The organism is Streptomyces agglomeratus, assembly GCF_001746415.1.
Classification (GTDB): Bacteria; Actinomycetota; Actinomycetes; order Streptomycetales; family Streptomycetaceae; genus Streptomyces; species Streptomyces agglomeratus.
The window spans coordinates 629,234-686,904 of sequence record NZ_MEHJ01000002.1 but is presented as its reverse complement, the minus strand read 5'-3'; the positions used below and the strand labels follow the sequence as shown (position 1 = coordinate 686,904).

Sequence of the window (57,671 nt, the reverse complement as noted above, 5' to 3'; positions counted from 1 at the left end):
AGCCGTTCGAGCGCATCCCCGTATTCGTCGCGCAGCTCCCGCATTTCGATTCCGGTGAGTTCGGTCAGAAGCAGCTCGGCAAGCTGAAGTTCCCGGTCGGTGACGGGGGTCGACGGGGCCAGGTCACCGGGGTCGCGCACCTCGTCCTGCCACAACAGCGTCTGGCAGACGAGCACACCGTGCCGTGGACGCAGCACCGCCAGCCGCTCGCGCCGCCGGATGGCGATTTTGCAGATGCCCACGTAGCCGGTGCGTGCGAGGGCCTCGGTCAGCAATACGTACGGACGGTCCGCAGCTGGCCCGTCCGGCGCCACGTAGTAGGCCCGGCCGTAGCTGATCGGGTCAATATCGCCACCTGGGACGAAGCCGAGCACTTCCGCCACGTGCCGCGTCGGCAAAGGCAGACGCTCAAGGTCTTCGTCCGTGATCGGTACAAGCTGCCCGTCCGCAGCTCGACAGCCCGACCGACAGCCTCGTAGGGGATCTCCTCTTCGGGGCCCTCCACCTCGCATACGCGCTTGTGGTGGATCTTGCCGTTGTCAGCGGAGTGGATCTCCTTGAACCGGCTGCGGTGCTCCTCGGTCGCCGAGAACAAACGCGCCGGCAGCACCACCATGCCGAAGACAATCGACCCCTTCCACACAGTCCGCATCGACGACCTGATCTCCATGCCGCCCACCCTCCGGCGAAGACCCTCCAGCCGCACGACGGACTACGCCACCCGGCCGGGCAGGCCCTGTTCTCGCATAGCTACGGGCAGATAGCCAGCAGCCTTCCAACGCTTCAGCCTCCTTTCAGTACACCTGCGCGGCCATCAGGCGGCCGCACGGTCAGCCGCTGGAGGGCTGTACGCCTTCCCCAAAAGACGGGACGTGGGCCACGGTGACGTCCAAGCGCAGCCGGACGAAGCGCAGCGGGTGTCTCCACGCGCCTCGGTCGATGGCGGTGTCCGCGCTGACTTCCGCGACCAGCTCGGGGACCACAAGGCTGGCTTCGAGTGGCTCGCGGCTGCCCCAGGTGGCGGTGAACCGGACGCCGGTCCACGGGTGCTCTGGTCCGGCGGCGGTCAGATGGTCGGCCAGCTGGCGGGCGGCGTCCGGGTGCAGCGGTGCGGTGCGGCCGACCGCGCGCAGCCGGCGGTCTTCGTCGTAGCGTCCGAGGACGAGCAGTTGCGGGCGGCTCAGCGTTCCGGTGACGCCGCCGACGATCGCTTCGGTTGTGTCACGGCGGCGGACCTTGAACCAGCCTCTGGCACCCGGCAGGTACCGCTGCCCGAGTCCCTTAATGACAAGGCCCTCCACGCCCGGAACTGAAGTCCAGGAGGTCAGCCACTCCTGGGCGACGGCCACGTCGGTCGTCATCGGGCACAGCGTCCACGGCGGCGTCAGACCATGCTCGGTGAACAGGCCCTCAAGAGCGGCGCGGCGGCGCTCGTACGGTTCGGTGAGCAACTGTTGGCCGTCGATCTGAAGGATGTCGAAGGCGATGAAGTGCGCGGGCATCGCGTCGGCCAGCTGCTGACGGTGCGGCCGCCGGAGGAGGCGCGGCGCTGGAGCGCCTCGAAGGAAAGCCGGTCTGCCGACCACACGACCACTTCGCCGTCGAGGACCAGGCCGTACGGGAGCTGGCGCGGCCGTCACGAGGTCGGGGAAGTGCCGCTGGATCAGCGAGCCGCGGCGCGACTGGAGCAGCGTCGGGCCGCCCGGCCGGGACGGGGTGAACAGCAGGGCCCGGTAGCCGTCGTTCTCCAGACTTCGGCATGTCTCATGAGACATGGACGGGGGCTGGGCGCAGACGGTGTGACCAGATGCGGTTCAGGTGAACTGGGATGGCCCCGTTTACCGGGCGCGGGCAGGTTCGACTCCTCGGAGGTTTAGACGTTCTGGCACTCGGATTGTATTGATTTGTGCACCGGTCGCGGTATCGGCGCGTACAGGCGTGGGTCGGCGGCGGTACGGCTGATAATGCCGATGTGCCAGAGCTGATTCGCAGGAGCAGCAGGTGGCTGTGGGCCCTCGCCGCTGTCGTGGCCTACCTTGTGATGACCGAGATCTCCCGGTTGCTGGCCGCGCTGACCGTGGCTGACAGATCCGCCTACCCGGCAGGTGCGCTCAGCGGTTGGCCCGGTTTCGCTCCGTGGAGAGACGAGAAGCGCGCCGGTGCCGTCGACGTATGGCGGCTGGCCGCGCCCCATCTGACATTGACCGGAGGGGCTGACGGGAGGGAGCTGGTCCTCGGCTGGATCAGGACCTACCTGTTGCTGGACATCATCGTCTTCGCTCCCGCGTACGTCCTGGCCGTCTATCTGCTGCTGCGCAAGATCTGGGACATGCTCGGGGAGGATTCGCCCCTTTCCGAAGCTTGGATCCGGGGGCTTGCGCTCGGTGTGCTGGTGTTCGACTGGTGTGAGACGGGCTGCACCTGGTTCCTGGTCGGAGACCTTTCCTCGCAGCCGTCGGTCCGCTGGGCCCACACCGTGGCGGTCTTCTCCTGCCTCAAGTGGTTCACCCTCGCGGTCATCGCGCTGTTCGGCCTTCTGGGCCTCGCGCGGATCCTGCAGAAGTCCCTGGCCGTATGGCTAGGCGGGTGGGCAGGCGGGACCATGTCAACACGAGGGGTGTGGACGCGCCATCGCAACCAGCTGGGGGTTCTGCTCGTACTCGGGCTGCTGGTCGTCATGCCGGGCGGTGGTCCACTGGAGCAACTCCCCGACATCGAGAGGGCCTGGGCGCACAACCGGATGGGGCGGGAGCTGATGGGCGACGTCCTTGGGCCCGTCGTCACGCTCTTCGGCCTCTGCCTGGCGCTCTGGGTCGCCGGGCGGTGGGCTTTGCTCCACGGCGTGCCCACGGAACGGAAGCCGCAAGGCAAGGGGAGCCTGATTTGCCTGCTTGTCCTAGGGGTGATCCTGGGCGGGGCGGCTTTTGTCCTCTTTCGGTGGGGGTACGGCACCCTGGGTGCTCTGGCCATTCCGATCATCATGGTGGTGCTCGCGGTCTGGAGTCTCTGCCTGCCGCAGGCTTGGAGGGAGCCGGCCGCGGAGGAGACCCAGTTTCCTCCGGCTGACGAGCGGAAGCGGGTCAGGAGCATCGGACGTGCGCTGGCCGTGGTGCCGCTCGCCATCGCAGGCTTGGGACTCACGCGCGCGTATGCCAGGCCCTACTTCCTGGGCTCGAGCATCGCAGCGAATACCGAGAAGGCGAGCTTCTTCGGTGGATATGCGCAGGTGGTGGCGTGGTTCTGGTTCGGTGTCGCCACCGCGGTGCTGGCCGGACCCGTGGTCTATGAACTGATCCGCTTCGCAGAGGAACGCTGGCTCGACCGCCCGAAATTGCCGCTCCAGGCCGGGTGGCATGACCGCCGCAGGTGGGTGCCTGCACTCCTGGGCGGGGTGCTGCTCTTGGCGGCGGTCTCCATGGGAGTGCCGCTGGCCCTGGATCCGATCGGGTGGGGGCCGCGGCTGCGGAGCCTCGGAGTCCTCGTGCTGGTCCTGGCGACCGTGACGCTCATCGCGGGATGGCTGGCGCGGCATGCCGAGTACCACCTCCCCCTTCCCGCCCTGCGCTATCTGCATTTCCGGCTCACGCCGATCTGGCTGCTCGTCGTTGGCGCACTGGTGCTGGAGGCCCAACTCGACACCGTCGGCGGATACCACGAGGTGAGACTCAGGCCGAGGGCGGCGTCAGCCGGTCCGCCGGCGAAGTCCTTCGATGCCGCGGCACACTTCGATGCCTGGTTCACCGGCGTGAAGAGCTGCATGGACAGCGACGCAAAACTGAAGGAAGCGACGGCCGTGCCCATGGTCTTCGTCGCCGCGCCCGGCGGCGGCATCCGCGCGGCGTACTGGACCGGATCGGCCATGGACGAGCTGACCAAATCCCCGTGCGCCCAGGACATGGTCTTCGGCGCCAGTGGAGTATCCGGCGGCAGCCTGGGCCTTGTCGGCTACACGCTCGGCCCTAAAGCCGGACAGCCCATCGAGCACCAGGGCCGGGAATTCGCGGAGAGTCTGACGGGTGAGGACACCCTCGCGGCAAACCTGGCCGCCATGTTCTATCGGGACCTGCCGCGTGCCCTGCACGGCATCAACAACCTCGGAAGCATCCGTCCCGGTGACCGTGCGGCCGTGTTCGAACGTTCATGGGAGCGGATCGACCCTCGGCTGAAGAAAGAGTTCCTTTCGGACACCCGCCTGCCCGACGGACGTTCTCCCCGGCGCCCGCTCCTGCTGCTGAACGGCACTGACGTGAGCTCCGGCTGCCGCGTGGTGGTGTCCTCGGTGTTGGCTGCAGGCGGCCCGGTGAAGGACGCCGACCCCGCGTTGAACTGCCAACGCGCGGAAGTGGCCGCGCTCCCAGGGGGCGGCCACAAGGTGGTCGACCCGTCCCGCTTCGCGGCAGCAGCCATCGATGCAGCCGCCTACACGGACAAACTCGGATGTAAGGAAAAGGAGCAGAACCAGGGACTTCGGCTGTCCACCGCGGTCCACTTGGCGGCCCGCTTCCCCTACGTCTCGCCTTCCGGCCGGATGCATCACTGCATCACTCCGCCCCAAGCGCCCCACACCCGGAAAATGCCGCCGCAGACCCTGGCAGACCTCGACGGAGGACTGCTCGAATCGAGCGGTCTCGCGCTCCTGCTCGAACTCTGGGAGAAGCTCGAACCGCAGGTCGCCGCGCACAACAAGGCTGTTGCGAACGGCGGCGGCGGGCGGCTTGTCCTCCCGCTCATCGCGGTTCTCGACAATCACTACCAGTCCTTGGGGGCGGCTCCCCGCGCACAACGGCAGATGGAGCTCCTCGCGCCGCTCATCGCCAGCAAAGCCCCGAAAGCCGCGTTGAGCGCGACGGCGCTGGGGCAGGTGGCGCTGTACCGCTTCTCGGGCGCACTGCCGGGGACCACGGTCCCGCCGAAGATCCATGTCGGCGCCCTCGAGTGCCCCCAGGTACGGAGCTTCTTCGTGGCACCCTCCGACCGGCCGGGCATCGCCGCGCCCCTCGGGTGGGTGCTCTCCGCCATGAGCAAGAACGACCTTGACAAACAGCTGAAGGAACTGGTCGAGGCAGAAGGCGGCGCATGCCAAGCCGCGGACTCTGCGGCGCAGGATTCCCCCCGCGGTGAAACTCCCGCCACCTTCAGTACTCTTCTCAAGCTCCTGGAGGGGCCCGTCACCGCGGTAGCACGATAGCCGCGCCGGCGTGCGGTAGCGACCTGCCCCTGCCAGTCACGGGGGTACGCCGCGGAAGCGCAGGTGGCCAGGCCTGTTTGCGGCATCATGGCCCTGAACGGCCGAGGCGGGCGCTACCGGAACCACCCCGAGACCGGCTCCGCCGGGCGCATCGCGGTGTCCAGAAGCACCGGCGTCCCGTCTGGCAGACCCCGGCGGTTGAGTGGTTCCTTGAGATCAACGTGACCGAGCCCTGCGACTTCGCCCACCTTCCAGACCTTTCTTGTCGGCGAAGAAGAGATGCTCCAGCCCTCCGATTGCTACCCATGGCCAGCTGCCTGCGGCTGACCAGCAGTTTTTCGGGGCGGGCAGGGGTGAGCAAGCACCCCGATGAGACGCATCTACGTGTCTGGAGAACCGTCGAACTTGGCCTCGTACGCCAGCCCGCCGGGCAGCGCGCCCGGTGCGGGCAGTGTCGCGCGGGCCTGCGCGAGCATCGGCTCCACCGGTGGACGCACCACCCGTCAGCCGACCAGAAGAGCAGTCGTGCGCTGCGGGTCTGAGGCCACCATCGGCTCCTCCCGGCGGGCTTCACCGGGGTCCGCGCCCTCGGGGTGGCGCGGGCCCCGGCATGGGGGCAGCAGCCGGCAGGCTGCTCTCCCTGTCTACGGGTCCCTCCGCGTCGGCGCGACCGGCGGCAGGCAGCGCGCTTACCGCGATCACTCGTCGTCAGCGTGCCGAGCCGAGCCGCGACAACGACACCCGCCCCCGCCTGGGCATGCACCCGCGACGCGGGATCGGCCAGGGGGCTGATCGGCGTGTGTCTGGGCGCGTCTACTGGAATTAAGGGAATCGAACAGGAGTAGCATTCTGGGGGGCTACGTACGACTTCCCGAAGACCTTCGCGCAGCTCAGCTGCGTCTGCACCAGACGTGGGCGGAGTACGAAGCCCTCGGCCGCACTCTCCCCCTGGTCGGTAGAGCCCTTCGAGGGGTGGACGGCCCCGAAGGTTCTCTACAGCGACGCAGAACCCCGCGGCCTGCCGCCCAGCCCCGGGTACACCAAGGAGCAGAAGGCGTCAGTCGCCCGCCTGCGCCGTGAGCTCCTCGAGCTGTCGGCCGTGGTGTCGACGCATCCGTACTGGGAGACAGTTGAGGTCGGCCAGAGGGTGGAGCAGCGGATGGCGCTGAAGCATGTGCACGAGCGGGAAGCCGGCGCCGGCGGGGCGGAAGCGGCGTAGTCATGCCTGCTCCGCCAGCCTGGTCTGCCTCAGACACTTCGCCTGGATCGTCACTCCATCCCAAAGCCGAGTAGCCCGGGCGTCCACAGGACGCGTCTTCTGCAGTCCGAGACTTAACGACGCTTTCGAGACAGCGCACTGGGGGCAGACAGTGACCCCTGGCGCCTGGTGGTCGTTGTTCCGCCGACGCGTAAGTGATATCCGTCCCCCACGGACCCGCGTTGTGGGGGCCCTGCCACCCCTCAGGGCCCCCACCCCCATACCGGCCCCGGGCAGCGCGCGTGCTTCTCACGCCCCTCGTCACCTGGACTGCTGCCGTGTTGTCTGCGCGCGAGTTCCCGGACGGCGCGTTCCTTGTCCTGGAAGGCAGTGAGCTCCTGTTGGGCGTGGACGAGTGTCGTGCCGGCGGTCTGCTGGCGCGCTGCTGCGGCGGTGCACAAGGCGGTGGCCCAGGTCCGGGCGTGGTCGGTGAGCGTGGTGGGTTCGCTGGCGGTGGGGGCTCCTGATTCCGGTTCGAGATCGTCTGTGGCGGCCTGCTGGATGCGTTCCGCCAGGCGCAGCACATCGGCGCGTGCTTCGTCTCGCGTCTTGGCCAGCGTGCTTTTGCGGTCTGCAAGCCATGCCTCGATGGATGCGAAACGCTGGGTGTGAAAGAGCTTGCCGAGGAGGTCTTTGCGTTCGCTCGCGTCCGCGCGAAGGAATTTGGTGAACTCGTTCTGTGGGAGCAGGACGACCTGGCAGAACTGCTTGCGGCTCATCCCCAGCAGGGCCTTGATCTCATCCGCAGCTTCCCGGTGGGACTTGCTCAGGGGTTCCCAGTGCCCCTCCCCCGCCGCGTTCGAGGTCCATTCGCTGAGGTAGGTCTCGGCTTTCTGCGGGGTATCGCCTGGCCCGCGTACTTTGGGCTTGAGCTGGGCGGGGATGCGGCGGATCCGCAGGCGCTTGCCGGCCAGTGTGACTTCCAGGGTCACCTCGGTCAGCAGGTCCGCTGGAGCATGGTGGCTGCGCAGATGGACGCTGCGGTCGGTGGGCGGCTCACCGTAGAGGGCGACGCAGATCGCGGCGAACAGGGTGCTTTTACCCGCGCCGGTGTCGCCGTGCAGGAGGAAGAGGCCGTCGGCGGACAGGGCGTCGAAGTTGACCGTGTGCCGGTCGGCGAAGGGACCGAAGGCCTGCAGGTGCAGGGCGTGCAGGCGCATGTCAGGCGGTTTCCTTCTCCTGGGATCGAATGCGGGAGTGCTCGACCGCTTGGTTCAGGAGGTCGGCTTCCTCCTTGGTCGGGGCTTGACCGCTGACCACGGTGATGAAATCGCGTGCGACGTCGAGGTCGTCCCGATCGCGGAGCCGCTCGCGGTAGGTGCGGCTGGTCGCCTGCGCCGGGATGGTGGTGGGCTTGTGCTCCAGGTGCAGCGTCTTGCGGAAGCGCTGCTTGAGGCGGGCCATCGCTTCGTAAGGGCGTGCGGAGTCGGTCAGGGTCACGTGGAGCCAGGCCTGGGTGAGGTGCTCGTGTGCCGGGTCGGCCAGCAGGTCGTCCAGGCGGCCGGTCAAGCGGGCGAGCGGCAGACGCAAGCGGGCGGGGAGCGAGATGCGGGTGAGCGTGGGTACGGCAGTGGGCGGCAGGTCGACCAGGGTGAACGATTTGGTGTGGCTGGTTTCGGAGAAGGAGTAGGCCAGAGGTGAGCCGCTGTAATGGATGCGGTCAGTGACCCGTTGCGGGCTGTGGAGGTGCCCCAGGGCTACGTAGTCGATGCCGTCGAAGACGTCGGCGCTGGCATGGGCTACACCGCCGACGCTGATGTCGCGTTCACTCTTCGAGACGGTCGCCCCGTCGGTGCCTGTCGCGCTGGTGATGAACGCGTGTGCCAGCACGACGGACCGGGTGCCGGCGGGCCGGGTGGCGAGGTCGGCCCGGATCCGGTCCAGGGCCGAGGTGAGCACCGCTTGGTGGGAGGCGGCCTCCGCTTCGAGTTCGGTGCGAGCCATGGCCGGCTCGAGATAGGGAACGCCGTAGACGGCCACAGGGCCTTGCTCGTCTTCCAGCAGGACCGGGGCGTCTACTTCCGCGGGGTCAGTCCGCACGTGTACGCCGGCTTTCGACAGCAGGCGGGCTCCGACACCTAGACGGTGTGCGGAGTCGTGGTTCCCGCTGATCATGATGGTGGGGATGCCGAGGTCGGCCAGCTGGGGAAGTGCCCGGCTGAACAGCCGGATCGCGTCCAGGCTCGGAACGGCCCGGTCGTAGATGTCACCGGCTACGAGCAGGGCGTCGATCCGTTCGGTGCGGGCGGTAGCGCAGAGGTGGTCGAGGATCTTGCTTTGGGCGTCGATCAGGTCTTCCCGGTGGAACCGGCGGCCCAGGTGCCAGTCCGAGGTGTGCAGGAACCTCATGGGCACAGACCGTAACCACCCAGGTGGGCGCTACGGGCGGTTTTCCAGATAAACAGAGTCGCTTATGGGGGTATCGAGGCAGATGGGGAAAGGATTCTGCTCAAGCCTGTCGGGCCCCGGTGGCCGTTCGGCACGCCGGGTGATTGTCAGTGGCAGGAGGGAAGATGAGCAGTGACAGAAGGGAGGCTTTCATGTCCTTACCGCGTTCTGCCGGGGCTCAGTGCGTGCCCGTGCCCGGCGGGTGCAGATGGTGCGGGATCGAGGCACGTGGGCATGCCCGGCAGTGGGTGCCCGAGGTCGGCTGGCATGCCTGGACGGCGCCGACCCTCGAGCAACGCAAGCAACGCATGCGAAGCCGCCGTCAGGCCGACGACACCACCACGGGTCAGTGAGCCATCTTCTGGACGTGGGAGAAGAAGTCGCGCAGCTGGCGCGGAATCTCCTCCTTGACGGTGAGCGTGGTGGTCAGTCCGTAGACCATGTCGGGTTTGCCGTTGGGGCTGTTCTTGTCAGCCTGTTGTTTGATCATGTGCAGGATCCGTTCGCTGAACTTCTTGGCTCCTCGGTGGGCGGTGAAGTCGGCGGCGCTCCAGGTCTCCGGGTACGGCCGGGGCCATCGGGTGTTGGCGGCGGTGGCCCACTGCTCGTCGGTGAAAAGTTCCTCGAGCTCGTTGAAGCCCAGCGTTTCTCCGACGTAGGACACCTGCTTTTCCAGGTTGAGGCCTGCTTTGCGGAGCCTCTCGTCCCGGAAGAGCTTGTTCGTGCGACTGTCGGCATCGATCATCAGCATGACCGTGCGCTTGTGCTTGACGAGATAGCGGGCTAAGTGCAGGGCGCCCTCGTTGTTCTCGCACCCCCACAAAGCGATACCGGCTGCCTGGAGGGACATGCCCTGGGAGAGACGGAACAGCAACGGCACGCTCCGCTGCTCGGTTTCTCCCTCGACGGCCAGAAAGCACCGTTCGTGCAGAAGAACGGAGTTGCGCAGGCCCAGTGACGCCGCGATCTGGGCGAGGTGGAAGTCGATGCCGTCGTGGGTGTCGTCTGTGAGGCGCTCGACGACGGTACGGCCGGTGTCACCAAGTTTGAGGTGGACGATGTCGGCGATGTCGACGCCGTCGATGAGGTTCATCGAATGGGTGGCGACCATGACCCTGACATGGGGCTGGGCGCACTGTTTACGAATGATGTCCATGACAGTGCGCTGGTGCCGGTAGTCGAGGTGGGTGTCGGGCTCGTCGTAGACGACGATGGTCTGGGTCGGCTCCTCCACCTCGTCCTCCCCCGCCGCGGCGAGTTCAGCGTTCTCCAGCAAGTTGCTGGTCCACTCCCAGACAGCGAGGGCAATGCGGCGCGTGCTGCCCTGACCGGAGCGGGTCAGGTCGACGGGTTCGCCGTCCGCGCGGGAGATGTGCAGAGGCGCCCGCTTGAAGCCGCCCTTGAAGGAAACTTCGGGTTTGACGTCCACACCGACGAACTCGTCGCAGTGCTCACGGATGTGACTGCACAGCGAGTCGGCTTCCTTCTCGAGGCGCTGGGTGATCTCCGTTTCGATCTCCCGAATCTGCCCCTGCAGGGCCTCGTCCTCGAGGTGGGTCTCGTAGCAGCTGCTCAGCGCGGTACGCACGGCGTCGTCCGGGCTCTCGTCCTTGCCGCTGAACGACAGGAGCTTGGGCAGACGCGCTTCGAGGCTCTTCGGCAGCGGCTGCCATTCCTCGACCTGCTCCGTCGTGGCCGCATGCGCGGTGACGGCAGCAAGGAGATCGTCTTTCAAAGCTCCTGCGGGAGCCAGGCGGAACTCGGCGACCAGGTCTGCCAGTGCAGGCTTGAGGAGCCGATCCAGTCCCCGCAGGCGGCTGTCCCTGGGCGCCTTGCCCAAGTACTCCCAGCAGGCAGCTTCCCCCAGGCGTGCCCGTCGCCGGATACGGAGCTGTGCGGGCAGTGCCATGGCGGCACGCTCTTGGGAGTCCAGCGTGAAGGCGCCCTCCACCCAGGTGTCGGTGCAGCGCTGGCCTTTGGCGCCTTCGTTCTGTTCGTAGGTGCGGTCTTCGTCGGTGAGCCGGTGCTTACCGAGGAGGAAGGCCAGCGCGGTCAGTACAGCGCTCTTACCGCCGTCGTTGCGGCCGGCCAGGATGGTCGGACTGCTCACCGGGATGTCAGCGACCGATGACAGGGAGCGAAAGCCACAGGCGGTGAAACTGTTCAGGTGCACAGTGGAGTTGCTCCGTATCTCCTCTTGCGCGGGCAGTCGGGCGAGAGGTTGGGCGTGCGTCGTGCGGTCATGCCTGCAGGGGACGCTGCGTCAGGTGAGGCTCAAGGGCTCATGGTAGAGACGTTCCTGCGGGGCTGGTGCCAGATTCTGTTTCTGCCCTGCAGGCGTTCGCTTCTCCGAGGCCGCCAGGACAGGGACGATCCACCCACCTCGCAAGCCGCGCCCATGAACTACACAATCCACGGGGAGTATCGATGCCACCCGGGAGAGTGAACCTCCCAGTCAGCATGGCTCTTTGGAGAAGTCAATCTCCGAGCTGCGTCCGCGCGGAAAGCTGGCCGCGCTCCTTGAGGTTGACACGCAAGAGGCGGGTGTCGTTTAGGTTGTATCCGTCAGGAACGCTGCGCCCACGGCCATGGGTGACGCGACAGTCTCCGCATCGCAACCACTGGTGGGGGGGCAGGCCGGGCAGCCACGGCTGTGGGAATGCCGTCGGCCCTGCCCTGAATGCCGATCCCGACAGATGCCATGCCGGTGGTGAGACTTCCTTCCCCGACACCGAGGGTGAACGGACGTGCCTGACCGCCCAACGCGCCCCGAGCCGATCGACCGACCCGGCACCACGGCGGGCTCGCCGGAAGCTTCACACCGTCTGCCGCTGGCCTCAAGCTTTTCCCTCACGCGAAAACTTCGTCTCACGGCGATAAGAAAAGATCGAGGCCAGCACTACAGAAACGGCGAGAGGGTAGCTGCAAGGACGAGACGGAGCTCGCTATGAAGAGAACCCTAGCCGCTCTCGCGCGACCGACCTGACCTCTCCCCAATCGTCCGACAGCAGCCTCTCTAGCGTCCCTTTTGATGCTTTCTTGTTGCGGGCCACAGCCAACCTAACCGACTCGTCGGGATCTGAAGCGAGCTGATCCAAAATATCGGGAGTCAGCTTTCGCTTCATGGCCACCATGACCCTCACGCTCGGGTCCGGATCGGCCGCGAGGATCTGAAGAATCTCTAGGGGTACCGACTTGTTCTGCGCCACCCACATTCGAGCTTGCTGATGGTGCGCAATGACTTCTATCCACACATCGTAGGATGCTTCGTCCGTACTGGCCCTCTGGTAGTCCTGCGGATTTTCACTGTAACGGAGCCGAATGAACTCCTGTGCAGATTCAATCATCGCCTGACTCCCTTGAGCTGATCTTTCGGGATGAATCGCCCCGTTTTACCCTTCCATTTGTTTGTCATGTAGGTACCGTAGCGGTCGGCGTCGGCGATCCATTCGAGTCCCTTCTTAGTCTCACGGTAGACCTTGAAAGCAGAGCCTCCGTGCCCAGTGACATCCTGCGTCCACCATGTGCCATCAGATCGGCTTTTGTAGAACGTCGACTTGAAGGGGCCGCCCTCCATCACCTTTTCGGACTTCGCGGCAGTAAGTTCCCAACTTTTCCGCTCAGTCGCCCCCGCACGGGCACCGAGCCGGCCTGCTGCGGGCCCCGGATAAACAATGCCTATCTTCGGCTCGGCAGCTACGAACTTGATCGGCGGAGGCGGCCCGAATCCGAATAGTTCATCCCAGAAACCGCGCTCTTGTTGATTGGCAGCATGCTGCGCTTCAGCGGCTTTGCGCAGCCTGACGAGCCTTCTCTGGCGTTCGATCTCAGCTGATCGTGCTCGCTGAGCAGCTGTCGGGCCTGTGACGCCGCTGCCCTTGGTGTAGACGTGCCTGTAGCCGGTGTTCTGCTGGATTGTGTGGTTGGGGGAGATGGTGCCACCGACGGACTTGGTGACCTTTTCGTAGTTCTTGCCGAACTCGATCTCTTTGATATCGCCAGTGCCGCCGGGCCCGTAGGTGCAGTTGTACTGGCCGCTGACGCATTCCTCGTACGCCTCGCCAGTGGGGTCGGCGAAGGTGGCGGCGTTGTTGTTGCCGTAGACGTACGGGTTGTGCTGGCTCGGGTCGTCGGTCAGCAGAAGCGGGTCCACGGACATGAAGCGGCCCAGTTGTGGGTCGTACTCGCGGGCCCCAAGATGGGTCAGGCCCGTCGGGTCGGTCATACCGCCGACGAAACCACGGTCACCCGGCCAATTGGAGCCTGTGCTGGAGCGGCTCTTGCCGAAGGGAAGTTGCTTGCGGCGGGTGATGAGCTGGCCGGCAGCGAATCCGACGGCGGTCAGGCCTGTGCCCTGGTGATCGCTAAAGAGGAAGCTGATGCCCGAGGTGGTGCGTACCGCGACTGTCTCGCCAGCGTGGTCGTAGTAGCGGGTGGCGCTCTTCGCGCCTGCTGCCGTGACCTTCAGTTCGTTGCCGCCCGGTAGGTACGCCGTGGTTGTGCTGTCCGCATTGCGGGCCAGGAGCCGGTTGCCATCCGGATCGTAGACGTACTCGGTGGACTTCCCGCCTTCTGTGATCTTGGCGAGTTGGCCCTCTGCGTCCCAGATTAGTTCCTGGTCACGGGCCCCGCCGTTGCGACTGGTGGTGTTACCGGCCTCGTCATAGGTGAACTTTTCCGTCTTCCCGTTGTCAGGGCCGCCGGTCGTGGAAACCGAGTGCAGAGCGTGCGGGTTGGCCTCTCCGCTCTTTCCCGCGGTGTACGTGCGGGTGATGTCGGAGAAGCCGGTAGCGACCGCGTGCTGGGTCTCCTTGGCGCGGTTGCCTGCCACGTCGTACTCGTACGAGTGCCAGTAGGCGTCCGGCCCGCCTGCCGTCGCGGTCGACGGTCCTGTGGTGCAGTCGTCAGCAGCGCTCTTGGTGGTCCATGCCTCCGTCATGCGGCGCAGGGCGTCGATGGCGAAGCATTGTGTGTCAGTTGAGGCGGCGGCGTCCTGGCCAGAGGTGGCAGAGATCCGGGTGGTGTTGCCCGCTGCGTCGTACGAGTAGCGGGTATCTTCGATCCGCAGGGCCTCATCGCCGTCGAGGGTGCGCCGGTTTAGGCTTCCCGTGTGCTCGTCCCAGGCCCGAGTGTCGTACACCTTGTGGCCGAAGGCGCCGAGCTCGACGCGGACCGGCCGGGCGAATACGTCGTAGTTGACGTTGCCGACCAGGGGTACGCCACCGGCCGTGGTCGAGACAGGGAGGTCGGAGTTGTTGAAATTGGTGGTGACCCGCTCGGAGGGGAGAGCCCCTATTGCTGGTTGCTTCAGCCATTCCTCCGCGCCGGTGTACTGGTTGTAGCCGTACGACCAGGTGTAGGTGCCCGCCAGTCCCTCCTCGGAGGCCGGGATCGTAATGGTCGACGAGGTCGGCTGGTAGCGGTCGTTATAGCCGTCGATCTTCGTCGTGTAGGGCTGATCGCCGATGTAGCGGGTGTCTGCGGCCGGCTGGCCCTTGGCGACGGTGTCATAGGTCCAGGAAGCGCGACGCACCGTGCCTTCCTTGAGCTCTTCCACGCGGCCGAGTACGTCGTAGGACGTGATGAGTTCGGTGCCCCGGACGTCGGTGGTCTTCACCGGGCGGTCTGCGTCGTCGTACGTCGTGGTGCCGGGACCCTTGTCCGGGTCGTCCGCCTTGATTTGACGGCCACGGGCGTCGTAGGTCCAGGTCCAGGCGGTGCCCGCCGGGTCGGTCAGCTTCGCCAGCTTGCCGTGCTTGTTGTAGGCGTAGGTCGTCGCCTGGAACTCGGTGCGCGCGCTGTTGGTGTAGGCGCGCGTCTCGGTCTTGCGACCCAGCGCGTCGGTGATCGTCGTCGCTGCGGTACCGCCCTTGGGGGGGATGAGGGTCGTGCGGTCGCCGCCGTGGACGGTGGTGGTGCGCTTGGTCTCGTCGCCGTACTTCAGCGAAATTTGGGTGACGGGGCGCATGGCACCGTCGTACTGCGTCTCGGTGCCGGCCGGGACCTTGGTGTCGTCACCGGCGACCAGGGTGGTGGTGGGTGCCCCGGTCGCGTAGTAGGCGCCGTATGTTTTCCAGGCTAGTCCGCGGGTGTCATATCGCGTCTCGGTAACTACGCGTCCCTCGGCACCGACAGCCGCGCTTTGGGTCTGCCGCGGACGGAGCAGGCCGTCGAAGAAGGTATACGAGGTCAGGTACTCGCCGTTGTGGTTGAGCGCCTTGGTGGTCACCACGTTCGGCGTGGTCTGGGAGAGGCTGTAGGAGTACTGGGTCGTGGGGAGGCTGGGGTAGGTGGCTTTTGCCCAGCCGGGAGACCAGACCTTGATGACGCGGCCGAGGGCGTCGTATTCGGCGTCGGTCCGCTTTCCATTGGCGTCGACGGCGGATGTGGTCAGTCCACGCGCCGGGTCTGTGGTCGTCGTCGTGGCGTGGCCGAGTGCGTTGGTGTTGATCGTCTGTGTCGGTATCTGGCCGGTGGCCGGGGTGTAGGCGACGGTGGACGGGGCGCCGGCCGCGTCGGTTGCCCCGGTCTGGCGCCCGTAGGCGTCGTAGGTGGCCTTGTTCACGGTCAGGAAGCCAGTTCCAGCGCCGTCCTGCTCGTCACGCCTGGTCTCGTCGCCCTTGGTGGGAGCAGCGCCGAGTGTGGTGGATCCGTCGTAGTAGTAGCGTTCTGTTGCCACCAGGTCGACGGGCAGGCTTGCCGTGGTGTCACAGGCCGTGGCGACCGTCTTGTTCTCAGCCACCAGGGTCATGTTCGTTGCTGTGTTGCGGGCGTACGAAGTGGTGGTGCACTGCTCGTCGCCGCTCTTGGCGGTATCTCCGGAATGGGAGACGGAGACGGTGTGGCCGTAGGAGTCGAACTCGCGCACCGATTCGGTGCGGCGGAGCGTTCCACCCGTGACGGCGGTGCGGGTCTGTTCCTTCTTCACGCCGGTGAGGTAGGCGTGCACGGTCGGCAGATTGTCGGCGCTGCGGGCGTGGGAGGCGGTCGCGGTCGAGCGCCAGGGAGTGGAGCTGGTGGCGGAGATGAGAGCTCCGCCCGAGCCGTTGTAGGTGGCCGTCTCCCGCGTCAGGCCGGCGTATGCCTCGTGGTCTGCGACCTCGTTGCCCTCGCTGTCGGCGACTTGTGCGCCGGTGATTCCGCGGAAGTAGCGGGTCTCGCTCAGTGCCTGTGTGCCTTCGGCTGGGTCGCCGGTGCGTGTCTGGACACGCCCGTAACCCCGTGTATCACCGTAGGTCCGGTGCTTGGCCTTGGTGAACTCGTCGTCATTCTTGGCCCAGGCCAGTCCGCCCAGGTAGGTGTAGTCGGTCCGCTTGACCGGTGCGCCGGCGGTGTTGTCGGACTCGAGGATCTGAGTGGCCACATAGGTGTGGAACCAGTCCTGGTACGGCTCGAAGTTGGCCGCCGGGGCGTCCGGTGGTGACCAGATCACTGGGTAGCAGCGTTTGGTGTTCGTCGCCGGGGCGGGCAGGCTGCTCGCCGTGCAGTCAGGTGTGGAATAGGTGACGCCCAGGGTGCTGCCGGTCTCGTTCTTGACTGCGTAGACGCGGTAGCGGTTGTAGGCCGGGATCGTGTCGACGGCGCCCTCGACGCGGTTGGGCAGCTGCTGGCCGTACAGGACGACCTCGGGCAGCGTCACGGAGGTGCCGGCAGTGTGCCCGGTACGGCCGATGGCGGCCAGCCACAGCGGCGGGTCGGTGCCGTCTCCGGTGGAGGGGAAGGAGTGCTTCAGCGCCCAGGTGTCGGCCTTCTTGTACACGTCGCTGTCCAGCACGGAGGTCGTGATAGCGGTCAGCCGCTTGCGGGTGAAGAACGACGGCGAGGAGTTGCCCTCGCAGGCGGAGCCCGCGGCGCAGACCTGGTCGAAGGGGACGTCTGGCCACTTGTTGGCGTTGGCTGAGGTGAATTTGTCGGCCGCGCAGTCGAAGGTGCTGGTGGGCAGGCACCGCTCGGCGGTGGTGAAGTCGACCTTGGCCGCGGCCTTGGCCGCGTACATGGTGTTCGAGCGCAACCCGTACTCGATGCGCTTGAGGTAGCCGCCGCGTGTGTAGTTGGTGAGTGTGCCCTTGTACGAGGAGTCGATGTTGCGCTGGTAGTGGTTGGACTCCTTGTCCCAGTAGTAGGCCATGGCGTTGCTGTGCGGGTCCACGACGTAGTCGAGGTTCCATCGCCAGCCCTGCTGGCACCAGGAATCAGTGAAGGTGGTGGCGTTGCACGGCTCGCCGGAGTGGTTGCCGTAGACCGGTACTGTCCAGGCGGAGTTGGTTTCGGGCTTGCCCTCGGCCCAGCCGGGCAGTCGGTTGTAGCCGAAGTAGTAGCGGGTTCCGTCCGGGGCGGTGACACGCCAGTATTCGCCGTCGGCGTCGCCGTTGGCGCGGGTGGAACTCTTCAACTGTGCGATCTTCGTGCCGTCGTCGGCCTTCTTGCGCCACTCGCCTGTGGTGTCGTCCTTGACGAGTTCGCTGGAGGAACCGCCCAGCGACAAGGTGGCGTTGTCCTTCTTCCAGCACTGGTCGCCGACCTTGTGCGACGGGTTGTTGCCGTCTGCTTTGTCGGTTTCGCAGGAGGTGTAGCGCCGCTCGATGGAGCCGGGCGACATGGACCAGCCGTCACCGATCCAGTTGGCCTGGTTGTTGGTGGCTGCTGTGCGTCCGTCCACCGCTTGGGAGGAGTAGGACAGGCCCACGCTGGGCTCCACGCCGCCGGGGACGCCGGGCGTGTCGATGTCGTAGGACCAGGAGAAGCCGCCGGAGGAGCCGCCCGCCTCCCACTTGCTCGACGGAGACAGGGAGGTGACGCCGAAGTCGCCGGTCGCGCCGGAGTTGGCGGCACTGACGGCAAACAGGGTGGCATCAGGGGATGCGACGGCGCCAGTGGCGGAGCGGGCCATGGGCGGTGCTGGCTGCACTGGCTTTCCGGTCTCTGCCGGGCCGGACTTCGTGACCGTGACCGGCACGTCGGCCGTCAGCGTGCCGTCTTCGGTGTTGTTGACCGCCTTTATCGTCTTGCCCGGGCCGCAGCTCTTCTTGCCTGGGGTGGTCAGCGCGCAGGCCGGTAGCTCACGGAGCGTCAGCCGCGAGGCCCAGTCGCCGCCGTACAGGCCGGCGAACCCCGAGTAGTCCAGCTTCATCGGGACGCGTACTGCAGTGTTCTTGCCGCCGTGGCCCTCAACTGCGATGAGCACACCGTCGACACCGGCCGCTGTGGCCGCGGACCGGTTCAGCACCTGCACCTGCACCTGTCCGGCCACAGGGGCACTGCGCCCGGCCCCCTTCGGGGCCTTGAGGGTCACAGGTAGCGAACCGGCCTTCAGCGTTTTCGCCCTTTTGCCCGCGCCCGAGACGTCGGCTGTCACTGCGCCGGGAGAGGGCCATCGCGCCTTCTCGTCAGGCCTGAAGCGGTTCCGGGCCGTCTCATCCGGTTTATTGAGGCCCTTGCCCTTGACCTTGGAGACCGGCACCGGGTCCGGTTTCGCGAGCTTGCGCAGCTCCAGTTCCGCTGCGACAGCCACCGGGCCGCCCAGCAGGCTGGCTACTAGATAGGCCACGAGCATCAAGGCGATAGCGCGCGCACGTCTGCCGACCGAATGTCGACGACGGCGGGGCGTCGCAGTATGCAAACTGAACACTATTCCCCCCACAGGAAATGCAGATTAACAAAAGTAACGGTAAAGGTAACACCGAAATGGATCACTTCGATCGGGCTACTGACGTTTTTATTGAGTTGTTATGACGGTGCATCAGCGTGGCCGTTTAGTAGGCAAGTTGCCCGTTTTGACACCCCAGGAAATCCGCACCCGACGACTGGAGAGGCCCCAAGACGCCCAAGCTGTATGCGTACAAACATGATGCAGTTTGGGCAAACAGTTCAGCCACTCCAGAAATGCAGGTTACGGACTTTTCGGGAGATTAGTTTTCTTGTACAACCATCAATCTCATCCCGCGCGCCTTACCCTCAGTCGCAGAAGTGATTTGATGGAGGAAACGAAAAGGGATGGCAATGAAAGAAATGCACCGAAATTCTTCGGGCGCTGCCCGCCGACATCGCAGATGGGTAGGCGTGACACTGTCGCTCGCCCTGGCGGCCCCCCTGACCGTCGCGCTGCCCGCTTCCGCGGAAGAAGCCCCCGCAGCACCACTCGTGCGGCAGGAGAACACTTCAGACGAGGCGACAGCTCTCGCGGAAGCAGCAGACACGGGCCAGCCGGTCGAAGTACTTTCCCAGCGCACCGAGGCCTCGCAGACGTTCGCCAACCCCGACGGCGGCTTCACCGAAGACACCTACGCTGCACCTCAGTGGGTCCGCAAGGACAACAAGCTGGTCGACATCGACACCGCCCTGGTGACGAACGACGACGGCACTCTCTCGCCCAAAGCCACAGAGATCGGGGTGCGGTTCTCCGGCGGTGGCACCGGGGCGCTCGCCACCGTCACGCGCGACGGCCGCTCGATGTCCGTCGGCTGGCCCGGCACCCTGCCGAAACCCACCGTGGACAACGACACCGTCACCTACGCAGAGGTACTGGACGGAGTCGATCTCAAGCTCAAGGTGCACAGCGGCGGCTACAACCAGGTGCTGGTTGTCAAGACCGCCGAGGCCGCGAAGAACCCGGAGCTCGCCGAGCTCAACTTCGACCTCGACACCAAGGGGCTGGAGGTCACAGCCGACGAGCACGGCAACGTCCGGGCCCGCAACCCCGCCGGACAGGAAGTCTTCACCGCCCCCACTCCACGGATGTGGGACAGCAGTAAACCGGCTGCCCAGCCGCTGGCCCGTTCCTTTGCCACCACGACTCCGGCGGGTCCTCCGGCCACCGACGAGTTCGAGCCCGGCTTCGGAGCCCGTGACGCCGCCATGGATGTAGAGCTCGGCGAGAAGAGTCTCGCGCTCACTCCCGACGCAGAGCTGTTGACCGGCAAGAACACCCGGTACCCCGTCTACATCGACCCGTCCGTCGATGGCTCACGTCACTCCTGGAGCATCGCCTACAAGAAGCATCCAGACTCGACCTTCTTCAACGGGGCCGGCTTCAGCGGCGGCACCAGCACCGCGCGAGCCGGGTACGAGAACTACACCGACGGGCTGGCTCGCTCGTACTTCCGTATGAACACCAAGAACCTGCAGGACAAGAACCGGGTCATCAGCTCCTCCCGGTTCCGGATCAAGAACACCTGGTCCTGGTCCTGCGACTCCCGCAGCATCGAGCTGTGGCACACCGAATACCTCAAGTCCAGTCACACGTGGAACGACCAGCCGGCTAAGAAGGAAACGCTGGACACTGTCAACGACTCGAAGGGCTGGAGCAGCAGCTGCCCCGCCGGCAACCTCGCCTTCGACACCACCCGCGCCGCCAAGGAGTCCCAGGCCGGGACATGGGCCACTCTGACGCTGGCGTTGAAGGCCACCAACGAGACGGACGTCTACGCCTGGAAGAAGTTTGACGCGCATTCGGCGGTGCTGTCCACCACCTACAACACCCGGCCGGCAGCACCCAGTGGGCTGGACACCAGCCCGAGTACCAGGAATGCCAAGGGATGCGGCGATGTCGCCCCCTACGGCCTGATCGGCAACACCGACATCTCGCTGACCGCCAAGGGCAGCGACAAGGACGGCGGAACCGTAAAGGTCAAGTTCCACCTGTGGCCCACCGGCCACCACGCCAGCGGAGTCGTCATCGACAAGACCGTCTCGGTCACCTCCGGGACAGTGGCCCGGCTCAAGGTCACGAAGGCGGAACTGAGCCCGCACATCAAGACAGCCAGCGGCAACTTCTCCTGGAAGGCGCAAACCAACGACGGGTCGCTCTACTCCGACTGGACGCCCACCGAAGGCTCGCCCGGATGCCGGTTCGTCTACGACCCGAACCGCCCCAGCAACCCGCCCGGTGTGACATCCAGCCAGTTCCCGGACGGCGATGAAGGCTGGCCCGTCATCACCGGCAGCGTGCGCACCGAAGGCACCTTCGTCCTGTCCAGCGGCGGAGTGTCCGATGTCGTGCGGTACGAGTACTGGACCGACTGGGACGGCACACGCCGCACCGCGACACCTCCCACGGCGGGCTGGTCCACTTCGGTCAAGCTCACCCCGACCGCCACGGGCTCCAACCAGGTGTACGTCAAGAGCTACGACAAGGCCAACAACGCCTCCGACACGGCCGTCTACGTCTTCTACGCCAACGGCCCCAAGACCCGGGACAAGGCCGGAGACCTCAACGGAGACGGCAACGCCGACCTGTGGGCCATCGACAAGGACGGCACCCTGCGCCGCTTCTACGGAGCGGGTGACGGAACCGTGGCCCAGGCGGCCGACACCGCAAGCGGCGCGATCTGGAGCGGTGACAAGATCACCCACCGCGGTGACTGGAACAACGACGCCTACGAAGACCTCGTCGCCCTGCGCAAGGACCCTGCTCTCGGTACCAGCCGGCTGTGGATGCATCCCAACAGCGGATGGGGATTCGCGTGCACCGACTGCACGGAGTTCGACCGGCAAGAGCTCACCGTCTACGACTCGGCGAACAACCACTGGAAGGACGGAGTGAAGCAGATCCTCGCCATCGGTGACGTCGACGGCGGCATGGACGTCGATGGCGACGGGACCCAGGACGTCGAGGGCCATCCTGACCTTTTGGTCAACGACGGCAAGTTCATCTGGCTCTATTACGGCAACCTCGACCACCGGCTCGACAGCGACCGCGACCCGGTCCTGCTGGCAGGACCGGACGATCCGATCGCCGGCGGCATCTCCACCGTCAACGAGGCCACTCTCGCCGCCCCCGGTGACTACAACGGCGACGGTCGCGTCGACCTCGTCGTCCGCTACGACCGCCCCGACGTCGCCAGCCTCTACGTGTTCCATGGCGGAGAGACAGAGGGCGGCTACGACATCAACCTCAACGACCGGACCCCGCTGAGCGGCAGCTACAACTGGAGCGCAGCCAGCGTGCCCATGTTCACCGCGGCCCCCGACGCGAACAGCAACGGCAAGTTCGACCTGTGGGCCACAACCCCCAGCTCGGGCCGGATCCGCTTCTTCGGCGACTACACAGCCGCCGGACACACCACGCTCACTACCGCCTCCGAAGCATTCCTCGGATATCAATCCATAGGCTGACCCACCAGTGATCCCGGCCCGCGCCCCTCAACACCGGGGCGCGGGCCGGGCGCTGTGCGGGCCATTCGGCCGCACCGTCATCTCTGCCGCACCCGGCCTCGCCTCGATCCTTGAGTACGGGTTCTCCAGCGGTGAGTTCGCCTCCTCAGCCGGAGGAGCCGTGTTGGGGCTGGTCACGTTCGGCCCCGTCCAAGTGATCGGAGCGATCACCAACGTCGGTGACGACGTGATGGCCCCGGGGGCCACGAAGATCGGGCAGTTCGGCCACGATCTCGTGTCCCCGATCACCGGGACGCTGGGCTCAGTGTTCGGATAGGACCGTCACATAAGCTGACCAGCAGGGGCTGGTGTCGTCACCAGCCCCTGCACCGTTCTCAGGGAAAAGGACCTCACCCCCATGCTCGCGTCCGTTGCCACCGGCTTGCTGTGGCTGATGGCCGCAGCAGCCACCGTGATCCACTGCACCGCCATGGCGAAGTGGATCCCCCGCCCGAAGTTCCGGATCGTGTATCCGTTCATCATCACCGGATGCGGCATCGGCATGATCGCGATCGGCCAGCTCAGGGGATTCACACTGGCTGCCATGATCGCCGCGTACGCATTCTCCCTCATCGGCCTGACGGTCGGGTTGTTCCCAAGCCGCAATCTGTTCACCACGTGGGCCCACGAACTCAACCAGGGAGTGACACGGGAAAACTACAACCTCCCGCGCTGGCACGTCCCATTCAGCGTCTTCTGCGTGCTCGTCACGCTGTTCGCCGCTGCCGTACTGACGCAGACCTAGCCGCTGTCCTCCCACAGCGGCCACGCCGATCCTCCTCACCGTCCGCACCAGGACCGGCCGCCAGTTGGTGCTGGGGTCGCGTGCCTCAGCCGTCAAGCCGTCATGGGCCTCACCTGAGCAGTGGTGAGGCAGACGAGTGCACAGATGCGCGTAATCGTCCTGATCGCCCTGTCACCTCCGCCGGACACCGCGATGGGTAACCGACGAGGCGCGAGGGGGGGGCGAAACTCCTGGATCACCCCGGTCGGGCCCTCCTGGACAGGTGAAGAAAGCAACCCCTCACGCACCTCGCGCCGCCCCCGCTCCGCTGCTATGCCGAACCGGCCCACGGCGAGGCGCGGGCGCGTACGGCGGCCAAGGGCAACAAGTGACGAAAGCACGGCGGTCAACGGACTGCCCTTCCACTCACAGGGTTCGCCAGGCACCCAGCGGCACGCCTCGGCCGGTCAGCGCGCGGGCACGGCATCGGGGCCCCTGATCGCCTTCTCATCGCCCCAAAGGATCCCGCCCGTTGCACGTCTTCCTGCGGATCGTGCATGCTGTGCTCGCCGCCATGTTCGCGATGGCCGACGCGATGAAGTCCACCTAGCCCAGGGGGCAAGCTCGCCGAGAAACTGCCCTGGATGGCCGACTTCTTCGCCGGCACAGTCCGCTTCGTCACCGTCGTCACCGTCGTCGAAATCGCCGCCGCTCTCCGGCTGATCCATGGCCGGCATCACCGGCATAGCCCCGGCAGGCAGCGCGCTAAGCCTGGCGCCACTCCTCTGCTCGGAGCCAGCGCCTGGTCTAATCGAACTGCTGGAACCGGACGGCCCAGGAAGCGGAGCAGCTGAACCGGCAGACTCACCCGACCAGCCTTCCGCCTCATCCCAAACAGCGAGCCTGTCCCGACTGGCGGTTCAGGAACGGGATCCGTCGGGGAGTCCCGCTGTCGCCTATGGGCCGGGTTCAGGGGCCCGGTGCGACGGAGAGGGCCCCTTGGTCGGCCGCGCCGCCGCCCCTGGGGCCCAAAGCCACCCAGGGGCGGTCCACGTTCCTCCTACGGAGCCAGCTCGAAGTGGACCTCCGTGGCGGGGCACTGCTCGGCCAGGTCGAGCAGCTCGGCTTGTTCCTGCGGGTCGACGGACAGGTTCCAGCGGAGCTTGGTCGCGGTCCATTCCGCGGCGTACTGGCAGTGGACTTCACCGGCCAGCGGCATCCACGTGCCGGGGTCCTGGTCGGACTTGCTGCGGTTCGAGCGGGCGGTGACGCCGACCAGCGAGGTCGGAGCGCCCAGGTCGTTGGCGTACACCTCACGGCGCTGCGCGGTCCAGGCTGATGCGCCGGAGTCCCATGCTTCGGCGAGGGGCACCATGTGATCGATGTCCAGGCCGGAGGGGCCGGAGACGGTGGTCGCGTCGTAGTACGACCACCAGGTTCCGCCGGTCAGCCTGCAGCCAGGGCCGACGGTCGGCGGCTCGACTGCCTCCGCGATCAGGACCTCATTGCGGGTGTTGCAGCCGTCCGTGGGGTTCTGTCCGGTGTTCCAGTGGCGGAACTTGTCGCGCGTGTACCCCTCACGGGATTCGTCGGCGGTCTCGAGGTGGTGGACCGCGGCGCCGAGAGGAAGAGTCTCGGCGGCGTGGACCGGCGGGGAGACGGTCACGGGAATGAAGGCGAGTGCTGCGGCCGTGAGGACGCGCTTCAGGTTTTTGATCACGAACGCATGGATAGCGGGGCGCGCGCAACGGGCGGGCGAGGATGCCCGGCTGCTCACTCGCCCGGGTGGTGCGATTCACCGCAGAAACGATGCCGCTGCCCCGCCACCCCCTTGGCAACGAGACACGTACGGGTTGGATATAGGCCGGCCGGGGTGTGGCTGGAGGTTGAGCGGCCCGAACTCGTCCATGCAGAGGACGACTTCGGGCTCACCCTCCTCGGGTACGACCTCGCCGTCGGCGATCGCATAGAGATGCTCGACCCGGGCCTTCTTGGCCGCGTAGTCCGGGTCGCGGGAGGTCTTCCAGGTCTTCACACGTTGAAACGAGACGCCCTCCTCGCGGAGCATGCCCCGAAGGCCCTCGTGGCTGATGTCGTCGACCACCCCCTCGGCGACCAGGAAGTCGGCCAGCTTGGCCAGGCTCCAGGTCGAAAACGGCAGGCCGTGCTCGACCGGCTTGGACATGGCGATCTTCTTGATCTCCCGGCGTTCGGGGAGGGTGAAGGTTCTCGGTCGGCCGCCCTTGTACTTCGGGTAGAGCGCGTCGAACCCGTCGGTGTTGAAGTTGTGGATCACGTCCCGGACCCGGTCCGCACTGGTGAACGTCACTTCGGCGATCTTCGCCACAGGCATGGCTTGCGCGGATAACAGCACCATCTGGGCCCGCCGCCAGGTCACCACCGATCCGGTGCCTCTGCGGACGATCCGCAGCAACCGCCGGCCCTCGTCATCATCAATCTCCCGGACCTGCACACGTTCAGCCACCTGACCATTCTGACCGTCGGGTACCGCCCACCGCAGCGAATCGAGCGACACACCATGAGAGGGCGAACGTTGCCTGATGCGGCACTAGTGTCCTGCGCCAGAGATCCGTTGGCAGAAGCGGGCGAGTGAGTCGAGGATTTCTTCGGCTGTCTTGGTCCAGGTGAACGGGGTCGGGTTCTCGTTCCACTGCTTGACCCAGGCCCGGATGTCGGCTTCCAGGGAGCGCACACTCTTGTGGGCGCCGCGGCGGATCTTCTGGTCGGCGAGGAAGCCGAACCACCGCTCCACCTGGTTGATCCAGGAGGAGCCGGTAGGTGTGAAGTGCAGGTGGAAACGTGGGTGTTTGGCCAGCCATGCTTTGATGGCTGGGGTCTTGTGGGTGCCATAGTTGTCACAGATCAAGTGGACCTGCAGGTGCCCAGGAACCTCTTTATCGATCTTGGCGAGGAACTTCTTGAACTCCGCTGCCCGGTGCCTGCGGTGCAGGGAGGTGATGACTTCTCCGGTCGCGACGTCGAAGGCTGCGAACAAGGTGGTCAGACCGTTGCGGACGTAGTCATGGGTGCGGCGCTCGGGCATGCCCGGCATCATCGGTAGTACCGGCTGGGAGCGGTCCAGCGCCTGGATCTGCGACTTCTCGTCCACCGACAGCACCACCGCGCCTTCGGGCGGGTTGAAATACAGCCCCACCACGTCGTAGACCTTCTCCACGAACAGCGGATCCGTCGACAGTTTGAAGGTGTCGGTCAGATGCGGCTTGAGCTGGAACTTCCGCCAGATCCGGCCCACGGTCGACTTCGACAGACCGCTGCGGTCGGCCATCGATGACCGCGACCAGTGAGTGGCGTTCTTCGGGATCTCCTCCAACGTGCTGACCACGACCGCCTCCACCTGGTCGACGCTGATGGTGGGCGGCCGGCCCGGCCGGGGCTCGTCCACCAACCCGTCCAGCCGGGCGGTCAGAAACCGGCGGCGCCACTTGCGGACCGTGTCCGCCGCGATACGTAACTCCCGCGCCACCACGACAATCGGTGGAACATCAGCGCCGGCACACGCCAGCACAATGCGGGCCCGCAACGCCACTGCCTGCGCGGACGACGCCCGCCGGGCCCAACGCTCCAACACCACACGCTCATCGGGCGACAATAACAACGGTTCCAACTTCGGGCCACGACGTGGCACCGGCACATCTGCAGAAGCAGTCATAGACAAACTAACGATCAACTACTGGCGCAGGACACTAGTAGTACTTCGTTAGGTCGGGCTGGAGAGGGTCTGTTGTCTTCGCCTTCGGGGTGGTAGCTGGCGATGGCAGGTGGGGCATGCGCCGGTCCAGCAGAGCAACAGGTCCTGCATGGTGTGGAGGACCTGGTAGAAGGTCAGGCCGGCGCTGTTGCTTTTGGGTCCAGGCGGCGGAGGGTGCAGAAGGCGTGGGCGGCGGTGACGAGGGTGGCGTGGTGGTGCCAGCCGCGCCAGGTGCGGCCTTCGAAGTGGTCCAGTCCCAGGCCGTGCTTCATCTCGCGGTAGTCGTGCTCGATCCTCCAGCGCATCTTCGCGAGTCGGGCCAGTTGCCGCAGCGGGGTGTCGGCGGGCAGGCTGGTCAGCCAGTACTCGGTGGGCGCTTTCTCGCCGGTGGGCCACTCGCTCAGCAGTGTCGCCGTGGGCAGAACACCGTCCCAGGCGGTGGAGCCGCCAGCCCGGGCGATGGCGTGCCTGCGGGCCGCGACGCCGGCCGGACGCACCGTCTCGACTTTGAATCTTGAGCGATCGCACCGCGCGAACCGGTGCGCCAAGTGGCCTGCCGGTATGCCTTGCGTCCGGTCCCGGTGGCCAGGTCCTTCAGGGAGGAAGCCTTGGTGCGGTAGCGGACAGCGGGTTTGCGTCCGGTTCCGCTCCAGGCGGGGGCGGTGGGGACAGCGTCGGCCGGGTGAGCGGATTCATCCGCCCGGACGGCGACGACGAAGTCCAGACCACGGTCGGCCAGAGCCTGCCGGAAGGCGTTGTTCTGGCCGTACCCGGCATCCGCGACGATCACCTTGGGTTCCAGGCCCCAGCCGATCGCCTCGTCGATCAGGTCCAGGGCCAGACGCCACTTCTCCCGGTGCCCCACCTCCTCGGGCACCCCCGCCTTGGCCCGGCGCGCGGTGTCGTCCTGCCACTCGGCCGGCAGGAACAGCCGCCACGAGATCGGCACGGAAGCGGTGTCGGACGCGGCGTGCAGGCTGACCGCGACCTGGCAGTTCGACTGCTTGCCCAACGCCCCGCACCACTGCCGGGCCACCCCCACCGACATCTTCCCGTCCTTGGGGAACGACACATCGTCGATCACCCACACCATCGGATCGACGACGGGAACCGTCTTGACGGCTACCGCCCGCAACACCGCCACGTGGTCCCACGGAGACTGGTTCACGAACTGCTGCAAGGCCTGCATGTCGCCGTCCGGCAGCCGCTCGGCCATCGGCTGGATCGACTTCCTGCGACCGTCCAGCATCAACCCCCGCAGGTAGCAGTCACCCTTCGCCCGCTGATCCCTCCGCGGCACCGACGCGAACACCTCAGCCACGAACTCGCCCAGCTCGCCCCGGAGTTGCTCGATCTCCCCCAGCTCCATCAGAGCAGCATGCCCAACCCGGCAGCCCGAGATCAAATCAACCTAACGAAGTACTACTAGTCGACTGCAAGGCGACCATCCACCCCGATCGCATCGGCGAGAAGAGGGAGATCCACCAGCTCGCGGGCTATCTGCTTCTCGACTACGAGGACGCGTACGCACTGAGCCGGGTCGGGCTGTACCTCGCCCGGCAGGGACGACTCGTCGTATGGACCGTCGAGGAGTTCCTCCGCCTGCTAGGCGCCCGCCTGCCATTGCCCGAACTGCGCGCCGCTTGCTGTGAGGCGCTGGCGGCGCTGGCGCCCCCGCAACCTACCCCGGTGCAGCGAAGTGCCACGCGTGGAACACAGCAAAGCCTCTTCGGCTAACGCCGCACCGGCACGCCAGGGCCGCACGGAAGGTGTGAGCAACGGAGTCCGCCTCTCGTGGCTCGTCCATTGGTGCCTGGCAGATGCCCGCCCCGGTGCCTCCGCCCCGTTAGCCGTCATGGCCGGTCTTCATGCCGGCCCAGACGTACCGCGGTGCCATCCCCCGGCTCACGCTGGTCTGTGAGGCTGGGGGTGGGGCGCGGATGTTCCTTAGCGCACTGCTGGGCTTCGCTGGGGGTGACGGACCCGCAGCGAATGCATGTCCACTGCCGTGCGGGACGTGCCAGTGCCTTCTCAAGTATTGCCCGCTCCTCAGGGTTGGCATCGCGCAGGCGTTTGGCTACCTCTGCGCGCACAAGGAGGTCCGGATCGGTGAGTATGTGTTGGGCGTCGTTGTGCCGCTGGGCTTGGCTGAGACGGGAAGCTCGGACACTTGCGGCACCGGCTCTGACTATGGCGTCATCCTCGGGCAGGGCGAGATCGGGCCAGCGCAGGGCGAGAAGGCTTGCGGTGTTCATGCGGGCGGGGGGTCCGATATCGGGGAGGATTTCCAGGACGCGTTCGGCGAAGTCCTGGGGCAGGGAGCGTGTCTCGATGGCCAGCCTCAGAATGAGCCGGATGAGCCAGGGGTTTCCGCTGGTGAGGGCTTCGGTGGTCAGGTCGGTGTCGATGCTCTCGGGGCGCAGCCTGAGGTTTGGGGTACGGGTGCTCGCCTGGTGCAGGAGTCCCCAGTCCGGATGCCGGGAGGCTTCACCTCGCAGACTGCGGAATTGAGCGCTGATGAGGGCACGATCCAGGCCGCTGGCTTGGACGAGGAGTCGGAGAATTTCTCGTGTCAGCTCAGGGTGCTGCTTGACGGCTGTGGCGATGTGGCTGACCGGCTGATTCCGTGTGGTGATGGCTGTGGCGAGTGTGGCGGCTTCGTCGAGGTGCCATGCCTGAGTCGAGGTGAGCTGGATGGGGGTGCTGTCGAGCTCGGCGAGGATCTCATGGGGGGCACTCATCGCTTTGTACATGTCGATAAATGCGGTCAGGCTGTCGGTCTTGATGGCGGAGGTAATGGTGGCGAGGGCCCCGCGGTGGCCGCGCTTAGGCAATGCGGTCGCGAGCCACTCGAAAGTGTCGATGGTGACGTGGTGGGCAGCCCCTACGAGGTGGGGCAACATGTCCGGCCTCTTAAGGAGACCATGCTCGACCGCGAAGCGGACGAGTGGGTCAACACCTGCGATCTCTGCCCGGTCCTTCGAGCCCGTGCTCGCGGCTGCGGCGAGGCCAGCTTCGAGGACGTCGAGCTCGCGGGGAGTGAGCGGGGTGGCTCGCTTGCTGGCTTGTCTCTGGGTACACAGAGCGGTGATCACTGCTTGCTGCTCGTGCCCCATACTGCCGACGGCCTGGATGAGCTGCTGGGTTTGCGCCGCATCGAGGTCTTCTTCCGCGAGCTTGGCAGCCAGTTGCGCCCGTGGGGAGCGGCCTTCGTCAAGGTCGATGGCAACGCCAGGAGTTTTCGGGTTGCGGTCAGGAAGGGCGGGTAGGCGGGTCAGCTGGGCTTGGCGGTAGGTGTGCAGCGCAGTGCTGTCGAACGCGGTTCCGTCGGCGAGGGCATCGTGGACCAGATCGAGCAGCGTTCCGCCATCGTTGAGTGCCTGCTCTATGAGAGTATCGGCGGCTTGTGGGGACAAGCTCGCGGCAAGCCGCGCGGTTTCTGCGCGCTCCGGGTCAGTGAGCGTGCTGTGCATCCACGCGGGAATGGACTGCGGGTCTCGCATGGCCCAGCGCGCTTCGCCGATCTCGGCAAGAAGGCGCGTGCGCGCGGTGAGCGTTCCTTGTGGTGTGTCGGTAATGAACACGCCGGCTGTGGCGTCCCAGTATTCGAGCGTATGGCGTGCGATGGCCGCGGCTGTGCCTGGAGGTTTGCCCCAGTGCCGTTGAAGGCGGGCGCCGACGGCTTGGTGGGCGTCGTGCCAGGAGGCGGTGGCGGCGGTGGCTGTGAGGTGTGCGATGTCGTCGAAGCAGTCAATGAGAATGTCGGCGGTCAGCTGGGGGTCCGTGTCCGGCATGGTCAGCCTCGAGCGGCGCATCTCCCATTGTCGGACGCTGCTGTCGATCACTTCGGTGAGTAGGCGGGCCCGGTTGCCGGGCAGAGTGGCCACGGGGCGCTCGGCGATGAGCAGCACCATCAGTGTGGCCAAGAGCGGGACACGCCACAGGTCGCGTTCGACCCGTCGGGAATGTTCGACGCGCCGACGGCGGTCCGCGATCCAGTCATTGTGGCCGGCGACGTCGACGAATCGCTCGGCGAGGGTCTCCAAAAGCTGGTCGAGTGAGCTGGTCAGGCTGTGTGGAGTGTGCAGTTCGTAGACGGGAAGCTGGAGGCGGGCAGCCGCTTGGAGACAGGAGTGACGGGAGGTGACCACGACGTCGAGTTCGAAGGGCAGTCGGTCAAGCAGGCCGGCGACGGCTTCCACCACGGCGTCCTGCCGCTCGTGGACTTCGTCGAGGGCATCGAGAACGATGAGTGCCTCACCGCGGTTGATGCGCGTCAGCAGTGCCTCTGCGAGGAGGGGCTGCGTGGTGCCGATGGCTGCCTGCACGAGGTCGGCTGGTTCTAGCCTGTAGGGGCCCACAGGGGCCAGGAGGGGCACCAGCTGCCGCAGAGGCAGCCACACCGGGACCGGCGCGATGTCGCGTCCTGCCCAATGGGCTGCGAGGAGGCGCGAGGCCACCGTCTTGCCCGACCCTGGAGGCCCGACCAGGAAGAGACGGCCTTGACGGCGTGCCGCGTCGACCAGCTTGTCGCGGCCAGGCCCTTGGAGCGGTGGTGTTGCTCTGAGGTCACCGGTGGCGCCGGGCACGGTCATCGATGTCAGGCCCAGGCCGAGGTCGGCGAGAGGAAGGATGTCCTGCTCGGCTGCCCACTTCTCTCGGTAGTTGGCAAGCGCCTGGTCCAGTGCCTCCAGCCGTGCTGCAGGGGTGCCTGCCGCGTCAGCGGTCAAGGGGAGGCGGGCGCCGGTGAGCCAGCCTCGCCAGCCATGCAGCTCCGAAGCGGTGCGCTGTTCGGCCTGAACACGCGCTGCCGCCTTCATCGCACGAAAGGCCGCCCGGCCGTGGCCCACGGGGACGACGGCCGCGTTCATACAGGCCGCGCCCAGCGCCTCGTTCGGGCCGTCGTCACGGGCGTCCAGGGCACAGACTTTCGCCGCAGCCAGCAGCTGTGCTGTAGCCACCTGGTCCAGACCGTGGTCGTGAGTTAGGCGACGCAGCCTATCGAGCTGCCTCGCGGCCGGCGCAGTCAGCGATGCACCACTTTGGTGGGTCACAAGAGCCTCGGCCATGCGGTCCAACGACGGCGTGGACCTGGTGACAACAAAGAGCAGTTCGTCGCCCGGCCGGCATTCCCCCGAGGTGACAGCCCGGCGCCACTGGTCCACCGTGTCCTTGAATGCCTTGTCACCCGTGGACAGCTTGGCCTGCATGAACGCTCTGGTGCCGTCCGCGAGATCGACGACGACGTCATCGACATGGAGGTCCGCCTCCATGCGCAGGAGAACGGGAGCCGCTTGCGACCGCAGCCAAGGAACCGGCTCCCCCAGCAGACCGTAGACGGCGACTAGGGCGGCGATTCCGGCCCGGTGACTGGCACCGGCCTCGCTACTCGCCCCTCCGAGCGCGCCTCGTCTGGTTTCCTGCATCCATCGCTCCTCTCAAGGCCTTGGTGTCTCCTTGAGGGAGCCTCCTTGCTGTGCGCACCATGCTAGGGCGGGCGACAGGGGCCTGAGGTCCCGGGCACGACTTCGACGAGCAGCACGGCACCACCCTGCCGGCCCTGGCAGCCAGCACAAGCCCCGGCTGACCACCAAGAGCACATCTCCCACTTGCCGCAGCCGTGGACCGTTAAGACCCGGCCTGCTGAAGCTCCGATGGATGTCACCTGCGTCCCATGGAGCTGTGTTGGCGGCTGTCTTGGCGCCGTCATCGTTGCCCACGTGGACAGGGTCCTCTGGCGCTGATCGCCAGTTCGCTCCGTTGGCGAGCATTTCCCTCGCCCGGCGCTGTCCGTACCCGCACCGTCGGCGGCTGTTGGGCTATCCCTGCCTCGTCCCCCGGATAGGTCATGGCCGGTCGGAGCGTCTGCCCGTCAGCGCTGCGGCCATGCTCGGCAGATCAGGGCTCGGTGAAGGTCAGCGTCTGAGCGTCCAGGTCCAGTTGGAGGTGGCCGCCGCCGTGCTTGCGCAGCTGCCGCCAGGCGGTGTAGCCGGTCATGATCGCTTTCTCCCAGTCAGCGGCGCGCAGCACGTTGACTTCCAGGTGGGCCGTCATGTGGTCGATGGTGATGAGCAGTTCGTGGTCGACGTGGCGGTCGTCTTCGAAGTAGTGGTGGCGGCTGGCGTAGGAGAAGACGAGGGCGCTGATGCCTTCTTCGATGGCGATGGCCCGGCCGCCGTCTTCGGCTTCGTCGATGCCGGGGCGGCTGCGGCGTTTTCGGTCGAGGAGGAAGCGGCTGACGGGTGACCAGCCCAGGACGGCGGCGTGGGCGAGGTGGAAGGCGTCGTGGAAACGGTAGTCGTCCTCGATGTGGCTTGCGCTGGTGAGGGGGTCGCCGGCGCGGGTGCCGTCTTCTCGGGTGAGGACGATGACGGTGCGGCCGTCGGGCTGCAGGGTGGGGGTGAAGGTGACGGTGGTACGGCGGGGCAGTTGTTCGTGGGGCGGATAGTCGCTGTCGAAGCGGGGGCGTTCGGTGTCGGGAGTGGCGCGCCAGCGGTCCTTGGTCTTTTCCAGGCTGGCGGCGGCGATGTCCTCTAGGTCGAGGCCGAGGAGGTGGGCCAGGGTGGCTGTGTACCACAGAACGTCGCCGAGTTCCTCGCGCAGTTGCTGTTTGGAAGGGCTGGCGTCGGCACCATCGCGCAGGCGCTTTTTGTAGGCGGTGGCTACGGAGCCGGTCTCGCCGACCAGGCCGAGGAGCGGTATGAGGACCGGGTCGGTGCCGTCGGTGGTGGGCTGCAGGGTTTTGAGCGCTGCTTGCTGATAGCGGGCGAGGTGCACACACGCTCCCATGAATGATCTTCCAACAGATCTGTCGGATTTCCCGACATCGCTCTACAGTAGGTCACGCCGGGCCGTCTGTCCGGGAGTTGAGCGAAGGGGCGGAAGCGGAGTATGCCGTCGCAGAGCGTTCAGGAGATCGTGGACATCGTGATCGATTTCCTGGCCGAGCACCAGGGCCGGCCGAGTCAGGAGCTGTACGAGGAACTGGCTGCCCGGGGGCAGGACTTGCCGGTCGACTCGGTGCTGGTCATGGAGATCCTGGCGCGCATCGAGCAGTACTTCAAGGTTCGCATTCCGGCGGACGCCGAGGCCGGACGCTCTCTGCGTTCGGTGTGGGCGTTCGCCGAGACCGTGCACGACAGTTTGCAGGCGAAGGAGCAACAGCAATGAACGGCAACGTGCCACCCCAGGCCGGCACCGACACCGAGCAGCGAGCCCACCTGGGCCAGCGGCTGAAGGCCACCCGCGAGTACCTGGGGCTCTCGCAGCAGCAGGTAGCCGAACGGACGGGGATCGTGCGGTCAGCCGTCAGTGACATCGAGCGCGGCGTACGCAAGGTGGAGGTGATGGAGCTGCAGAAGCTCGCCCGCCTGTACCGGTTGCCGGCGTCGTACTTTCTCGACGAGGAGGAGGCGGCCGACGCCGGGGAGCACGCGCTGGCCGGACTGCCGCGTACCGCAAGGCCGTTGAGTGAAGGCGACCGCATCGAGGTGGCGAAGTTCATCCAGTACTTGCACGCCCGCCGCCAGGCGGAGGAGGAGGGAGCGGGTGGGCTGCGCCCGCCTCAGAGGCCGGAGGGCGGTGCGTGAGTTGGAACAGTGCCCACGGGGCCGCGATGATCGCGGCCGCGCAGGCTCACGAGGATCTCCTCGCCGGGGTCGACGACTACGTTGACGTGTTCGGTGCACTGCACCGCGCCGGAGTGGAGGTCATGGGGCAGAAGCTGGGCGGCCTGCTGGGTCTGTACGTGGACAGCAGCCAGGGGGGCGTGCCGGGCTGCCTGGTCAACACCGGCCTGGAGGAAGTGGGCATGCGGCACACTGCCGCTCACGAGCTGGGCCACCACCGCATGGGCCACGGCACCAGCATCGACCATCAGGACCAGTCGTCCGGTCGGTGGGGCGAGGGGTGGCCCCAGCACGAGCGGGAGGCGGAGGCCTTCGCCTCCTGGTTCCTGATACCCCGCCCCGCCGCACGCACCGCCCTGGCCTGCTGCGGTCTCCAGCGCCCCGGATCCCCGCTGGACGCCTACCGGATGGCACGCTGGCTGGGCACCCCGTACGCCACCACCGTGCGACACCTCGTGCGGTTGAAGATGATCGACCGGTCGATGGAGACGGTGTGGCTGAAGCACTCCCCCGGCAGCCTCAAAACGGAACTGGCCGGCAGTCTGCCGCTCGGACCTCAGGCACATGTTCACGTGCTGATGCCCGCCGCCCACGATGCCGTCCTGCACGTCACCTCCGGTGACTGCCTGCTGCTGGCGGTACCCGGGGGCCGCTACGACCAGCTGCCGGCAGGCGTGAGCAGCACTCCGCCGGACACAGCCGGCCAGATGTCGTTCCTCGATTCCGCCACAGCGGAGCACACCCGGGCCGTGTGGGTGGGCGAGGAACTGGACGCGGACGCCACCGTGACCGCCGACACCGGCACCTCGGAGCTGTTCCGCGTCACCCTGCGCCCCGCGCCCAGCCGCGAAGGATCCGACCACTTCTGGGCCTGACGTCCCCGCCACCACCGCACGGCGCACACCATCCGCCGATCAAGGAGCGAGCCGATGCACACGTTCACCGTCGACGCCCCGGACGTCTCCCGCGCTTGGCTGGAGGCCGCCACCCACCTCTCGGAGATTCCGGGCAGGAAGGCATTCCACACTGTGGTGCGCATCGCAAGTCCGCTGCAGGAAGACCTGCACCTGCGCGCCGAACTCGACCGGCTGCGCGCCGCCCGCAGCAAAGAGCCGCTCTACCCCATCGAGACGGTGGTCAACACGCTGTTCCCCGCCAAGCTCGCTGCCACCTGCTCAACCCACGAGGAGCTCACCGACCGCTACCGGACCCTGTACCCGCGTCTGCGTGAGGTCAGGCGCAACGCTCATGGCACCTACTTCGGACGGCTCGTCGCCTACCCAGGCACCCCCGAGAAACCTGAACCGGTCGACCAGCTCGCCCGCGTCATCCACCGCCTGGACAAGCTGCGCTCCTCTGCGAAATGGAGCGCCGTCTACGAAGCCGGCACCGCCCATGTCACGGACGACAGCGAAACATGGGAGGAGGAGCCGCAGGAAACCGCGGCAGGGACCGAGGCCGTGATCAGGGCCGCCGCCCTGGATACCCAGACCCTGGACTTCCCTTGCCTGAGCCACTGCTCCTTCCAGCTCGACGGCTCCACCAACACCGTGCACCTGGCCGCCTACTACCGCAGCCACTACATGTTCGACCGCGCCTACGGCAACTACCTGGCCTTGGGCCACCTGTGCGCCTGGGTCGCCCGCCACGCCGGCCTCACACCGGGCACCCTGACCGTCATGTCCGGATGCGCCCGCCTGGACTGCACTAAGTCCGAGCTCGGTACGCTCCAGCATGCCCTGACCACCCCGTTGTTCAGGCTGGGGGCATGACCCGCGCGCGTTCCCGACATCCTGCGGCCCGCCCGCTCGGGGCAACCGCCGCAGGCATCAGGGGGCAGCGGATCTCGTGATTCTAGGCGTTCAGGCCCCATTTGGGCGGGAACCAAGCCTGCAGAGGCGCCGCATCGTGCCGGTATGCCTGCTTGATGCGGCTGCGGCCGCTGATGCCCGCGATTTCGGGATGTGCCACCCGCGCGTACTTGTCGACCTCGCAGAACAAGTTCTGGCAGTCGATCAGCTGCAATGACCGGCCCTTCAGCCCGGCGAAGGGCAGCTGGAGGCGGGCGAAGTGGTCGTTCTGGGAGTCAGCCATGTAGCGGATGACGTCGGCTTCGATCCCGTCGGCCGCGGGACCGAAACACTTGCGGATGCCGTCGCGAGCACCGGGTCCGGGCACGACAAAGTCCATCTCCGAAAAGCCGAGGTGCGGCGCGTAGTTGAGGTCGATGGCGAACTGGTATGCGAGGAAGGGGCCGAGCGCCGGGTAGCTGAGGAGCACCTCATAGGCCTCACGCATCGTCGCGGCTTCCATGACCCGCTCGGGCGCGCCGGTGGTCATCATCAGCTCCAGCAGCCGCAAGTGGTTGCGGTGCTTGCGCTCCTCCCCCAGCTGCGGCGGGGGCACGATGTAGGCGGCCGAGTAGAGGCGCTCCCCCTTCGCAAACGCGGCTGACAGCACCCGGTCGTACGCCTGGTAGTCGTACGTGTCCCAGCGCACCTCACCCACCGCCCGGGTCAGCCGCTGCCAGGTGGACTCCTTGTTGAAGATTTTGAACAGGAGGGTGCGGAAGAAGACGTCCTCCCACTCCTGCGGCCCTTGGTAGATCACGTCGCCGATCACTGCCTGGCTGACCCGGTCGGCAGCGCGGTAGCAGTTGGTGAACCGGTGCCCGGCCAGGATCGGATCATCGGTCCACGGCTGGGGCCGCCCCTCCAGTCGGGCCTCGTACACCGCCTGCCGGGCCGCGGCGAAACACCAGTAGGTGTCGAACACGGGTGTCGGCTGCAACGTCCGGCCGGCCACCCGCACCGTTTTGGGTGCCACGTCATCACGCGCGGAAGCCTGACGGTCTTGCAGCAGCGTCACCATGCACGCAATATATATTCGTTACATGTCAGCTGTCACTGAGGGGGAGCAATGGAGTTGCTGTGCCATCAGCAGCGCCATCAGACCTCGGTGCTCTGGCCCGAGGACATCGACCGCAGGCTGAACATCCTCGTCCGCGCCGCAGCCGCAGCGGGCGAACGCACTTCTCGAGCGGAGCTGTTGGCGGCTCTGGTGGCCGCTGCGGAGACCAATCCTGAGGTGCTGGCCTCTCTTCTGCACCGCTATCGCCGGATGCCGACCGATGCGCTCGCCGAGGATGAGAACCGCGATGACCTTCCTGTGGTGCGCTCTCCTGGCCCGCGGCGGGCCGCATCCTCTTAAACGAGCGGCATCGTCAGCGGTCACTGGAAGACTGCGGCGCCAGGTTGGCCCGTCGCAACACGGGCAGCAGCGCGAGGCCAGGCCCAGCGGCGCCTACGGCGCACGTTCGCGGAACGCACGCCGGGCCTCCGACGCCCGGACACCGTCAGCTGCTGTCCTTTCTGCCCGATGCAATCGCGACGAGGTCGCCGAGACCGGGCTCCACCACCACGTCACCGCCCTCTACGCCGTCCGCAGCGGCGCCAGCATCACCTCAGCCCGCCAGAACGAATCCTGCTGCTCCTCCAAAGCCGGCACACGAGCGCCCCCGAGCCACGTGACACCCGACGCGCCGACACCACGACTGGTACACCCAGCACCCCACTGACCTTCGCTCCGCCCTCAGCAGCGCGCGGCGACAGAGCACCATTGGCACGCAGCCCGTGTCGGCTGAGGAGAGAATCGGGCCCAACAGGTACATCAATTGGTGGCCCCGGCAGCACACTCCAGGCCACGGACGAAGCCGGCACTCTGCGGGCCTCGAACGTCTACCGCAGATGGTCCGCCGTGCACCCGGCGGCGGAGGCACGGCGACCCGCTGACGGCCGTGCTGCCCTGCCGGTCCGGTCGTGAGGTGCGCTGGCACGTAACGTGCTGGCATGGACGTCAACGGGGCTGGGCTCATCGAGCGGCCGATCACCTTTGGCTACGACTTCCGCATGCGCTGCGACGGCTGCGGCCGAGCCTCGACTCTGAGCGGCATTGACTACCTCAGGCTCAACGACGAGACCGGCGCGCTTATGGACTGCGATCACTGCGGCGCCTCGATCCACTTCGGGCCGCTGACTGCCGACATCCGTGACCAGGACGACCCGGCACTCGATGACAGCATGGTCAACAGGCTCGGGAGTGTCTAATCAACGGCGGATCTGATGATCAAGGAGATGCGTTTGATGACGGAGACCGCCGTGGAGAACGAGCAGGCCGAGCAGGTGGTTCAGGCACCGACGAGTGCGGTGTCGGACGAGCAGCTCGTTGCGATGCTGGTTGACCGTGCCCGCAACGAGGGTTTGCAACTGACCGGGGAGGGCGGGCTGTTGCAGCAGCTGACCAAGCGGGTGCTGGAGTCCGCCCTGGAGGGCGAGATCACTGACCACGTCGGCTACGAGAAGCACGATCCGGCCGGGAAGAACAACGGCAACAGCCGCAACGGGACCCGGGCGAAGACCGTGCTGACCGATGTCGGCCCGGTGGAGGTGAGGGTGCCGTGCGATACCGCCGGCAGCTTCGAGCCGCGGATCGTCAAGAAGCGGCAGCGGCGTCTGACCGGCGTCGACGAGATGGTGCTCTCCTTGTCCGCGAAGGGTCTCACTCACGGGGAGATCTCCGCTCATCTCGCCGAGGTCTACGGAGCGGAGGTGTCCAAACAGACCATCTCCACCATCACCGACAGTCATAGTGGTACACGGGTCCCCGGTGGTGGTGACCCAATCACTGACTGACGTCCTGCTGGGCAGTCATAGTGGTACACGGGTCCCCGGTGGTGGTGACCCAATCACTGACTGACGTCCTGCTGGGCTGTCCTTGCTTTGATCTGTCCGACCGCCGGGGCCCGGTTCCCAGGGCTCCGGCCGGGCGGAGCATGACCTCATAGGAGCCTGGCAAGAGGCCCCTGACTGTCCTGTCTGCACTTTCCGGCCGGAGCTACCTTCGGCAAGGAAGGCATCTCCAGCATGACAGGCACAGAGGCGGCGGACACGAGGGACCAAGTCGTGGTCGGCGGGGTGGACTCGCACGCCGACACCATCCACGTCGCCGTGGTGACCGACCGGGGCGGGCACCTCACCGACGCCCAATTCCCCACCAATGCTGCCGGATACGCCGCCGCGATCGCCTTCCTGCAGGCCCACGGCACCGTCGCTGCCGTCGGCGTGGAGGGCACGTCCTCCTACGGCTCCGGCTTCACACACGCCGCCCGGCAGGCCGGCCTGGCCGTCGTCGAGGTCAACCGGCCCGACAAGGCCGAACGCCGCAGGATCGGCAAGTCCGACCCGATCGACGCCTACGCCGCGGCCCGCGCCGTCGTCTCCGGACGCGCGACCAGCGCTCCCAAGGACGGGGCCATCGTCGGGATACGCGCCCTGCAGACCGCCGCCCGCTCGGCGATCAAGGCTCGCACCGCGACGCTCAACCAGATCACGCACCTCCTGATCACCGCCCCCGACGCTATCCGCGCCAAGTACACCGCCCTGTCCGGTGACAAGCGCGTCACCACCCTCGCCCGGCTCCGGCCGGCCAGCGACCCCGCGCACGCCCCGCTCCTGACAGCCCTGCGCACGCTGGCCAAGCGTGTCCAGAACCTGACCGAGGAACACACGACCCTGACCGGGGAGCTCGACCAACAGGTCACCATCCTCAACCCCGGCCTGCGCGCCGCCTACGGGGTGGGCCCGGACACCGCCACCCAGCTGCTGATCACCGCTGGCGCGAACCCGGCCCGCCTTCGCACGGAGGCTTCCTTCGCTGCCCTGTGCGGCGCGGCGCCCGTCCCCGCGTCGAGCGGGAAGACGAACCGGCACCGGCTCTCCCGGGGCGGCGACCGGGCGGCCAACGCCGCTCTCTACCGCATCGCGCTCGTGAGGATGGCCCGATGCCGGCGCACCCGCGAGTTCGTCGCCCGACAGACCGGCGCCGGACGCACGAAGAAGGAGATCATCCGGCTGCTCAAACGCGCGATAGCCCGCGAGGTTTTCCGGCTCTTGACCACCCAGGTCCAAGTCCCCGAGATCGCGGACCTCCGTCCGGCCCGGCAGACGAAGAACATCACTCTCACCGCCGCCGCCAACCACTTCGGCGTGTGGCCCGCCGTCATCTCCAACATCGAACGCGGCCTCCGCCGCGACGACGCCTTCGCCGATGCCTACCGCCAGTGGCTCACTGCTGCTTGACCGACGATAGGAGTCAGCCGTTCACCTGCGGATGACGCCTCGCGGGCGTGAAAATCGGTACGGGGGCTGTCCGCCGACGCCGATCGATGTCTGGGCTGTGAGCCCGCATAGGAGTCTGGTGAGGGAGCCGTCCGAGGGGCCGCACACTGTCGTCTCGAGCACGCCGTTCAGCTTCTCCGTCTCCCCTCAGGCTCCCCGGGCAGCCCCCGCCCGCACCAATGCCCAAGGGGAGGAAGACGATGGAGGAGTCCAAAGACGACCACGACGACGGAAGTGTTGCCCGGGTCGCGGCGATCGACATCGCCAAGGCAACCGGGATGGTGTGCCTGCGCATCCCGCACGACACCATCGAAGGCCGGCGCGTCCAGCAGGTCTGGACGGTCGCGTCCACCACGAACGCGATCCTCGAACTCGGCGACCGGCTGGTCTGCCAGGGGGTCCAGCGGGTGGTGATGGAGGCGACGGGCAGCTACTGGCGGCCCTTCTTCTACCTCCTGGAGGCCCGCGGCCTGGAATGCTGGCTGGTCAACGCACGTGATGTGAAGAACGTCCCCGGCCGGCCGAAGACCGACAAGCTCGACGCGGTCTGGCTGGCCAAGCTCGCCGAACGCGGCATGGTCCGCGCTTCGTTCGTACCGCCCAAGCCAGTCCGGCAGCTACGAGACCTCACCCGCACCCGCACAGTGTTCATCCAGGAACGCACCCGGCACAAGCACCGGGTGGACAAGGCCCTGCAGGACGCGCAGATCAAGCTGTCCGACGTTGTCTCCGACCTCTTCGGTCTGTCCGGCAGGGCCATGCTCGATGCCCTGGCCGCCGGTGAACGCAACCCCCGAGCTTTGGCGGATCTCGCCAGAGGGAGCCTGGTGAAGAAGAAGCCGGCCCTGGCCGAGGCACTCACCGGGCAGTTCGAAGAACATCACGGCCGCCTGCTGGGCGTGCTGCTGGGCACCGTCGACCACCTCACCACGCAGGTCCAGGAACTCGACCGGCTGATCGCCGACCTCATGAAACAGACCACGGCTCCATACGACACCGGCGGGCCGTCGGACGGGGACGACACCGGCGGGCCGTCTGTCCGCGACGGTGTGACCGCGCAGGAACTGGCCGAGCGTCTCGATGCGGTCCCCGGCATCGGTCCCGCCACCGCCCAGATCGTCCTCGCCGAGATCGGCCTGGACATGAGCCGCTTCCCCACCCCCGAACACCTCGTCTCGTGGGCGAAGCTGTGCCCCCGCACGATTCAGTCCGGAGCGAAGAACACCGCCGGCCCGGCGGGCAAGGGCAACCCATGGCTCAAGGGCGCCCTCGGCGAAGCCGCCAACGCCGCTGCCCGCACCGACACCTTCCTCGGCGCTCGCTACCGCAGAATCGTCAAACGCCGCGGCCACGCCAAAGCCCTCGTCGCCGTCGCCCGCTCCATCCTCGTCATCACCTGGCACCTGATCAACGACCCCGACGCCCGATACCAGGAACTCGGCACCGACTGGCACCAGCGCCATCTCAATCCCGCCCGCAAGACCCGCGACCTCGTCCGCCAGCTCCAGGCCCTCGGCCACCACGTCACCCTCGCACCCACTATCGTGGCCTGACCTCAGTCACCCCCACCCACAGAGAAACCGTCCGGCTCCGCCGTACGGCGCTCCCGCCTGCCCGGAGAAACGGGGATTTTCCGTTCAGCATCAAGGTCATGGACGGCATGGCCGAATGGCAGAACCGGCCCCTCGACCGCGTCTACCCCGTCCTGTTCGTGGACGCCATCAACGTGAAGATCAGGGACGGAAAGGTCGCGAACCGTCCGATCTACGTGGTGATGGCGGTGACCGTGGACGGCACCCGCGACATCCTCGGCATCTGGGCCGGCGACGGCGGCGAGGGCGCCAAGTACTGGCTGCACGTGTTCACCGAGCTGAAGAACCGCGGCCTGGACGACGTGCTCATGCTCGTCTGCGACGGGCTCAAGGGCCTTCCCGAGGCCGTGGAAACCGTCTGGCCTCGCACGATTGTCCAGACGTGCGTGGTTCACCTGCTGCGCAATTCGTTCCGTTACGCCGCCCGCCAGGACTGGGACAAGGTCGCCAAGGCACTCAAGCCCGTCTACACCGCACCCAGCGAGGACGCGGCGACGGAGCGGTTCCTGGAGTTCCAGGAGTCCTGGGGAGGGAAGTATCCGGCGATCGTGAAGCTGTGGTCGGACGCCTGGGCCGAGTTCGTGCCCTTCCTCTCCTTCGACGTCGAGATACGCAAGGTCATCTGCAGCACGAACGCGATCGAGAGCGTCAACGCCCGCATCCGCAGGGCCGTCCGCGCCCGCGGGCACTTCCCCAACGAGGCCGCCGCTTTGAAGTGCATCTACATGGCGCTGATGAGCCTGGACCCGACCGGCAAGGGCCGCAAGCGGTGGACCATGCGCTGGAAGGCGCCCCTGAACGCCTTCCAGATCGCCTTCGAAGGCCGCCTCACCCCGAGCAACAACTGACCTTCAACAACCAAGATCAGCCGTTAAGTTGACACACCCAGGCGACCACAAGAAGTGGACCAGAGCCCGCTCTCGTGGACAAAGCCACCCCTCGGTGGATGAATCAGGGCTGGTGGCTCTTCGCCTTCTGCCGAGCGTAGTAAGCGCGGGCGCGGTTGCGGTCGCCGCAGTCCTTCGTGTTGCACCAGCGACGGTTTCGTCGCGGTGATGTGTCGAGGTAGACCCAGCCGCACTTGGCGTCTTCGCATTGGTGGAGGCGGTCGAGGTCGTCGCGCTGAGTGAGAGCCATGAGCCCGCGGACGATGCGATTGCGGGGCAGGCAGAGGTTGGTGTCCCGGTCTTGCCATCGCCAGCGGTCGCCTGCGTGGACCAGGTCGGCTGCGGCGATCGCCGCCCGGTACATGCTCGCGAGGTCTGCGGCGGCTTCGGCGTCGTCGTCGAGGAGGGCTCCGTAGGCCCTCTCTCGCGCTTCGATGACCTGTTCCCGTTCCCGCTCGGCCCCGGCGCCGTCCCGGCCGGCGAGGTCGTGCAAGGCCTCGGCCTCATCTGTGTTGATCAGGTCGGATTCAACGCACCACTCGACGACGTCGGAGAAGGTCTTCAGGGACTCAACGCGTTCGGGCCCGCCGAGCCGCCAGGCAACGGTGTTCACCAGGTCGAGCATGCGGTCACCCGCGATGTGGCCGAACCTCACCATCAGCTCCTCTCCCTGGCAAGCGCCCATGCCGGTAAGTCAGCCCTCACAGGCAAAAGCATTATTGCATGTGAGGTGATCCTCTTGACATCATGCCTAATCATCCAATCACCCATGAGATCATCACGAGGAGAACGATCGTGCCCGTCGCCGTCCTCAGACCGTTCACCGCACTGTGGACGTCCCAAGCGTCCTCGAACCTCGCCGACGGGGTGTTGCAGGCAGCCGCACCGCTGCTCGTCGCCACGCTGACCCGTGACCCGCTCGTAGTAGCGGGCATGACGGTGGCGCAGTTCCTGCCCTGGCTGCTCGCAACCCTCCCCACCGGTGCGATGGCCGACCGCATGGACAGACGCCGGATACTCATCCTCGGCAACTGGCTGCGCGCGGCGGGGTTCGCGCTGCTCGCCCTCGCCTTGACCAACGGATGGCACCACGTCGCACTTCTCTACGCCGCGGTATTCATTGCCGGCTGTGCCGAAACGATGGTCGACAACGCCGCCCTGGCCATCCCGCCCCGCCTCCTGCCCCGCGAGAAGCTCGAGCGCGCCAACGGCAGGCTGTTCGCCACGCAGTCCGTCATCAACACATTCATCGGTCCGCCTGCCGGCGCGGCGTTGTTCGCGCTGGCGGCGTCGGCGGCCTTCTACACCGGCGCCGCCGCGTTCGCCCTCGCCAGCCTGGCGGCCCTGCTACTGCCCGCACTGCGCCCCACCGGCAAGGAACACGAGCACCGCCGCTCAAACCCGACCACCATCACCCAGGACATCCGCTCCGGATGGGCCCACTTCTGGCGCCACGACCTACTGCGCCGAGTCGCGTTCATCTCGGCAGCAATCAACTTCTTCAGCGCGGCCACCGGCGGAGTCCTCGTCCTGCTGATCACCGGCCCGTACCAACTGCCCATGTCGAGCTACGGCCTGTTCATCGCCGTTCCCGCAGCGGGCGCGATCGCCGGCTCACTGCTTGCCCAACACGTCGTGCCCCGCATCGGCAGCGGCCCCACCACCTGGCTCGCCGCCCTCACCCCGGCCGCCAGCTACGCCATCCTCGGACTGGGCCACAACACACCCCTGGCCCTGGCCGCCATGTTCGGCGCCGCTCTTGCCACCTCACTGAACCAGATCGTCGTCAGCACCCTGCGCCAAGCAGCAGTCCCCGACGAACTCCTCGGCCGCGTTACCGCCGCCTACCGCCTGATCGTCCTGGGTGTCGTCCCCCTCGGAGCCCTCGGCGGCGGCCTGCTTGGACGCGGCCTGGGGATCCGTGCCACCTTCATCGCCGCAGCCATCGGACTCACCCTCGCCGCGATCCCACTCGCCTCCCGGGTCACCACCCAAGGCCTCCGCGATGCTGAAACACGCCTCCCACCTCCGCTCCCGCTCCAAACCGGTTCCCACTGACACCGGAAGCCACGGGACCGGGACCGTCCGCGTGCAGCAACGCGGAACCGCCATCGCCACCAACCGCTCCCCACGAGTGCCCCGACACTCCAAGAGGTCATCGTTCTCGTCCAGCCCGCCTGCGTCCGGGGCGCGTAGCAGGCGCAGGCCCTGGCCGAGGCCCCTGGATGTTGCACGGGTAGCGTCCCAGGAAGTTGATGTGCCGGTCCTTGAGCGGGGAGAGGCGGGCGACGTCCTCGTCCTTGATGTCATGGCCCTCGGCGCGGAGCTGGGCCACGGCGGCGTCCAGGTAGCGGGTGTTCCACAGCACCACCGCGTTGAGAACCAGGCCGAGGGCGGCGAGCTGGTCTTATCCGAACTAGCCCAGCATGACCTTGAAGCAGCGCAATCACACTTCTCCTCACGGAAAGTAGCGATGGAGAAGTTGGAGAACTGGGTGTCGTCGGGTGTGTCGGCCCTCCCGAAGCTGCAACGACGGGTAGTGATGCACCTGAAACGCCGTCACGGGCACGGCTCGACTTTTAGCCTGACTCGATGGACACAGCTGTCGAGATAGTCAGCGCCCGGACGCGCCAGATCTTCTGGGCGCTAAGCTCCGGCATCGATGCGAGTCCCCTGCGAGCGTGCTGGGAGGGAGCGGGATTCTCCCCAGTGGAGGTCTCGCAGGTTCGTTCGGGCGGGATCCGCAAGCAGATCTTCACCTCCTTCGTCGAGGGCGTCGACTGGACCGACGAGGAGCAGGTGCAGCGGGCCCTGGGTGCGTTCGAGGGCATGCTGGAAGAGTGCACCGGCTCCTACGGCTGGGACGAGACACTGGCGAAGATCACAGCCGCCCTGGCCCGGGACGGCTACCAGGTCAGCCCGACCCTTCAGATCCTCCCGGTTGGCGAGTGGAGGCCCGAGGTGGCGCGGCACGACGCCCGGGCGTACGGGGACTCCCTCCGGCTTCTGCGGGGTGCCCGAAACGCGATGGAGCGGTCGAGTCTCCTGACCACCGGCATGTCTGAGGAACGGCTGCGGGACGTGCTGCTCGTCGCCCTCAACGCCTACTTTGAAGGGCAGTCCACCGGCGAGACTCTTAACGGCAAGGGCAAGACCGACATCCTGATCCGAATCGGAGACCGCAACGTCTCGATTTCCGAGTGCAAGTTCTACGACGGGCCGAAGTCGGTCACCAAAGCTCTGGAGCAGTTGCTCGGGTACACGGACAACGGCGGCCGCCGGACGTCTCTGTTGATCTTCTACCGGGAGAAGGACCCGGACGCCCGGATCGCCGACACCATCGCTGCGATCCGGGCCCACCCACACTGCGAGTCCTTCGACTCCAGCAGAGCCGACGAAGACCGGCAGTGGGGGTTCGTTGTCCGGGGCAGTGGAGACCCGGGCAGGGCTCCCCGCGCCGAGGTGGCGTTCATCCCCTTCGTCATCGCCTGAACAGGCCGGTGGGAGACGCACAGCATGTTGCGCGCCTCCCACCGGCCGACCGGTTCACGGACAGCTGTCAGTCCTCCTGGGCCGGTTCGAGGGTGAGTCGGCCGGCGGCGGTGCGGAAGTCTGGCATGCCGAGGTGGACGGTGGTGTGCCGGGTGGCGAGGTCGCGCATGGCGGCGAGCTTTTGCTCGGCGGCGGTGTTCGGTCAACAGGTCCTCCTGGCCCTCGCGGTACGCCTGGCGGATCTGGCCCCTGCCGCCGTGGCAGATCGCGCGGGCGAGGCGGTGGCGTGACTCCTGGACGGTGAGCTGCCGGTCCATCAGGCGGCGATAGGTGTCGTCCATCGGGTCGACCATGGCGAGCAGGTGCATGGTCTTGTCGATCGCCCGTACTCGGCGAACGCCGCCCCCAGTGGGGTGGGGTGGCCCTCGCGGCCGAACATCCGCAGCAGGCCGTAGGCGCGGACCTGGTTGGTGATGAGCGACCCGGCGACCCGGAGCATGTCCGGCCAGTGCGTGGTGATCCGCCTGAGGTTGACCTTGTTCCAGGCCACGGCATCCAGCGGCCCGTACCCGCCGGCCGACTCCCTGCTGTCGCTGTCGGGCAGGTCGGCTCGCCAGAACCGCTGGTCCGAGAGGTCCCGGTCGCGGGGCGAAGCGGAAGCCGAGCATCTTGTACAAGCCGAAGGCCATGTCGCTGTACGAGGCGTTGTCGGTGGCCACCATCTCCGGCTTCACCCCGCCATCGAAGTTGAGCAGGGTGTCCAGGGCAACGAGGGAGAACTGACGTCGACCCTACGGTCTACGGTGATCGGCTCGCGCCGCACGCCCCGGATGCTGTCACCATCGGCTCACCGCGCCGGGCGAACACCCGCCAGGTGCCAGGCCGTCCATCACGCACCCAACACCCGCCCGAAGGCGCAGTCATGCCCACTGTCACGCCCACCGAGCCCGTCGGCACCCAGCCGGCCGCCCCGGCCGCGTCCGGGCATCTCGGCGCTGCCGAGGCGGCCGTCGTCGTCTCCGCCATCGCTGCGGCAACTGTGCTCGCCGCCCTGGAGCGCCCGGTCCCCGCCGTCCTGACCGCGATCGTCGCCGCGCTCACCGGGGACCACCGCTGATGCGCCGCCCGCCGGCCGGAACAGACCGCGCACGAAACGAACAGCTACCGGGGTGGAGTGCCGGATGGTTGTGGTTCCTCGTCCGGGGGGCGGGTTCTCGTGCCGGGGATTGTCCGGCTTGACGGAGCAGGCGCCATGCGAGCTGGGTCGAGCATGACCGCGCCGAATTCACGGGCCAGAAGGCCGTGGATGGTCTCCCACGTGCGGATGCGGTTGCGTTCCCGCCGCTCGGTCCAGCGCTCGTGCAGCCGCATGCCGCTGAAGATCGCCAGTGCGCAGGCCAGGATGAGGGTGATGAGCGCATAGATAGGGGTGTAGCGGTCGTCGAACATCGATCGGTCTTCGTCTACCTGTCGAGCGTTGATGCCGAAGAAACCGAAGAGCAGGCTTAGCGTGCCGGTGACTGTGGTGACGAAGGTGACTGCGACGACTGTCCGGATTCGACGGCGGTCACCGGCTCGTTGCTCGGCGCTCTCGACCGAGGTCAGCTCGGCACTGATGGCGTTGCTCAGTCGGCTCAGCATTTGTCCGATGAGTGCGGAGCGCTCGGTGAGCCCCATCGCGGAGTAGAGGGCGCTGTGGAAGCTCTCTACGCGTAGTGCGGGGATGAGTGTTCCGATGTCGCCGCCGGCTTCGACGCTGTAACTGAGTTCTAGTTCGAGGTGGCTCAGGCCTTCGGAGATGGTTTCCAGCATGGTGCGGCGGCGGTGCATGTCGCGTTCGCCGTCGGACCGGGCTCGGAAGCGGTGCCCGTAGGCGTAGGCGACTTCTCGGATCTCCCGCAGGCGCGCCGCCGATCCCACGGTCTGCACGGCGGAGAGCAGGACGCTGTTCTCTATGTAGTCCTGGTGGCCGCAGATGAGGCTGGCATACGGTCCAAGGGCCCCGACGGTGGTGGGGCGTCTGTTGAGTTCGGCCGGGTAGGTGATGGAGCTGTGTTCCGGCCGGTACGGGAGGTCGGAACGGTAGATGACGCGCTGGATGGTGTCGTCATTGGGGGCGTCTTCGGGGGACGACACGCTCCGAAAGACCAGCTGGTGCCGCTCAGGAAGAAAGCCGGACGTTTGCTCTTCCGCTCGCTCCGCGTGGCAGCCGACACGCTCGCCTGCGATCTGTTCCAGTGGCACGCCCGCGCATTCGATGCTCGCGTAGTAGAGATCTTCCATCAGCGGGACTGATTCGACGAGGCTCAGGGGGACGTCCAGGGTCAGAGCGACCAGGACCTGGCCCGAGGGGTGAAGGAAGTGCCAGAGCGTGGCTGCTGCGGGTGAGCCTGTTTGCCAGCGTTGGCAGATGAGAGACGCGCAGTCGAGGGATTCCTTCCGCAGCACCCTAGGTAACTGCTCTCCGGCCATTGCGTAGAACGGTGCCAGACGGCCGAACGCGAGGGCGTCCGTCGGAGCGTGTCCGCCAGGAGGTAACTGGGCGGGGTCGCAGACCCAGGACGTCGAGTAGACCGTCGTGATGCGCAGATGAGGGCGGGAGGCGTAAGGGGCGAAGAGGCCGCCGTCAGTGCCATTAGAGGGCATGCCAGCGCCGTTCAAGGTCACCCTTTCGCAGAGACTCCATGCGCAGCGCGAATTCGTCCGCCGCCGGCCCGGACTGGGCGTTCTGCATGAGCCAGGTCGTCATACCCAGTTCCCGCGTTGTGCGGAGCACCCGGTAGCCGTGCCACTCGGTGACATCGGTGCCGTAGGTGCGTACGAAGGCCGCGTAGTCGGTGGGTGGCAGGCCGAACCGGTCCACGGCCATGGCCGTGGGGACCAGGTCCCAGGCTCGCGGACCGATTGCCGCCGCTTCGTAGTCGATGAGCAGGGCGCGGTCGCCGTCGCACAGAACGTTGCCACGGTGAGCGTCACCATGCACCAGGTGCGAGGGGGAGGAGCCGACAAGGGCGCGGAAGTCGTCTTCCGCGTTGTCGCAGGCTTCGGCGAGGAAGTGAATATCCTCGCGCCTTATTCCGGAGACGACCTCAAGACGACGGCGCATGATGGGATACGGATCGAGGACGGGCAGCGGGAAGTCCGGGTCCGGCAGAGCATGCAGGTCGCGAAGGAGGGCTGCCAGGACGGTGACCGAGGCAGGTGGAGAGCTGTCCGGCACATAGCCCCAAAAAGTCACCAGTCGACCGTCCGCCTCGATCGGTTGCGGGGCATCCGTCGGGTGCACGCCAGGGAACCCGTGCCCAGCGAGCCACCGGGCCACAGACAGTTCCTTGGCGACCTTGTCGGCCATCTCCGTCGAGCGGGCGACCCTGACTACGGTGCCGACATCAGGGAGAGCGAACAGCGCGTTCTCCCCAAGCCGCAGGAGCTCCGCATCGGGAAATCGGGGTAGTCCGGCAGAGTCGCACGCGACAAGCATGGCCCGCCGCGCAGTGTTCTCGGTTAACCCTTCACGGGTTTCATGGAAGTCCATCCCGCTCAGCCTCCCGAGGCGACTGATGAACTGTCAAGGCACCAGCCGGGGCAGCGAAGAGCGTCGGTACGGTACGAAACTCGATGCAGCACGTGGCCAGCGCCGTGCGTCGTGATGCCGAAGGGAAGGTGATCGATCCACAGGTCGATGTCTTCCCAATTCGCCCCGGGCGGCGTCGAGCAGGTCACGCGCGGGTGTGGGCCGCCGCGGCGTCGACATGCGCGCCGCCGAGCACCAACACCCGTCGGCCCGCACCCGCTCCGCCCACGGACCCCATGAAGCACGACGAGGCCTGCGGATCCTCCGGGTCGCAAGCCCGTCGCACGCCGTCAGCTTCGCCTGATGCAACAGCAGTTCGACAGCGAGGAACGTGCGCGGCACGAGGACGCCGGCCCCGACTTCGAGGTGGAGTCAGGTGCCCTCACCGCTCCTCTCGCGTACTACCAGCCGCGGCTTTGCCGGGTCCGCCTCCTCATCCTCGCGGACGATCTCCCATTCCTCCATCTTCGTGTCGAAGGAGTTCTTGGCCGCTTGATACGCCCCGTTCGGTTCGGGTAGTGCCCTCTCTCCACGACGCCACGCGAATACGGCCTGAGTCATGTCCTCGACGACTCCGCTTAGTACCCAACGGCGCGAACGGCCATAGGACGCGTACTCAAGGACGTGAAGGTCATGGACGTACTTCAACGCGCTGAGCAGCTTGAGCCGCAGCGCTTCGTGCCGGACCTCCAAAGCTCCGACCTTCATGGCACGCAGCTTTACCCCCAGGCCACCCACGTACTTTTCGTCAGTCACCTCCCGTTCTGAAGCCTCACGTGAGCGGTCCTCACCGCCGGCGCGCCGCCTGGGGTCTGGCGCCAGGAGAGCGTGCACCTCCAGGGCGTCTAGGGGGGTCTGTGGTTCGCGCGACTGGATCTGGAATCAGTGCGACACGCCGCTCTGCGGAATACGTGAGATCAGCTAGGCAGGGCGGCGGGGGTGTTGCATGACCTAAACACAAGAACGAGACAAAGGGTGATGCATGGGTACAGGAGCAATGCAGTACGGCGCCATGAATAACTCCGACTCAGAGGGGACTGTCCTGAAGGCGAGCCGGCCTGATGAGGCGCTGGCCGTCACTAACGTTTGGTCCAGCGGGAGCGGCGGCGGGGTCGCTGTCGCCGTGGAAGCTAAGCACGTGGGCGTCCATGCCACCGGACGCGAGTACCACGGCCCACCTCACAATCTCGGCAACAAGAAGGGCGTCGGCGTGCTCGCCCTGGGGGACGTGGGCGTCTACGGCGAGGGGTACGAGAGCGGTGTTATCGGGATCACCCACACTGATCGCCTCTCAGGTGTCAAGGGGGTGGGGTACGGCAATGGCGGCGTTGGCGTCGCCGGGTACTCCTACGGCGGGCACTCCGGTGGTCTTTTCGGGGGCCCGATCGGCGTCTATGGCAGTTGCCATTCGCACGAGAACGGCAACGCAGCATGGTTCGACGGCAGATGTGTGGTGTGGGGCGAGCTAGTTAAGGCAGGCACTAGCTCGTTCCTTATTGACCATCCCCTGGACCCAGAGAATCGTTACCTGAGGCACTCCTGCGTGGAGGCCCCGGAACAGCTCAATGTGTACAGCGGCACGGTCGTGACGAACGGCGAGGGGGTGGCAGTCGTCGAGTTGCCCGATTACTTCGAGGCACTGAACACAGACTTCCGTTATCAGCTCACGGTAGTCGGAGGCTTCGCCCAAGTGGTGGTGTCCGAAGAAGTACGGGAGAACCGCTTTACCATCGCCACCGATAACCCCGAGGTGAAGGTCTCCTGGCAGGTGAGTGGCGTGCGGCAGGACGCGTACGCGAGGGCTCATCCTTTTGTCGTGGAGGAAGAGAAGCTCGAAGGCGAGCGCGGCAAGTACCTTCATCCCGAGGCATGGGGCAAGCCCAAGGAGGCGGGCACCGAGTACGAACGGCAGACCGCGCTCTTCGGACAAGGTGACGGGGACGGCCAGGCCGGCGGAGCCAGCGACTGAGTTTGACCGGAGCCCAACGCTTTACCCCTGTGCCTTGGGCAGGGGGACAACTCGGGTCGCCGGAGAGCGGGGCGTACAGCGCCCGGCCACCCGGTCCGAACTGCCCGAGCTCCGTCATCAGGGCGGCGCTGGGCGCTGGTGTCGATATCATCCGGCGTCCAGCCCGTGACGTCCTGGAGCAGCCCGTCCAGCCTTCCAGCCGCCGCCAACAGCGCGGGCAGGACGGCGGGCCAGGCCTGGGTGCAAGGCCGGGCCCGCCGTGCTCACCGTGCCTTCGGCAGCGTGGCCAGGGAACGTCGGTCCTCGCCTGCGCCGACCACCCGCCACACCAGCCTGTCGGGCCCTTGCCGAGTCAGCTGTTGCAGAGTCGTGGTCGCCACGGTGATCCGGTAGTTCACGCTCGAGATGCGGCGGGCACGCGCGTGGAAGGCCGCATCCCGGGTGGCCGGGGCGCGCAACGCGGGGCGGGGGCAAGACGAACAGCAGCGGCGGGAACAGCCGCTCCAGGGACGGCCCGGCGTAGGTCTCCTGCCAGTGGCTGCGCGGGGCGCGGGCGGCGTTGCCGCGCCCGCTCGGGCGTGCGCAACGGTAGGCGTCGTAGCGCTCCAGCTTGGCGACAAGGCGGGCGTAGGACATGGTGCGGCCGGTTTCCACGAACGCACTGCGGCCGTCGCCCAGGAGCACCACGGCGTCAGGGACCGGGGAGCCGGCCGGGGTGGAGTGCGCGACTTCGAGTTGCCAGTCGGCTGGTCGGCCACCTTCGCCTGGTGGAAGGCGATGACGGTGTCGACTAAGGCCTGTCTGATAATTGATCTTGTGGCAGGTAGAGGTGAGTTGAATGATGCGGCGTGGGAGCGGATAGAGCCCTTGTTGCCGCAGGTGGACGGGCGTGGTCGGCCGTGGCGTGATCACCGGCAGGTGGTCAATGGTGTGCTGTGGCGGTTGCGGACCGGGGCTCCGTGGCGTGACCTGCCGGAGCGGTATGGGCCGTGGCAGACCGTCTACGAGCGATTCGCCCGCTGGGAGGCGGATGGCACGTGGGCAAGGCTGTTGGAACATGCGCAGGTCCGTGACGACGCGGTGGGCCGGGTGGAGTGGACCGTCGCGGTCGATTCCACGGTCAACCGTGCCCACCAGCACGCCGCCGGCGCACGTAAAAAGGGGCCGCAGACGGGGACGAACTGGAAGATCCGGGCCGCTCGCAGACGCGCCAGGCCCTCGGCCGGTCCCGAGGCGGGCTGACCACCAAGGTCCACCTCGCCGTCGACGGCCGGGGCCTGCCCCTGTCCATCGTGCTCACGCCCGGCAACGTCAACGACGCCACCGTATTCGGTCAGGTCCTGGACGGGATACGCGTTCCGCGAGCCGACACCGGCCGCCCGCGCACGACACCGACCCGAGTCCTGGGCGACAAGGCCTACTCCAGCCGGGCGATCCGGCACCTGCTGCGGCGTCGGGGCATCGCCGTCACGATCCCCGAGCGCCGCGACCAAGCGGCCAACCGCCGGCGCCGAGGGCGCTTCGGCGGCCGGCCGCCCGCCTTCGACAAGGAGATCTACCGCGACCGCAACGTCGTCGAACGATGCTTCGCACGCCTTAACCTCGCCGTTTCGGTTGGGGTGCGGCTGAGGGGTTGGGTAGAAGCGCAAAAGTGCCTTCCTGAGCTGGGACGATGGACCTTGTCTAGGGGTTCTGTCGTCGCCAGAGGAAGGCACTTTCTGCGTGAAGGATATCGGTTCACGGCCCCGGCTTGTGGTGTCCACCGACGGGTCGGGGGTGGTCGGGCACGCCGGAGCACGTTTGCTGGCGGACCTCGCCGAAGCGACCAGGCTGACGGCGGCCTATTCCACCGTGCTCCGGCCGCTTCGGCCGCGCGGCACCGGCCATGACCCAGGCCGGATCGCCACCGATCTCGCAGTGATGCTCGCCGACGGCGGCGAGGCGATCGCGGATCTGGCCGTTCTGCGGGACCAGCGCGAGGTGTTCGGACCGGTAGCCTCCACCCCGACGGCTTGGCGGCTGCTGGCCGCCGTCGACGAACGCATACTGGACCGCCTGCGGTCGGCCCGCGCCGCAGCCCGGGAGGTGGCCTGGCTACAGGCCGCCGAGACCCGCACCGCGATACCCGCAGTGAAGGCCGGCGGACGCGAACTGCCCGGCCTGGTCCTGGACCTCGACGCCACGCTGGTCACCTGCCACTCCGAGAAAGACCAGGCCGCACCCACCTACAAAGGCGGCTTCGGGTTCCACCCGTTGCTGTGTTTCCTGGCCAACACCGGCGAGGCGATGTCCGGGCTGCTCCGGCCTGGCAACGCCGGAGCCAACACCGCCGCCGATCACATCACCGTGCTCGACCAGGCCCTCGCGCAGATCCCCGACGCCCACCGGCACGGCACCGACATCCTGGTCCGCACCGACAGCGCGGGCAGCGCAAAGGCGTTCCTCACGCATCTACGCGCCTTGCGTGACAACGGCCTTCACCTGCGTTTCTCGGTCGGATACGCCGTCACCGCACCGGTCCGCCGCGCGATCCGCGCCCTGCCCGAACAGGTCTGGCACCCCGCCCTGGACGCCGACGGGACCCTGCGTGAGTCCGCCGAGGTCGCAGAGCTGACCGGCATGGTCGACCTGAACGGCTACCCGGCCGGCACCCGCATCATCGTGCGCCGCGAACGCCCGCACCCCGGCGCCCAGCTGTCCCTGTTCGACAGTGACGAGGGCCTGCGGCACCAGGTCTTCCTCACCGACACCCCGTACTCCGGCGGCGGCTCGGCCCAGTTCCTGGAGATCCGCCACCGCGGACACGCCACCGTCGAGGACCACATCCGGTGCGGCAAGACCACCGGCTTCGGACGCTTCCCATCCCGCCTGTTCTCCGTCAACGCCGCCTGGCTCGAGCTCAGCCTCGCGGCCATCGACCTTCTGGCCTGGACCCGCGTCCTGCTGCTGGATGGCGAGCTGGCTATCGCCGAACCCAAGAAACTCCGCTACCGGATCCTGCACGTCGCTGCCCGTCTCACCCGCGGCGGCCGTCGCCTCCACCTGCGGATCGCAGCAACCTGGCCCTGGCGACACCAACTCGCCGCCGCCTTCCACCGTCTGGCCGCCCTACCCCGCCCCGCCAACTGACCAGCCGCCCCGGCCACCTACGACACGAAAGACCTTGGAGAACCCGACCAACGCGCCGGGTCCCCACCATGCCCACCGCCCGATACCACCTCGATCGACCCCACAGCGCCACCTCGTCACCCCAAGCGAAACAGCGAGGTTAAGCAGTTCCGCGCAATCGCGACCAGGTTCGACAAGCTCGCCGACCGCTACCGCGCCGGAGTCGTCCTGGCCTCGCTGATCCTCTGGCTCCGCGAACCCGTCCGTGATCATTTGTCAGACACGGCCTAGTGGTCGTCGCAACACCCCAGATGAGGGGGTGCGATGGACTTCGAGATCCGGGAGAACCGGGGGGCCGGGGGTGGGAAGAGGCTAGCCCGAGAGCGAGCCGCACACTTCCAGCTCGTGGAGCAGGGCTACAGCACGCGGGAAGCCGCCCGGATCATCGATACCAACCTGCGCACCGGAAAGCGGTGGCACAACGGGTGGCACACACCGAGATCCTCGAAAACTGCGGAACGTCCGTTCGACTAGGGGTCTGGTTGTCGAACCAGAAAAACCGACGCGACCGGTTGAACGAGCAACAGCTGGCGGCGCTGGCTGGGCTCGGGCTCGACTGGGCATAGGCGGCGCAACGGGCTTCAAGTGGCGGCATGCATCACCACGCATGAGCATGGAAGTGGGAATGGACGTTGGCGCGGGGGCAGCAGGCCAGAGGATCGCCATGTCAGACCAGGCATACATCATCACGACCGGCCGCAACGGGCAACTTGACAAACTGAAGTCCGCAACAGTGGACGACATCGTCGACGCAGCGCGCTCCGGACGAGACATTGTCGTCCACCTGCACGGTGGGCTCGTCGACGAAGCCGCCGGCCTCAGGACAGCGCATCGGCTGACCCAGGACTACCTCGATGCTGGCGCCTCCCCAGTCTTCGTCGTATGGCAGAGTGGCCTGCTCGAAGTACTGCGCCATAACCTCGACGAGATTTTCCGCGAGGACGTGTTCAAGCGCATGCTCAAGTTGGTTCTGCAGTTCTCGGTGGGCAAGTTGTGGCAGGAGCCTGGCATGCGTGCGGCCGGATCGCTCTCAGTTCCCGACGGCGTAAGGGTAAACAGCGAACTTGCTCGCCGTGCCGCGGGAGGTGAGCCGTTTGCCGAAACCGAACGGCCTCCCAACCTCACTGAAGTTGCCGATGCCGAACGACAGGAGCTGGAATTTGCCGTCGAAAGCGATCCGGCCCTGGTCGCGGACCTTGAGCAGATACTGACGGCAAGGCACCCGGAAACCGTTGCCGAGGGTGCGCGTGGGATTGTGGTACGCCGTGAGGGATCGAGCGCCACTTTGATGGACCCTGCCGTGCTTGACGAACTCGACACAAGGACGGGCGGGGAACGCGGAGTCCTCGCCACGCTGGGCCTTGCCAGGAAGTGTGGGCAGGTCCTGGTGCGCGTGATCAGCCGCTGCCGAGCACAAACAGACCACGGGATATACCCGACGGTCGTGGAGGAGCTGCTGCGAGCGTTCTATCTCGCTAATGCCGGCGGCGCGGTCTGGTCGGCCATGAAGAAGGAGACGCTGGACACCTTCGACTTCGCCGAAGACCGTTTCGGCCGTCTCCTCCTGGATGGGCTGAGTAGTGCGCTGGTTACCGGAGCCCGCCCCAGGATTACGCTCGTCGGACACAGCACCGGCGCCGTCTACATCAACCATCTGCTCGCGGAAGTGGCCCGAGGCCGGACCGAGGGCTATCGCTCCTGGCCGGACGAGGCGCGCTTCCAGGTCGTTTTCTTGGCACCTGCGTGTACGTACGAGCATTTCGCGATGGTGCTCGACAAGGGGGAGAGCCTCATCTCCGACCTGCGCGTGTTCACCATGGACGACGCCACCGAGGTCGCCGACCGACTTGTTGGCCCCTTCTATCCCAGATCGCTGCTCTACTTCATCTCCGGCGTCCTGGAGCGGGGTCTGGACGGTGGCTCCGCATGGGTACCCCTCCTCGGGATGGCGCGCTACCGGGACGATGCCTATGCGGGGATGGCGGCGCTGGCCGCTGGGCGGAGCTATCTGACGCCCGAGCGCGTGGTGCTGTCGCCCAGCCCCGACGGGTCGCCACCGGGGAGAAGGACCGGCGCTAGGAGCCACACCTCGTTCGACGAAGACCCACTAGTGCTCGAAAGTATCGCGACCGTGATTCGGGGCAACTGATGCCCGCCAACCACTTCGGTGTGGTCATCGGAATCAGCCACTACCCGGGCATCAGTAACCTCCATGGCCCCGTGATCGACGCGCGAGCATTCCATGACTGGCTGGTCGACCCGGAAGGCGGACAAGTCCCTGAGTCCAATGTGGAACTGATTACCACTCCTGCTGCGGGTATTCCCTTCCCTGACGCCTATGACGCGCGGCCGATCAAGCGTGAGATTGACCGTGCACTTGAGCGACTCAACATCCAGGCCAAATCCATTAAGGACAACCCCCAGCGCTGGCGCGACTCCCGGCTGTACTTCTATGTAGCTGGTCACGGGATCATGCCCGGCAGGGGAGAGACGGCGTTGCTGCTTGCCGATGCGCGGACCGGGATGTACTCGAACCTGGAGCTGCGGTCCTACCTTGACTGGTACCGCCGGTGCGGGCTGTTCCAAGAGGTCGTCGTATTCGCCGACTGCTGCCGAAACTCTGTCTCTCAAGTAGAGCCCTCCCCAGTGCCGTTCTCAAACTGTGCCCGTCCGGAATTGCAGGTCTTCACGCTCGTGGGATATGCGGCCGCCCTGGGTAAACCCGCCTATGAAGAGGTGGAAATG

37 protein-coding genes and 8 pseudogenes (2 of these 45 running past the window's edge) are annotated in these 57,671 nt (G+C 66.8%); 25 read left to right on the top strand and 20 right to left on the bottom strand.

Features of this window, described 5'->3' with window-relative positions:
- Both ku and AS594_RS39730 read right to left on the bottom strand, forming a co-directional pair.
- A protein-coding gene (gene ku / locus AS594_RS42450) for a non-homologous end joining protein Ku (protein WP_079148947.1) crosses the window boundary here: on the bottom strand, nucleotides 1-512 show its 5' portion. The gene continues 121 nt to the left of window position 1, outside the view; 512 of the gene's 633 nt are visible here — the first part of the coding sequence; the start codon lies at nucleotides 510-512; the stop codon falls past the left edge of the window.
- 318 nt (nucleotides 513-830) lie between these two features.
- Complete coding sequence (locus AS594_RS39730) at nucleotides 831-1,775, bottom strand: ATP-dependent DNA ligase (protein WP_240509397.1); 945 nt, start codon at nucleotides 1,773-1,775, stop codon at nucleotides 831-833.
- A gap of 266 nt (nucleotides 1,776-2,041) precedes the next feature.
- On the opposite strand from AS594_RS39730, the gene AS594_RS39725 reads away from it, so the two are divergent.
- Nucleotides 2,042-5,188: a hypothetical protein gene (locus AS594_RS39725; RefSeq protein WP_167368178.1), complete on the top strand. Its 3,147-nt coding sequence runs from the start codon at nucleotides 2,042-2,044 to the stop codon at nucleotides 5,186-5,188.
- Nucleotides 5,189-6,649: 1,461 nt separating this feature from the next.
- Here the strand turns inward: AS594_RS39725 and AS594_RS39720 are convergent.
- From AS594_RS39720 to AS594_RS39700, 5 genes are all read right to left on the bottom strand, one after another.
- On the bottom strand, nucleotides 6,650-7,606 hold the full coding sequence (locus tag AS594_RS39720) for an AAA family ATPase (protein WP_069936272.1): 957 nt from the start codon (nucleotides 7,604-7,606) through the stop codon (nucleotides 6,650-6,652).
- Between the two features lies 1 nt (nucleotide 7,607).
- Complete coding sequence (locus tag AS594_RS39715; protein WP_069936271.1) at nucleotides 7,608-8,795, bottom strand: exonuclease SbcCD subunit D; 1,188 nt, start codon at nucleotides 8,793-8,795, stop codon at nucleotides 7,608-7,610.
- Between the two features lie 385 nt (nucleotides 8,796-9,180).
- Nucleotides 9,181-10,944 carry an AAA family ATPase gene (locus AS594_RS39710; RefSeq protein ID WP_338120234.1) on the bottom strand — a complete coding sequence of 588 codons (1,764 nt, stop codon included), beginning with the start codon at nucleotides 10,942-10,944 and terminating at the stop codon, nucleotides 9,181-9,183.
- Between the two features lie 835 nt (nucleotides 10,945-11,779).
- Nucleotides 11,780-12,181 carry a HEAT repeat domain-containing protein gene (locus AS594_RS39705; protein ID WP_069936269.1) on the bottom strand — a complete coding sequence of 134 codons (402 nt, stop codon included), beginning with the start codon at nucleotides 12,179-12,181 and terminating at the stop codon, nucleotides 11,780-11,782.
- Nucleotides 12,178-18,387: an RHS repeat domain-containing protein gene (locus tag AS594_RS39700; RefSeq protein WP_079148959.1), complete on the bottom strand. Its 6,210-nt coding sequence runs from the start codon at nucleotides 18,385-18,387 to the stop codon at nucleotides 12,178-12,180. The genes AS594_RS39705 and AS594_RS39700 overlap by 4 nt, the downstream gene beginning before the upstream one ends.
- 506 nt (nucleotides 18,388-18,893) lie before the next feature.
- Here AS594_RS39700 and AS594_RS39695 point away from each other — a divergent pair.
- From AS594_RS39695 to AS594_RS47065, 3 genes are all read left to right on the top strand, one after another.
- The gene (locus AS594_RS39695) at nucleotides 18,894-21,947 is read left to right on the top strand and encodes a VCBS repeat-containing protein (RefSeq protein WP_206281774.1); all 3,054 of its coding nucleotides are present in this window, start codon (nucleotides 18,894-18,896) and stop codon (nucleotides 21,945-21,947) included.
- 163 nt (nucleotides 21,948-22,110) lie between these two features.
- Nucleotides 22,111-22,263 (top strand): hypothetical protein, encoded by a 153-nt coding sequence (locus AS594_RS45260; RefSeq protein ID WP_167368177.1) that lies wholly within the window; start codon nucleotides 22,111-22,113, stop codon nucleotides 22,261-22,263.
- Between the two features lie 81 nt (nucleotides 22,264-22,344).
- Entirely contained in the window at nucleotides 22,345-22,731 is a 387-nt protein-coding gene (locus AS594_RS47065; protein WP_240509396.1) for a hypothetical protein, read from the top strand.
- A 1,039-nt stretch (nucleotides 22,732-23,770) separates the two neighbouring features.
- Here the strand turns inward: AS594_RS47065 and AS594_RS39685 are convergent.
- The 6 genes and pseudogenes from AS594_RS39685 to AS594_RS39660 form a co-directional block, all read right to left on the bottom strand.
- Nucleotides 23,771-24,430: an HNH endonuclease family protein gene (locus tag AS594_RS39685; RefSeq protein WP_069936267.1), complete on the bottom strand. Its 660-nt coding sequence runs from the start codon at nucleotides 24,428-24,430 to the stop codon at nucleotides 23,771-23,773.
- 144 nt (nucleotides 24,431-24,574) lie between these two features.
- Nucleotides 24,575-25,195, bottom strand: a pseudogene (locus AS594_RS39680) (helix-turn-helix domain-containing protein); the annotation flags it as partial.
- Nucleotides 25,196-25,279: 84 nt separating this feature from the next.
- Nucleotides 25,280-26,401: an IS630 family transposase gene (locus AS594_RS39675; protein WP_069774651.1), complete on the bottom strand. Its 1,122-nt coding sequence runs from the start codon at nucleotides 26,399-26,401 to the stop codon at nucleotides 25,280-25,282.
- A gap of 173 nt (nucleotides 26,402-26,574) precedes the next feature.
- Nucleotides 26,575-27,809 (bottom strand): annotated as a pseudogene (locus AS594_RS39670) (IS701 family transposase).
- A gap of 484 nt (nucleotides 27,810-28,293) precedes the next feature.
- Nucleotides 28,294-31,866, bottom strand: a complete 3,573-nt coding sequence (locus AS594_RS39665) for an NACHT domain-containing protein (RefSeq protein WP_069936266.1) — start codon at nucleotides 31,864-31,866, stop codon at nucleotides 28,294-28,296.
- A 472-nt stretch (nucleotides 31,867-32,338) separates the two neighbouring features.
- On the bottom strand, nucleotides 32,339-33,229 hold the full coding sequence (locus AS594_RS39660) for a nucleoside triphosphate pyrophosphohydrolase family protein (protein WP_079148946.1): 891 nt from the start codon (nucleotides 33,227-33,229) through the stop codon (nucleotides 32,339-32,341).
- 129 nt (nucleotides 33,230-33,358) lie between these two features.
- On the opposite strand from AS594_RS39660, the gene AS594_RS39655 reads away from it, so the two are divergent.
- Genes AS594_RS39655 through AS594_RS39640 form a run of 4 tightly spaced genes read left to right on the top strand, consistent with a single transcriptional unit; the run spans nucleotide 33,359 to nucleotide 35,840 of the window.
- The gene (locus AS594_RS39655; RefSeq protein ID WP_167368176.1) at nucleotides 33,359-33,610 is read left to right on the top strand and encodes a phosphopantetheine-binding protein; all 252 of its coding nucleotides are present in this window, start codon (nucleotides 33,359-33,361) and stop codon (nucleotides 33,608-33,610) included.
- On the top strand, nucleotides 33,607-34,029 hold the full coding sequence (locus AS594_RS39650; RefSeq protein ID WP_069936263.1) for a helix-turn-helix domain-containing protein: 423 nt from the start codon (nucleotides 33,607-33,609) through the stop codon (nucleotides 34,027-34,029). Before AS594_RS39655 ends, AS594_RS39650 begins: the two co-directional genes overlap by 4 nt.
- Nucleotides 34,026-34,943, top strand: a complete 918-nt coding sequence (locus AS594_RS39645; RefSeq protein ID WP_141747264.1) for an ImmA/IrrE family metallo-endopeptidase — start codon at nucleotides 34,026-34,028, stop codon at nucleotides 34,941-34,943. Before AS594_RS39650 ends, AS594_RS39645 begins: the two co-directional genes overlap by 4 nt.
- Before the next feature lie 54 nt (nucleotides 34,944-34,997).
- On the top strand, nucleotides 34,998-35,840 hold the full coding sequence (locus AS594_RS39640) for a thymidylate synthase family protein (protein WP_069936261.1): 843 nt from the start codon (nucleotides 34,998-35,000) through the stop codon (nucleotides 35,838-35,840).
- 82 nt (nucleotides 35,841-35,922) lie between these two features.
- On the opposite strand, the gene AS594_RS39635 is transcribed toward AS594_RS39640, so the two are convergent.
- Nucleotides 35,923-36,939, bottom strand: coding sequence for a nucleotide kinase domain-containing protein (locus tag AS594_RS39635; RefSeq protein WP_167368175.1), 1,017 nt, complete (start codon nucleotides 36,937-36,939; stop codon nucleotides 35,923-35,925).
- A gap of 48 nt (nucleotides 36,940-36,987) precedes the next feature.
- Between AS594_RS39635 and AS594_RS39630 the strand changes: the two genes are divergently transcribed.
- The 6 genes and pseudogenes from AS594_RS39630 to AS594_RS39605 all read left to right on the top strand — a co-directional run.
- Nucleotides 36,988-37,278 carry a hypothetical protein gene (locus AS594_RS39630; RefSeq protein WP_069936260.1) on the top strand — a complete coding sequence of 97 codons (291 nt, stop codon included), beginning with the start codon at nucleotides 36,988-36,990 and terminating at the stop codon, nucleotides 37,276-37,278.
- Nucleotides 37,279-37,916: 638 nt separating this feature from the next.
- Complete coding sequence (locus tag AS594_RS39625) at nucleotides 37,917-38,174, top strand: hypothetical protein (protein WP_069936259.1); 258 nt, start codon at nucleotides 37,917-37,919, stop codon at nucleotides 38,172-38,174.
- Between the two features lie 123 nt (nucleotides 38,175-38,297).
- Nucleotides 38,298-38,708 (top strand): annotated as a pseudogene (locus tag AS594_RS39620) (transposase); the annotation flags it as partial.
- 282 nt (nucleotides 38,709-38,990) lie between these two features.
- Complete coding sequence (locus tag AS594_RS39615) at nucleotides 38,991-40,205, top strand: IS110 family RNA-guided transposase (RefSeq protein ID WP_069935745.1); 1,215 nt, start codon at nucleotides 38,991-38,993, stop codon at nucleotides 40,203-40,205.
- Nucleotides 40,206-40,444: 239 nt separating this feature from the next.
- Nucleotides 40,445-41,797, top strand: a complete 1,353-nt coding sequence (locus AS594_RS39610; protein WP_069774610.1) for an IS110 family RNA-guided transposase — start codon at nucleotides 40,445-40,447, stop codon at nucleotides 41,795-41,797.
- Between the two features lie 95 nt (nucleotides 41,798-41,892).
- Nucleotides 41,893-42,684 (top strand): annotated as a pseudogene (locus tag AS594_RS39605) (IS256 family transposase); the annotation flags it as partial.
- Nucleotides 42,685-42,787: 103 nt separating this feature from the next.
- On the opposite strand, the gene AS594_RS39600 reads toward AS594_RS39605, so the two are convergent.
- The gene (locus AS594_RS39600) at nucleotides 42,788-43,381 is read right to left on the bottom strand and encodes a CGNR zinc finger domain-containing protein (RefSeq protein ID WP_069936258.1); all 594 of its coding nucleotides are present in this window, start codon (nucleotides 43,379-43,381) and stop codon (nucleotides 42,788-42,790) included.
- 137 nt (nucleotides 43,382-43,518) lie between these two features.
- Between AS594_RS39600 and AS594_RS39595 the strand changes: the two genes are divergently transcribed.
- Nucleotides 43,519-44,781 carry an MFS transporter gene (locus AS594_RS39595; protein WP_079148945.1) on the top strand — a complete coding sequence of 421 codons (1,263 nt, stop codon included), beginning with the start codon at nucleotides 43,519-43,521 and terminating at the stop codon, nucleotides 44,779-44,781.
- A 108-nt stretch (nucleotides 44,782-44,889) separates the two neighbouring features.
- Here AS594_RS39595 and AS594_RS43665 read toward each other — a convergent pair.
- Nucleotides 44,890-45,130, bottom strand: a pseudogene (locus AS594_RS43665) (Tn3 family transposase); the annotation flags it as partial.
- 185 nt (nucleotides 45,131-45,315) lie between these two features.
- Between AS594_RS43665 and AS594_RS39585 the strand changes: the two are divergent.
- Nucleotides 45,316-46,215 (top strand): hypothetical protein, encoded by a 900-nt coding sequence (locus AS594_RS39585; RefSeq protein ID WP_141747263.1) that lies wholly within the window; start codon nucleotides 45,316-45,318, stop codon nucleotides 46,213-46,215.
- Between the two features lie 167 nt (nucleotides 46,216-46,382).
- The gene (locus AS594_RS48305; RefSeq protein WP_420877931.1) at nucleotides 46,383-46,505 is read left to right on the top strand and encodes a hypothetical protein; all 123 of its coding nucleotides are present in this window, start codon (nucleotides 46,383-46,385) and stop codon (nucleotides 46,503-46,505) included.
- Here AS594_RS48305 and AS594_RS47060 read toward each other — a convergent pair.
- Nucleotides 46,479-46,937 (bottom strand): annotated as a pseudogene (locus tag AS594_RS47060) (Tn3 family transposase); the annotation flags it as partial. The gene AS594_RS48305 and the pseudogene AS594_RS47060 overlap by 27 nt on opposite strands.
- 200 nt (nucleotides 46,938-47,137) lie before the next feature.
- Between AS594_RS47060 and AS594_RS39575 the strand changes: the two are divergent.
- Nucleotides 47,138-47,332, top strand: a complete 195-nt coding sequence (locus AS594_RS39575; protein ID WP_069936254.1) for a hypothetical protein — start codon at nucleotides 47,138-47,140, stop codon at nucleotides 47,330-47,332.
- A 44-nt stretch (nucleotides 47,333-47,376) separates the two neighbouring features.
- On the opposite strand, the gene AS594_RS39570 is transcribed toward AS594_RS39575, so the two are convergent.
- The 3 genes from AS594_RS39570 to AS594_RS39560 all read right to left on the bottom strand — a co-directional run bounded on the left by AS594_RS39570 (nucleotide 47,377) and on the right by AS594_RS39560 (nucleotide 50,545).
- Nucleotides 47,377-48,687, bottom strand: a complete 1,311-nt coding sequence (locus AS594_RS39570; protein ID WP_240509394.1) for a hypothetical protein — start codon at nucleotides 48,685-48,687, stop codon at nucleotides 47,377-47,379.
- 163 nt (nucleotides 48,688-48,850) lie between these two features.
- Nucleotides 48,851-49,750 carry a phosphotransferase enzyme family protein gene (locus AS594_RS39565; RefSeq protein ID WP_240509393.1) on the bottom strand — a complete coding sequence of 300 codons (900 nt, stop codon included), beginning with the start codon at nucleotides 49,748-49,750 and terminating at the stop codon, nucleotides 48,851-48,853.
- 411 nt (nucleotides 49,751-50,161) lie between these two features.
- Nucleotides 50,162-50,545 carry a hypothetical protein gene (locus tag AS594_RS39560; protein ID WP_069936253.1) on the bottom strand — a complete coding sequence of 128 codons (384 nt, stop codon included), beginning with the start codon at nucleotides 50,543-50,545 and terminating at the stop codon, nucleotides 50,162-50,164.
- A gap of 226 nt (nucleotides 50,546-50,771) precedes the next feature.
- Here AS594_RS39560 and AS594_RS44245 point away from each other — a divergent pair, with 226 nt between their 5' ends.
- The 7 genes and pseudogenes from AS594_RS44245 to AS594_RS39525 all read left to right on the top strand — a co-directional run.
- The gene (locus AS594_RS44245) at nucleotides 50,772-51,758 is read left to right on the top strand and encodes a hypothetical protein (protein WP_141747262.1); all 987 of its coding nucleotides are present in this window, start codon (nucleotides 50,772-50,774) and stop codon (nucleotides 51,756-51,758) included.
- A gap of 816 nt (nucleotides 51,759-52,574) precedes the next feature.
- Nucleotides 52,575-53,383, top strand: a pseudogene (locus AS594_RS42415) (IS5 family transposase); the annotation flags it as partial.
- Between the two features lie 67 nt (nucleotides 53,384-53,450).
- Nucleotides 53,451-54,887 (top strand): IS1380 family transposase, encoded by a 1,437-nt coding sequence (locus tag AS594_RS39540; protein ID WP_079144626.1) that lies wholly within the window; start codon nucleotides 53,451-53,453, stop codon nucleotides 54,885-54,887.
- Between the two features lie 132 nt (nucleotides 54,888-55,019).
- Nucleotides 55,020-55,157 (top strand): annotated as a pseudogene (locus tag AS594_RS45640) (IS5/IS1182 family transposase); the annotation flags it as partial.
- A 33-nt stretch (nucleotides 55,158-55,190) separates the two neighbouring features.
- Nucleotides 55,191-55,400, top strand: a complete 210-nt coding sequence (locus AS594_RS45255) for a helix-turn-helix domain-containing protein (protein WP_069936250.1) — start codon at nucleotides 55,191-55,193, stop codon at nucleotides 55,398-55,400.
- Between the two features lie 133 nt (nucleotides 55,401-55,533).
- Nucleotides 55,534-57,075 (top strand): hypothetical protein, encoded by a 1,542-nt coding sequence (locus tag AS594_RS39530; protein ID WP_141747261.1) that lies wholly within the window; start codon nucleotides 55,534-55,536, stop codon nucleotides 57,073-57,075.
- On the top strand, nucleotides 57,075-57,671 hold the 5' portion of the coding sequence (locus tag AS594_RS39525) for a caspase family protein (protein WP_069936248.1). The gene runs 456 nt beyond the window's last position; only the first 597 of its 1,053 coding nucleotides appear in the window; its start codon is at nucleotides 57,075-57,077; the stop codon falls past the right edge of the window. The genes AS594_RS39530 and AS594_RS39525 overlap by 1 nt, the downstream gene beginning before the upstream one ends.

What these genes read in the sequence shown, in the direction of transcription:
- AS594_RS39730 (WP_240509397.1), bottom strand. Translation starts at nt 1,775, where the DNA reads ATGTCTCATGAGACATGCCGAAGTCTGGAGAACGACGGCTACCGGGCC.
- AS594_RS39725 (WP_167368178.1), top strand. Translation starts at nt 2,042, where the DNA reads ATGACCGAGATCTCCCGGTTGCTGGCCGCGCTGACCGTGGCTGACAGA.
- AS594_RS39720 (WP_069936272.1), bottom strand. Translation starts at nt 7,606, where the DNA reads ATGCGCCTGCACGCCCTGCACCTGCAGGCCTTCGGTCCCTTCGCCGAC.
- AS594_RS39715 (WP_069936271.1), bottom strand. Translation starts at nt 8,795, where the DNA reads ATGAGGTTCCTGCACACCTCGGACTGGCACCTGGGCCGCCGGTTCCAC.
- AS594_RS39705 (WP_069936269.1), bottom strand. Translation starts at nt 12,181, where the DNA reads ATGATTGAATCTGCACAGGAGTTCATTCGGCTCCGTTACAGTGAAAAT.
- AS594_RS39700 (WP_079148959.1), bottom strand. Translation starts at nt 18,387, where the DNA reads ATGCTCGTGGCCTATCTAGTAGCCAGCCTGCTGGGCGGCCCGGTGGCT.
- AS594_RS47065 (WP_240509396.1), top strand. Translation starts at nt 22,345, where the DNA reads ATGCTCGCGTCCGTTGCCACCGGCTTGCTGTGGCTGATGGCCGCAGCA.
- AS594_RS39675 (WP_069774651.1), bottom strand. Translation starts at nt 26,401, where the DNA reads ATGACTGCTTCTGCAGATGTGCCGGTGCCACGTCGTGGCCCGAAGTTG.
- AS594_RS39665 (WP_069936266.1), bottom strand. Translation starts at nt 31,866, where the DNA reads ATGCAGGAAACCAGACGAGGCGCGCTCGGAGGGGCGAGTAGCGAGGCC.
- AS594_RS39660 (WP_079148946.1), bottom strand. Translation starts at nt 33,229, where the DNA reads ATGGGAGCGTGTGTGCACCTCGCCCGCTATCAGCAAGCAGCGCTCAAA.
- AS594_RS39650 (WP_069936263.1), top strand. Translation starts at nt 33,607, where the DNA reads ATGAACGGCAACGTGCCACCCCAGGCCGGCACCGACACCGAGCAGCGA.
- AS594_RS39640 (WP_069936261.1), top strand. Translation starts at nt 34,998, where the DNA reads ATGCACACGTTCACCGTCGACGCCCCGGACGTCTCCCGCGCTTGGCTG.
- AS594_RS39635 (WP_167368175.1), bottom strand. Translation starts at nt 36,939, where the DNA reads ATGGTGACGCTGCTGCAAGACCGTCAGGCTTCCGCGCGTGATGACGTG.
- AS594_RS39630 (WP_069936260.1), top strand. Translation starts at nt 36,988, where the DNA reads ATGGAGTTGCTGTGCCATCAGCAGCGCCATCAGACCTCGGTGCTCTGG.
- AS594_RS39625 (WP_069936259.1), top strand. Translation starts at nt 37,917, where the DNA reads ATGGACGTCAACGGGGCTGGGCTCATCGAGCGGCCGATCACCTTTGGC.
- AS594_RS39615 (WP_069935745.1), top strand. Translation starts at nt 38,991, where the DNA reads ATGACAGGCACAGAGGCGGCGGACACGAGGGACCAAGTCGTGGTCGGC.
- AS594_RS39610 (WP_069774610.1), top strand. Translation starts at nt 40,445, where the DNA reads ATGGAGGAGTCCAAAGACGACCACGACGACGGAAGTGTTGCCCGGGTC.
- AS594_RS39600 (WP_069936258.1), bottom strand. Translation starts at nt 43,381, where the DNA reads ATGGTGAGGTTCGGCCACATCGCGGGTGACCGCATGCTCGACCTGGTG.
- AS594_RS39585 (WP_141747263.1), top strand. Translation starts at nt 45,316, where the DNA reads ATGGACACAGCTGTCGAGATAGTCAGCGCCCGGACGCGCCAGATCTTC.
- AS594_RS48305 (WP_420877931.1), top strand. Translation starts at nt 46,383, where the DNA reads ATGGCGGCGAGCTTTTGCTCGGCGGCGGTGTTCGGTCAACAGGTCCTC.
- AS594_RS39575 (WP_069936254.1), top strand. Translation starts at nt 47,138, where the DNA reads ATGCCCACTGTCACGCCCACCGAGCCCGTCGGCACCCAGCCGGCCGCC.
- AS594_RS39570 (WP_240509394.1), bottom strand. Translation starts at nt 48,687, where the DNA reads ATGGCCGGAGAGCAGTTACCTAGGGTGCTGCGGAAGGAATCCCTCGAC.
- AS594_RS39565 (WP_240509393.1), bottom strand. Translation starts at nt 49,750, where the DNA reads ATGGACTTCCATGAAACCCGTGAAGGGTTAACCGAGAACACTGCGCGG.
- AS594_RS44245 (WP_141747262.1), top strand. Translation starts at nt 50,772, where the DNA reads ATGGGTACAGGAGCAATGCAGTACGGCGCCATGAATAACTCCGACTCA.
- AS594_RS45255 (WP_069936250.1), top strand. Translation starts at nt 55,191, where the DNA reads ATGGACTTCGAGATCCGGGAGAACCGGGGGGCCGGGGGTGGGAAGAGG.
- AS594_RS39530 (WP_141747261.1), top strand. Translation starts at nt 55,534, where the DNA reads ATGAGCATGGAAGTGGGAATGGACGTTGGCGCGGGGGCAGCAGGCCAG.